The 54,440-nt window shown below is 68.0% G+C and carries 58 protein-coding genes and 1 pseudogene (1 of these 59 running past the window's edge); 39 read left to right on the top strand and 20 right to left on the bottom strand.

Features of this window, described 5'->3' with window-relative positions; translation table 11 throughout:
* The 4 genes and pseudogenes from ACK4IU_RS10715 to ACK4IU_RS10730 all read left to right on the top strand — a co-directional run.
* Positions 1-107: pseudogene (locus ACK4IU_RS10715) on the top strand (phosphate ABC transporter ATP-binding protein); the annotation flags it as partial.
* Between the two features lie 10 nt (positions 108-117).
* Positions 118-819, top strand: a complete 702-nt coding sequence (gene phoU / locus ACK4IU_RS10720) for a phosphate signaling complex protein PhoU (RefSeq protein ID WP_409734795.1) — start codon at positions 118-120, stop codon at positions 817-819.
* Between the two features lies 1 nt (position 820).
* Complete coding sequence (gene phoB, locus ACK4IU_RS10725; RefSeq protein WP_149589640.1) at positions 821-1,513, top strand: phosphate regulon transcriptional regulator PhoB; 693 nt, start codon at positions 821-823, stop codon at positions 1,511-1,513.
* Between the two features lie 335 nt (positions 1,514-1,848).
* A complete protein-coding gene (locus ACK4IU_RS10730) occupies positions 1,849-2,253 on the top strand; it encodes a nuclear transport factor 2 family protein (RefSeq protein ID WP_409734797.1) in 405 nt (134 codons plus the stop codon).
* On the opposite strand, the gene ACK4IU_RS10735 is transcribed toward ACK4IU_RS10730, so the two are convergent.
* The gene (locus ACK4IU_RS10735) at positions 2,250-3,563 is read right to left on the bottom strand and encodes an aspartate aminotransferase family protein (RefSeq protein WP_409734799.1); all 1,314 of its coding nucleotides are present in this window, start codon (positions 3,561-3,563) and stop codon (positions 2,250-2,252) included. The two genes, ACK4IU_RS10730 and ACK4IU_RS10735, sit on opposite strands and share 4 nt — an antisense overlap.
* Before the next feature lie 8 nt (positions 3,564-3,571).
* Positions 3,572-4,324: a phosphotransferase gene (locus ACK4IU_RS10740; RefSeq protein WP_409734801.1), complete on the bottom strand. Its 753-nt coding sequence runs from the start codon at positions 4,322-4,324 to the stop codon at positions 3,572-3,574.
* Positions 4,325-4,867: 543 nt separating this feature from the next.
* Between ACK4IU_RS10740 and hemP the strand changes: the two genes are divergently transcribed.
* Positions 4,868-5,026 (top strand): hemin uptake protein HemP, encoded by a 159-nt coding sequence (gene hemP / locus ACK4IU_RS10745; RefSeq protein WP_103256737.1) that lies wholly within the window; start codon positions 4,868-4,870, stop codon positions 5,024-5,026.
* Between the two features lie 72 nt (positions 5,027-5,098).
* Here hemP and moaA read toward each other — a convergent pair whose 3' ends face one another.
* The gene (moaA, locus tag ACK4IU_RS10750; protein WP_409734803.1) at positions 5,099-6,100 is read right to left on the bottom strand and encodes a GTP 3',8-cyclase MoaA; all 1,002 of its coding nucleotides are present in this window, start codon (positions 6,098-6,100) and stop codon (positions 5,099-5,101) included.
* Positions 6,101-6,186: 86 nt separating this feature from the next.
* Between moaA and ACK4IU_RS10755 the strand changes: the two genes are divergently transcribed.
* Positions 6,187-6,654 (top strand): hypothetical protein, encoded by a 468-nt coding sequence (locus ACK4IU_RS10755; RefSeq protein ID WP_409734805.1) that lies wholly within the window; start codon positions 6,187-6,189, stop codon positions 6,652-6,654.
* 62 nt (positions 6,655-6,716) lie between these two features.
* Here ACK4IU_RS10755 and nagA read toward each other — a convergent pair whose 3' ends face one another.
* From nagA to ACK4IU_RS10805, 10 genes are all read right to left on the bottom strand, one after another.
* Positions 6,717-7,871 (bottom strand): N-acetylglucosamine-6-phosphate deacetylase, encoded by a 1,155-nt coding sequence (nagA, locus tag ACK4IU_RS10760; protein ID WP_409734807.1) that lies wholly within the window; start codon positions 7,869-7,871, stop codon positions 6,717-6,719.
* On the bottom strand, positions 7,868-9,244 hold the full coding sequence (locus tag ACK4IU_RS10765) for a class II D-tagatose-bisphosphate aldolase non-catalytic subunit (protein ID WP_409734809.1): 1,377 nt from the start codon (positions 9,242-9,244) through the stop codon (positions 7,868-7,870). The genes nagA and ACK4IU_RS10765 overlap by 4 nt, the downstream gene beginning before the upstream one ends.
* On the bottom strand, positions 9,237-10,169 hold the full coding sequence (locus ACK4IU_RS10770) for an ROK family protein (protein ID WP_409734811.1): 933 nt from the start codon (positions 10,167-10,169) through the stop codon (positions 9,237-9,239). The genes ACK4IU_RS10765 and ACK4IU_RS10770 overlap by 8 nt, the downstream gene beginning before the upstream one ends.
* Positions 10,166-11,236, bottom strand: coding sequence for a tagatose-bisphosphate aldolase (locus ACK4IU_RS10775; RefSeq protein ID WP_409734812.1), 1,071 nt, complete (start codon positions 11,234-11,236; stop codon positions 10,166-10,168). Before ACK4IU_RS10775 ends, ACK4IU_RS10770 begins: the two co-directional genes overlap by 4 nt.
* A 229-nt stretch (positions 11,237-11,465) precedes the next feature.
* Positions 11,466-12,473, bottom strand: coding sequence for an SIS domain-containing protein (locus tag ACK4IU_RS10780; protein ID WP_409734814.1), 1,008 nt, complete (start codon positions 12,471-12,473; stop codon positions 11,466-11,468).
* Between the two features lie 88 nt (positions 12,474-12,561).
* The gene (locus ACK4IU_RS10785; RefSeq protein ID WP_409734816.1) at positions 12,562-13,704 is read right to left on the bottom strand and encodes a Gfo/Idh/MocA family protein; all 1,143 of its coding nucleotides are present in this window, start codon (positions 13,702-13,704) and stop codon (positions 12,562-12,564) included.
* A gap of 15 nt (positions 13,705-13,719) precedes the next feature.
* Positions 13,720-14,817: an ABC transporter ATP-binding protein gene (locus ACK4IU_RS10790; RefSeq protein ID WP_409734818.1), complete on the bottom strand. Its 1,098-nt coding sequence runs from the start codon at positions 14,815-14,817 to the stop codon at positions 13,720-13,722.
* Positions 14,818-14,880: 63 nt separating this feature from the next.
* Entirely contained in the window at positions 14,881-16,086 is a 1,206-nt protein-coding gene (locus ACK4IU_RS10795; protein WP_409734820.1) for an ABC transporter substrate-binding protein, read from the bottom strand.
* A gap of 26 nt (positions 16,087-16,112) precedes the next feature.
* A complete protein-coding gene (locus ACK4IU_RS10800; protein WP_409734822.1) occupies positions 16,113-16,952 on the bottom strand; it encodes a carbohydrate ABC transporter permease in 840 nt (279 codons plus the stop codon).
* Positions 16,953-16,956: 4 nt separating this feature from the next.
* The gene (locus tag ACK4IU_RS10805) at positions 16,957-17,883 is read right to left on the bottom strand and encodes a carbohydrate ABC transporter permease (protein WP_409734824.1); all 927 of its coding nucleotides are present in this window, start codon (positions 17,881-17,883) and stop codon (positions 16,957-16,959) included.
* Positions 17,884-18,097: 214 nt separating this feature from the next.
* Here ACK4IU_RS10805 and ACK4IU_RS10810 point away from each other — a divergent pair, with 214 nt between their 5' ends.
* Positions 18,098-18,859: a GntR family transcriptional regulator gene (locus tag ACK4IU_RS10810; protein WP_409734826.1), complete on the top strand. Its 762-nt coding sequence runs from the start codon at positions 18,098-18,100 to the stop codon at positions 18,857-18,859.
* Positions 18,856-20,691: a beta-N-acetylhexosaminidase gene (locus tag ACK4IU_RS10815; protein WP_409734828.1), complete on the top strand. Its 1,836-nt coding sequence runs from the start codon at positions 18,856-18,858 to the stop codon at positions 20,689-20,691. Before ACK4IU_RS10810 ends, ACK4IU_RS10815 begins: the two co-directional genes overlap by 4 nt.
* A gap of 45 nt (positions 20,692-20,736) precedes the next feature.
* On the opposite strand, the gene ACK4IU_RS10820 is transcribed toward ACK4IU_RS10815, so the two are convergent.
* From ACK4IU_RS10820 to glmU, 5 genes are all read right to left on the bottom strand, one after another.
* Positions 20,737-21,408: a DNA alkylation repair protein gene (locus tag ACK4IU_RS10820; RefSeq protein WP_409734830.1), complete on the bottom strand. Its 672-nt coding sequence runs from the start codon at positions 21,406-21,408 to the stop codon at positions 20,737-20,739.
* Positions 21,405-21,953, bottom strand: coding sequence for a pyridoxamine 5'-phosphate oxidase family protein (locus ACK4IU_RS10825; RefSeq protein WP_409734833.1), 549 nt, complete (start codon positions 21,951-21,953; stop codon positions 21,405-21,407). The genes ACK4IU_RS10820 and ACK4IU_RS10825 overlap by 4 nt, the downstream gene beginning before the upstream one ends.
* Before the next feature lie 48 nt (positions 21,954-22,001).
* Entirely contained in the window at positions 22,002-22,535 is a 534-nt protein-coding gene (locus ACK4IU_RS10830) for a DUF3833 family protein (RefSeq protein ID WP_409734835.1), read from the bottom strand.
* 116 nt (positions 22,536-22,651) lie between these two features.
* Positions 22,652-24,469, bottom strand: coding sequence for a glutamine--fructose-6-phosphate transaminase (isomerizing) (gene glmS, locus ACK4IU_RS10835; protein WP_409734837.1), 1,818 nt, complete (start codon positions 24,467-24,469; stop codon positions 22,652-22,654).
* 2 nt (positions 24,470-24,471) lie between these two features.
* Complete coding sequence (glmU, locus tag ACK4IU_RS10840) at positions 24,472-25,824, bottom strand: bifunctional UDP-N-acetylglucosamine diphosphorylase/glucosamine-1-phosphate N-acetyltransferase GlmU (RefSeq protein ID WP_409734839.1); 1,353 nt, start codon at positions 25,822-25,824, stop codon at positions 24,472-24,474.
* 93 nt (positions 25,825-25,917) lie between these two features.
* On the opposite strand from glmU, the gene ACK4IU_RS10845 reads away from it, so the two are divergent.
* The 4 genes from ACK4IU_RS10845 (at position 25,918) to ACK4IU_RS10860 (ending at position 29,946) form a co-directional block, all read left to right on the top strand.
* Positions 25,918-26,568, top strand: a complete 651-nt coding sequence (locus ACK4IU_RS10845) for an HAD-IA family hydrolase (RefSeq protein ID WP_409734842.1) — start codon at positions 25,918-25,920, stop codon at positions 26,566-26,568.
* A gap of 371 nt (positions 26,569-26,939) precedes the next feature.
* The gene (locus ACK4IU_RS10850) at positions 26,940-28,199 is read left to right on the top strand and encodes a TCR/Tet family MFS transporter (protein WP_409734844.1); all 1,260 of its coding nucleotides are present in this window, start codon (positions 26,940-26,942) and stop codon (positions 28,197-28,199) included.
* Entirely contained in the window at positions 28,196-29,428 is a 1,233-nt protein-coding gene (locus ACK4IU_RS10855) for a DegT/DnrJ/EryC1/StrS family aminotransferase (RefSeq protein WP_409734846.1), read from the top strand. The genes ACK4IU_RS10850 and ACK4IU_RS10855 overlap by 4 nt, the downstream gene beginning before the upstream one ends.
* Positions 29,428-29,946, top strand: coding sequence for a thermonuclease family protein (locus ACK4IU_RS10860; RefSeq protein ID WP_409734849.1), 519 nt, complete (start codon positions 29,428-29,430; stop codon positions 29,944-29,946). The genes ACK4IU_RS10855 and ACK4IU_RS10860 overlap by 1 nt, the downstream gene beginning before the upstream one ends.
* Here ACK4IU_RS10860 and ACK4IU_RS10865 read toward each other — a convergent pair.
* Positions 29,940-30,365: a hypothetical protein gene (locus tag ACK4IU_RS10865; protein ID WP_409734851.1), complete on the bottom strand. Its 426-nt coding sequence runs from the start codon at positions 30,363-30,365 to the stop codon at positions 29,940-29,942. The genes ACK4IU_RS10860 and ACK4IU_RS10865 overlap by 7 nt on opposite strands.
* Before the next feature lie 245 nt (positions 30,366-30,610).
* Between ACK4IU_RS10865 and ACK4IU_RS10870 the strand changes: the two genes are divergently transcribed.
* From ACK4IU_RS10870 to ACK4IU_RS11000, 27 genes are all read left to right on the top strand, one after another.
* On the top strand, positions 30,611-30,976 hold the full coding sequence (locus ACK4IU_RS10870) for an NADH-quinone oxidoreductase subunit A (RefSeq protein ID WP_137112858.1): 366 nt from the start codon (positions 30,611-30,613) through the stop codon (positions 30,974-30,976).
* Positions 30,976-31,497, top strand: coding sequence for a NuoB/complex I 20 kDa subunit family protein (locus ACK4IU_RS10875; RefSeq protein WP_409734921.1), 522 nt, complete (start codon positions 30,976-30,978; stop codon positions 31,495-31,497). The genes ACK4IU_RS10870 and ACK4IU_RS10875 overlap by 1 nt, the downstream gene beginning before the upstream one ends.
* A 2-nt stretch (positions 31,498-31,499) precedes the next feature.
* Positions 31,500-32,105 (top strand): NADH-quinone oxidoreductase subunit C, encoded by a 606-nt coding sequence (locus tag ACK4IU_RS10880; RefSeq protein WP_409734853.1) that lies wholly within the window; start codon positions 31,500-31,502, stop codon positions 32,103-32,105.
* On the top strand, positions 32,102-32,527 hold the full coding sequence (locus tag ACK4IU_RS10885; RefSeq protein WP_409734855.1) for a thioesterase family protein: 426 nt from the start codon (positions 32,102-32,104) through the stop codon (positions 32,525-32,527). Before ACK4IU_RS10880 ends, ACK4IU_RS10885 begins: the two co-directional genes overlap by 4 nt.
* Positions 32,524-33,762 carry an NADH-quinone oxidoreductase subunit D gene (locus tag ACK4IU_RS10890; RefSeq protein ID WP_409734857.1) on the top strand — a complete coding sequence of 413 codons (1,239 nt, stop codon included), beginning with the start codon at positions 32,524-32,526 and terminating at the stop codon, positions 33,760-33,762. The genes ACK4IU_RS10885 and ACK4IU_RS10890 overlap by 4 nt, the downstream gene beginning before the upstream one ends.
* Complete coding sequence (locus ACK4IU_RS10895) at positions 33,762-33,920, top strand: hypothetical protein (protein ID WP_409734859.1); 159 nt, start codon at positions 33,762-33,764, stop codon at positions 33,918-33,920. The genes ACK4IU_RS10890 and ACK4IU_RS10895 overlap by 1 nt, the downstream gene beginning before the upstream one ends.
* A gap of 3 nt (positions 33,921-33,923) precedes the next feature.
* Positions 33,924-35,087 (top strand): NADH-quinone oxidoreductase subunit E, encoded by a 1,164-nt coding sequence (locus tag ACK4IU_RS10900; protein ID WP_409734861.1) that lies wholly within the window; start codon positions 33,924-33,926, stop codon positions 35,085-35,087.
* 58 nt (positions 35,088-35,145) lie between these two features.
* Entirely contained in the window at positions 35,146-36,276 is a 1,131-nt protein-coding gene (locus ACK4IU_RS10905; protein ID WP_409734863.1) for a hypothetical protein, read from the top strand.
* Between the two features lie 62 nt (positions 36,277-36,338).
* On the top strand, positions 36,339-36,920 hold the full coding sequence (locus tag ACK4IU_RS10910; protein ID WP_409734865.1) for an NADH:ubiquinone oxidoreductase: 582 nt from the start codon (positions 36,339-36,341) through the stop codon (positions 36,918-36,920).
* 21 nt (positions 36,921-36,941) lie between these two features.
* Positions 36,942-37,166: a DUF5337 domain-containing protein gene (locus ACK4IU_RS10915; RefSeq protein WP_409734867.1), complete on the top strand. Its 225-nt coding sequence runs from the start codon at positions 36,942-36,944 to the stop codon at positions 37,164-37,166.
* A gap of 9 nt (positions 37,167-37,175) precedes the next feature.
* Entirely contained in the window at positions 37,176-38,471 is a 1,296-nt protein-coding gene (nuoF, locus tag ACK4IU_RS10920) for an NADH-quinone oxidoreductase subunit NuoF (protein ID WP_149589672.1), read from the top strand.
* Positions 38,472-38,476: 5 nt separating this feature from the next.
* Positions 38,477-38,728 (top strand): hypothetical protein, encoded by a 252-nt coding sequence (locus tag ACK4IU_RS10925; protein WP_409734870.1) that lies wholly within the window; start codon positions 38,477-38,479, stop codon positions 38,726-38,728.
* Between the two features lie 107 nt (positions 38,729-38,835).
* Positions 38,836-39,234: a DUF5333 domain-containing protein gene (locus tag ACK4IU_RS10930; protein WP_409734872.1), complete on the top strand. Its 399-nt coding sequence runs from the start codon at positions 38,836-38,838 to the stop codon at positions 39,232-39,234.
* 78 nt (positions 39,235-39,312) lie between these two features.
* Complete coding sequence (gene nuoG, locus ACK4IU_RS10935) at positions 39,313-41,334, top strand: NADH-quinone oxidoreductase subunit NuoG (RefSeq protein ID WP_409734874.1); 2,022 nt, start codon at positions 39,313-39,315, stop codon at positions 41,332-41,334.
* Between the two features lies 1 nt (position 41,335).
* The gene (locus tag ACK4IU_RS10940) at positions 41,336-41,743 is read left to right on the top strand and encodes a hypothetical protein (protein WP_409734876.1); all 408 of its coding nucleotides are present in this window, start codon (positions 41,336-41,338) and stop codon (positions 41,741-41,743) included.
* 29 nt (positions 41,744-41,772) lie between these two features.
* The gene (nuoH, locus tag ACK4IU_RS10945) at positions 41,773-42,810 is read left to right on the top strand and encodes an NADH-quinone oxidoreductase subunit NuoH (protein ID WP_409734878.1); all 1,038 of its coding nucleotides are present in this window, start codon (positions 41,773-41,775) and stop codon (positions 42,808-42,810) included.
* A 3-nt stretch (positions 42,811-42,813) separates the two neighbouring features.
* Positions 42,814-43,308 carry an NADH-quinone oxidoreductase subunit NuoI gene (gene nuoI, locus ACK4IU_RS10950; RefSeq protein ID WP_409734880.1) on the top strand — a complete coding sequence of 165 codons (495 nt, stop codon included), beginning with the start codon at positions 42,814-42,816 and terminating at the stop codon, positions 43,306-43,308.
* Between the two features lie 4 nt (positions 43,309-43,312).
* Positions 43,313-43,726 carry a carboxymuconolactone decarboxylase family protein gene (locus tag ACK4IU_RS10955; protein WP_409734882.1) on the top strand — a complete coding sequence of 138 codons (414 nt, stop codon included), beginning with the start codon at positions 43,313-43,315 and terminating at the stop codon, positions 43,724-43,726.
* Positions 43,723-44,337 (top strand): NADH-quinone oxidoreductase subunit J, encoded by a 615-nt coding sequence (locus ACK4IU_RS10960; protein ID WP_409734884.1) that lies wholly within the window; start codon positions 43,723-43,725, stop codon positions 44,335-44,337. Before ACK4IU_RS10955 ends, ACK4IU_RS10960 begins: the two co-directional genes overlap by 4 nt.
* A complete protein-coding gene (locus ACK4IU_RS10965; protein ID WP_409734886.1) occupies positions 44,338-44,751 on the top strand; it encodes a hypothetical protein in 414 nt (137 codons plus the stop codon). It begins immediately after the preceding gene.
* 45 nt (positions 44,752-44,796) lie between these two features.
* Positions 44,797-45,102: an NADH-quinone oxidoreductase subunit NuoK gene (nuoK, locus tag ACK4IU_RS10970; RefSeq protein WP_103258174.1), complete on the top strand. Its 306-nt coding sequence runs from the start codon at positions 44,797-44,799 to the stop codon at positions 45,100-45,102.
* Positions 45,103-45,107: 5 nt separating this feature from the next.
* A complete protein-coding gene (nuoL, locus tag ACK4IU_RS10975) occupies positions 45,108-47,402 on the top strand; it encodes an NADH-quinone oxidoreductase subunit L (RefSeq protein ID WP_409734888.1) in 2,295 nt (764 codons plus the stop codon).
* A 12-nt stretch (positions 47,403-47,414) separates the two neighbouring features.
* Positions 47,415-48,953, top strand: coding sequence for an NADH-quinone oxidoreductase subunit M (locus ACK4IU_RS10980; protein ID WP_409734890.1), 1,539 nt, complete (start codon positions 47,415-47,417; stop codon positions 48,951-48,953).
* Positions 48,954-48,963: 10 nt separating this feature from the next.
* Entirely contained in the window at positions 48,964-50,400 is a 1,437-nt protein-coding gene (nuoN, locus tag ACK4IU_RS10985; RefSeq protein ID WP_409734892.1) for an NADH-quinone oxidoreductase subunit NuoN, read from the top strand.
* Complete coding sequence (locus ACK4IU_RS10990) at positions 50,390-51,136, top strand: biotin--[acetyl-CoA-carboxylase] ligase (RefSeq protein WP_409734894.1); 747 nt, start codon at positions 50,390-50,392, stop codon at positions 51,134-51,136. The genes nuoN and ACK4IU_RS10990 overlap by 11 nt, the downstream gene beginning before the upstream one ends.
* Positions 51,137-51,196: 60 nt before the next feature.
* Positions 51,197-51,970 (top strand): type III pantothenate kinase, encoded by a 774-nt coding sequence (locus tag ACK4IU_RS10995; protein WP_409734897.1) that lies wholly within the window; start codon positions 51,197-51,199, stop codon positions 51,968-51,970.
* Positions 51,967-53,643 carry a ribonuclease J gene (locus tag ACK4IU_RS11000; protein WP_409734899.1) on the top strand — a complete coding sequence of 559 codons (1,677 nt, stop codon included), beginning with the start codon at positions 51,967-51,969 and terminating at the stop codon, positions 53,641-53,643. The genes ACK4IU_RS10995 and ACK4IU_RS11000 overlap by 4 nt, the downstream gene beginning before the upstream one ends.
* A 90-nt stretch (positions 53,644-53,733) precedes the next feature.
* Here ACK4IU_RS11000 and ACK4IU_RS11005 read toward each other — a convergent pair whose 3' ends face one another.
* Positions 53,734-54,440 carry the end of a DEAD/DEAH box helicase gene (locus tag ACK4IU_RS11005; protein WP_409734901.1) on the bottom strand. 928 nt of this gene lie beyond the right edge of the window, so only the last 707 of its 1,635 coding nucleotides appear in the window; its start codon lies off the right edge, out of view — the gene reads right to left on this strand; its stop codon occupies positions 53,734-53,736.

The following is a 54,440-nucleotide window of genomic DNA, read 5'->3' on the forward strand; positions in this document are numbered from 1 at the left end:
CCTTCTTCCACCTCGGCCACCTGGTGGAATACGGCGACACCACCCAGATCTTTACCAATCCGAAAGACCCCCGGACCGAATCCTACATCACCGGCCGCATCGGCTAAGGAGCCCGAGATGAACACCGCGCATATCCTTTCCGCCTTCGACCGCGACCTCGAGGCCGCGCAGGCGCTTGTGATGCGGATGGGCGGGCTGGTCGAGACCGCGCTTCTGGACGCCGCCGAGGCGCTGGACACCCGCGACGAGGACCTGGCCGCCGGGGTCCGGACCGGGGACGCGGCCATCGACGCGCTGGAAGAGCAGATCAACGCGCAATGCGCGCAGCTTCTGGCGCTGCGCGGGCCGACAGCGGGCGATCTGCGCACGGTGCTGACGGTGATGAAGATCGCCGCGGCGCTGGAACGGGCCGGGGATTACGCGAAGAACATGGCCAAGCGGACCGCGGTCCTGTCGCAGATGGCGCAGGTCGCCGGCGCCTCGGGCTCGATCCGGCGGCTGGCCAAGGCGGTGGTGCAGATGCTGACCGACGCGCTGGACGCCTATATCCGCCGCGACGTGAAGCTGGCCGAGGATGTGCGCAAGCGGGACCGCGACGTCGACCAGATGTACAACTCGATCTTCCGCGAGCTTCTGACGCACATGATGGAGGACCCGCGCAACATCGGGCCCTGCATGCACCTGCATTTCATCGCCAAGAACATCGAGCGGGTGGGCGACCATGCGACCTCGGTCGCCGAGCAGGTGATCTATCTTGTCACCGGCGCGATGCCCGAGGACGAGAGGCCGAAGGTGGACAGCACGGGGACGGGGGTCTGAGATGGCGCGCAGCGGGCAGCCGAGGGTCTTGCTGGTCGAGGACGAACCCGCGCAGCGGGCGGTCCTGGCCTACAACCTGGAAGCCGAGGGCTTTGCGGTGACGCAGGCCGACAACGGCGAGGATGCGATCGTGCTGGTGGACGAGGAGGACCCGGACATCATCATCCTGGACTGGATGATGCCGAAGGTGTCGGGCATCGAGGTCTGCCGCCGGCTGAAGATGCGGCCCGACACGCGGTCGATCCCGATCATCATGCTGTCGGCCCGGGCCGAGGAAGTGGACCGGATCCGGGGGCTGGAGACGGGCGCGGACGATTACGTGGTCAAGCCCTATTCGGTGCTTGAGCTGATGGCGCGGGCGCGGGCGCAGCTGAGGCGGGTGCGCCCCTCGACCGCCGGGATGGTGCTGGAGCATGAGGACATCCGGCTGGACCCGGAAAGCCACCGGGTCTATCGCGGCGACAAGGTGCTGAAGCTGGGGCCCACCGAGTTCAAGCTGCTGGTCACGCTGATGGAGCGTCCCGGCCGGGTGTTTTCCCGCGAGCAGCTCTTGGATCTGGTCTGGGGGCGCGACATCTATGTCGATACCCGGACGGTTGATGTCCATGTCGGGCGGCTGCGGAAGAGCCTGATGCAGCACGGCGGCAGCGATCCGGTGCGCACCGTGCGCGGGGCGGGGTACTCCTTGGGTTAGTGTCCACGGTGGACATTTACTGAAAATCAATCGGTATCAATGGGTTGGTTGCGGGCGGTTACGTTCTGTCAACCATGTTCCGGGCCGGGTAGCGGGGCACTTTTCAGAAGGAGCGCCGCCGCGCGAGGCTTTTGTCTCGTCGTCGGGACTTTGCCCTCCTCCTCGGCTGACGAGGGGCGCTGCCCGTCGATCTCCCTAGGGTGTTTGCGCCAGTATGAAGAGCCTGTGCTTCGGGCCGGCCGGAACCTTTGGTGACGATATCTGGGCAAAGATGAAAGTCTTTGCGATCCGGTCGGGGCGGTGCAGTCTGGACTGGGGTCAACAGGGAGGGTCGGATGGTCTGGGGTGCGGAGCATGATGCGGTGCGGGCGGTCGTCGTGGACTACCTGGAGGGGATGTGCTGGGGTGATGAGGCGAAGCTGCGGCGGGCCTTCCATCCCGGCGCCCTGCAGGTCGGGCATTTCGGCGAGACCTATGAGTTTTTCCCGCTGGAGGAGTTCATCGCTTGGCTGAAGGGCGAGGAGACGGAAGTTGAGGGATCGCCTATCGTCGCCGAGCTTCTGTCCATCGAGGTGACAGGGAAGGTGGCGGTGGCGAAGCTGACCGACACCTGTTTCGGGACGGATTTCACCGATTACCTGGTGATGGTTAAGGACCGGCCCGACGCGCAGGGCAGGTGGCAGATCGTGACCAAGGCCTATCACGTCCACGCCGGGCGCGGGTTGCCGCCTGGCGTCTAGACCGTCGGCAGGAGGCGGTCGAGGGTGGTGAGGACCTGGTCGACGTCTGCAAGGCTGAAGGGGAGCGGCGGGCGGATCTTCAGGCTGTCGCCCCTGGGTCCGGTGGAACTGATCAGGATGTTGTGCTCGCGGAGCGCGTTGACGAGGCGGGCGGTGCGGGCAGGGTCGGGTTGGCCATCGGTCAGGATGGTCTGGCCGATGAAGAGGCCCGCGGCGCGGGTTTCGCCAAGGGATTCATGGCGTTGGGCGAGGGACTTCAGGCCTTGCGCGAAGGCTGCGCCCACGGTGGCGGCGTTCTGTTGCAGGCCTTCGTCGCGGATCACGTCGAGGACGGCGAGGCCCACGGCGGCAGCAACGGCATTGCCGCCGAAGGTGTTGAAGTAGCGCGCCTTGGTGCCGAATTCGGCGATGGTGTCGGGTTTCAGGACCAGACCCGCGAGCGGATAGCCGTTGCCCATTGGCTTGCCCATCGAGACCATGTCGGGGACGAGGCCGTGGCGCTGGAAGCCCCAGAATTGCGCGCCGGTGCGGCCGAAGCCGGGTTGCACCTCGTCGGCGAGGAAGAGGCCACCCCTGGCCCGGATCGCGGCGGCGGCGGGGGCCAGGAAGCCCTCGGGGTCAGGAAAGACGCCGTCGGAGGAGAAGATCGTGTCGACGATCAGGAGGGCGGGTCTGATGCCCTGTGCCTGCATCCGGTCGCAGGCGTCAGAGACGGCGGCGGCGAAGCCTTCGGCGATTCCGTCAGGGTAGTTTGCGGCGCTTGGCGCGGGGACCGGAAAGACGGTCGGGCCGGGGGCGACGGCGGGGCCGATCGACATGGACATTTCGGCGGTGGCGAGGGTGACGCCGTGGTAGGCGTTGTCGGTGACGATGACCCCGGTGCCGCCGGTGGCCGCGCGGGCGATGCGCAGCGCGAGGTCGTTCGCCTCGGACCCGGTGCAGGTGAACATCACGTGGGACAGCTCGGGCGGGAAGAGGGCGAGGAGCTGCTCGGCATAGGCGAGGATGCCGTCGTGCAGGTAGCGGGTGTGGGTGGCCAGCGTGGCGGCCTGGCGGGACAGGGCTTCGACAACGCGGGGGTGGCAATGGCCGACCGAGGCCACGTTGTTGTAGCAGTCGAGATAGCGCGTGCCGTCGGGGGCGTAGAGGTGGACGCCCTCGCCGCGAACGAGGTGGACGGGGGTTTCGTAGAACAGCCTGTAGGCGGGGCCGAGAGCTCTTTCACGGCGCCGGGCGAGAGCTTCGTCGGCGGGCGAGAGGTGCCCGGCGCCGGGGGTGTAGGCGTTGAGCATGGTGGTCTGGCGGGTCATGGGGCCGGTCATCTGGGCTGGCTTTCGCAGGCGGTGAGGAGGGTGGCGGCGAGTGTCTCGGGGTCGGTGAGCGCGTCGAGGCCCGCGCGGGAGGTGGGAGCGTTCCGCAGGATGTAGGGGGCGTTCTGCGGATACCGGGCTGCGCGCCAGGCGGAGATGGTAAGGGTGGTGACAAGGCGGGCGGTGATGAGGTCGGGGAGGAGGGCGATCTCCTGCGGCGTCAAGGGGGTGGCCCGGTGATAGGCCGTGGTGAGCGGGATCAGCAGCGCCGGCGGATCGGCGGGGTCGATCAGGTAGGAGGCGGCGACGGCGAGGTCGCAGACGCGGTGCGACAGCGTCATGTCGCCGAAGTCGAGGATGCCGGTGAGGCGGGTCGGCTCGGCAGGGTCGGCGAGGAGGTTGTGCGGGTTGAAGTCGCCGTGGATCACTTGGCGCGGCAGACGGTCGAGGGCGGGTGCGATGTCGCTGGCGAAGCGGGCGAGAAAGGCCGCGACGCGGGGTTTCAGGTCCTGGGGGAGGGCCCCCGTCAGCGGTGCGAGGTCTGTCGCGTTGCGGATGTCCCAGAGGAGGTGATGGTCGGCGGCCGGGTGGTGGAAGCGGGCGAGGGCGGCATCGAGTTGGCCCAGGGCGCGACCGATGGAGGCGGCGAGGGCCGGGGTGCGGGGGAGATGCGCGAGAGGGGTGCCGGGAAGCCAGGTAAGGAGGCGGAGGGCTCCGTCCGGGGTGGGGAGGATGTGGCGGCCGCCGCGGGTGGGGATCACGCGGGGGGTGGGGAGGTGGGGGGGGGGGGGGGCGGGGGGGGGCCTCGCGCTCGGCATGGAGGAGGGCCCGGGTCTGGAAGTCGGTGAGGTTGGCGGGTTCGGCGGGGTTGGCGAGTTTCAGGGTGTAGCTGGCGGTGCCGGTGTCGAGGCGGTGGTTCTGGTCGCGTTCGGAGGTGAGCGGGTGGAGAGTGCCGGTGAGGCCCCAGTGGCTTGCGACCAGCGCGGCGAGGGCCTGCGGCGGCACTAGCGGCGGGGGGAGGGAGAGGAGGCTTCCGGCGGGTTCCTGGGTCATTTGGCCCGCAGGATAAGGATTGGTGCGCGGGGGGCCAGCAGAATATGCGTTGACATGGTTGAGTATTTTAGTAAGGATATGTCGGCAAGCCCAGCCAGCCCGTTCGGGCACGCCCGGTGTGATCGTCATCTGGAGGTCGTCATGCCCGAACGCCGTGCCCCTTTGGGGATGTTTCCTGACCTGTCGAAAGTGGCCGCCCTGTTCCCCGGACCGGCTTTGGAAGCGCTGATCGCGCGGCTGGAGGTTCGGAGATGAACGCCCATGTAGAGCCGTGGCTGACCACGGATGCGACCCCGGTCCATGACGCGCGGGCCTTGACCGAGGGCGGATCGCTGGCGCGGATCGTGCTGGACGGGCAGGTCTATTCCCTGCGGATCACGCGGGCGGGGAAGCTGATCCTGACGAAATAGGGCGTGGCGGTCGGGCCGGGGGCAAAATCCTTCGAAGGATTATGCAAATCCTTACGAAAGGATTTGACCCCCTCAGCCGCCCGTGTGGCTCATGTGGCGGGTGATCTGGCCGGCGACCTTCTGGCGGCTGTAGTCGAAGTCATGGCCCTTGGGCTTGCGGGCGATGGCGGCGCGGATGGCATGTTCCAGGACCGCGTCGTCGGGGCTGGCGCGAAGGGGGGCGCGGAGGTCGGCCATGTCCTCTTGCCCGAGGCACATGTAAAGTTCGCCCGTGCAGGTCAGCCGCACGCGGTTGCAGCTTTCGCAGAAATTGTGGGTGAGCGGCGTGATGAAGCCGACCTTCTGGCCGGTCTCCTCCACCCGGACATATCGGGCCGGGCCGCCGGTGCGTTCGGCGAGGTCGGTCAGGGTGAAACGCTCGGCCAGGCGGGCGCGCAGGTCCTTCAGCGGCCAGTACTGGTCGAGGCGGAGGGGGGACATGTCCTCGCCCATCGGCATGACCTCGATGAAGGTGAGGTCGTGGCCCTGCGCGGCGCACCAGTCGAGGAGGGAGAAGAGCTCGTCCTCGTTGAAGCCCTTCAGCGCGACGGCGTTGATCTTGACGCGGAGACCGGCGGCCTTCGCGGCCTCGATGCCGTCGAGGACCTGGGGGAGGCGGCCCCAGCGGGTGATTTCCGCGAACTTCGCAGGGTCGAGCGTGTCGAGCGAGACGTTGATGCGCTTGACGCCGAGGTCGGCCAGCGGTTGCGCGAATTTCGCAAGCTGGCTGCCGTTGGTGGTGAGCGTGAGTTCCTTCAGCGCGCCGGTCTGAAGATGGCGCGACATCGCCTGAAAGAAGGTGAGGATGCCCTTGCGGACCAGCGGTTCGCCCCCGGTGATGCGGAGTTTCTGAACACCGAGGCCGACGAAGGTGGAGCAGAGGCGGTCAAGCTCCTCGAGGCTGAGGAGGTCCGCCTTGGGCAGGAAGGTCATGTGTTCCGACATGCAATAGGTGCAACGGAAGTCGCAGCGGTCGGTGACCGAGACGCGCAGGTAGCTGATGGCGCGGGCGAAGGGGTCGATGAGCGGCTGCATGGGGCGAACCTATGCCTGAGCGGCGGGCCGCACAAGTGCGCGAGCGACGATTGCGGCAGGGGAAGCGGCGGGATAGCCTTCCGACCATGAGACAGATTGCAATCCTGACCGTTTTCGCCCTTGCCCTGTCGGGCTGTGCCCTTCTGCAGCCGCAGGGAGGGCCGAAGGCGGCGGCCACGCCCGCACCTGCGCCCGAGGCGGCGCCGGCGGTCGCGACGACGCCGCTCGGCACGGCGCGGGCGGTGAGTGCGGCGGCGCTGGACAAGACCACGGCCGAGGAGAAGGCGGCGGCGCTGGCGGCCCCGGCCAAGGGCGGCGAGCGGGAGCTTGGCAAGGTGGTCGTGGCGCTGGGGCCGCCGGCCGAGCAGGGGATCTGGCTGTCCTCGGCTCTGGTCAAGGAGAAGGCGCAGGGGCGGATCGTGACGGCCGAGGGCAAGTCGCTGGCGGTGGAATTGCGGCCGGGGACGGGGGCGGCGCTGCTGTCGCTCGCGGCGTTCCAGGCGCTGGGGCTGGGGCTGACCTCGTTGCCCGAGGTGACGGTCTTCGGTCCCTGACCCACGCGACCGGGGGTTTCACCCCCGGACCCCCGAGAGTATTTGGCAAAAGGGCAAGCAGGTCAGGCGGGCTGGGTGGCCAGGTGGTGGGCAAGCGTTCCGGTGACCTGCCAGTTCGCGTCGAGGATCAGGAGGTCGGCCGCCGCGCGCCGTTCGGGGCTGGCGAGCTCGGGCCGGCCAAGGAGGCGCGCGGGGGCGGAGACGGCCATGTCGAGCGCGGTGTCCGGCGCGGCGCCAACGGCGGTGATGAGGCGGCGCAGGCCCTCGGCCATGGTGACATGGGCGCCGGCGAGCGAGCCTTCGGCGTTCACGAGGCGGCCGTCCTTGAGCCAGATGTCGCGGCCGTAGAGGCGGAAGTGGTCCGAGCCGCCGACGGTGCACATGGCGTCGGACACGAGGAACATCCGGCCGGGCAGGGGGCGGGCGCGCAGGGCGAGGCCCACCATTTCGTCCGCGACATGGATGCCGTCGCAGATGATGCCGGCATAGGCGGTGGAATTGATGCAGGCACCGGTCACGCCGGGGGAGCGGTTCAGCATCGGCGACATGGCGTTGAAAAGATGGGTGAAGCAGGTCGCCCCGGCCTCGAGCAGCGCCCGGACGTCGGCGGCGGTGGCATCGGAATGGCCGATCGAGACCACGGCACCGGTCGCGGCGAGGCGAGACACGTCCTGCGGGCTGGTGGTTTCCGGGGCGACGGTGATCTTGACGAAGATCCCGGCCTCGCGCAGGCGGCGCACATGGGCGAGCGTCGCCGGCTCGAAGGGGCGGATCCATTCGGCGGCATGGGTGCCGCGGCGGGGCAGCGAGAGGTGCGGGCCTTCTATGTGCAGACCGAGGAGGCTGCGGTCGGGCCGGGGTTCGGCGAAGGCGGCGAGCGTGGCCTCGACCGCGCGGGCCAGGACCTCGGGCGCGTCGGTGATGACGGTGGGCAGGATGCCGACGGTGCCGAAGCGGCGATGCGCGGCGGCCATGCGGTGGAGCGCCTCGGGCGACTGGTCGTTGTTGAGGAGCGCGTCGCCGCCGCCGTTGACCTGGAGATCGAGGAAGCCGGGGGTGAGCGTGCCCGCCATGCGGCGCACGGGGGCGCCGGGGGGCGGGTTGTCGGCCAGGGTCAGGCTGCGGTCGCCCGCGACCCCGAGCGCGGCACCGGGGCGAAGCCGCGTGCCGTCGTAGATCGCGTCGGGCAGGATCCAGAGGTCGGGTTGGGCGGTCATGGCCGGGATCCCGTGAAGAAGTAGGGGCGCAGGGCGGTCTGCACCCGGGCGAGCGCCAGGGCGCGGGGCAGGGAATGGCGGCTTTCGCGGGCGAGGGCAATCTCCTCTGCGCGGAAATGGGCGGCGAGCAGCGGATCGGGCAGGCGCCTGTCGTCGAGGTCGGCCAGCAGGCGGGCGACGGCCTGCTCAGCCGCGGGGGCGGGCCAGTAGTAGCGGATGCGGTCGGCCAGGCCGAAGTGCCGTTCGGTCCGCGAATCGGCGGTCTGGCCGTGGACATGCGCCTGCCAGTGGGTGGGGTTGGCGAGCATCACCGCCTCCATCGTGTCGGGCAGCGAGGGGCCCGAGGCCCAGCCGTTCTGGGCGCGGATCGTGTCGAGCGCGTAGAGCGCCTCGCGCCAGGCGAAGGTGAGCGCGGGGCCGACCTTTTGGAAGGCGAAGCCCAGTTCGGCGAGGCGGGGATAGGCCGCGGGGTGCTGGTAGTCGGTCGAATGGGCCTCGAGGCAGAGGCCGGGCCAGTCGGCGAGCGCCGAGAGGAGACCGGGGTCGCGGGCGAGGGGGAGGTGGTGCACCTCCATCGGCGAGAATTCCACGCCCGGCTGGACGACGAGGCCGCCGATCCGGTCGAGGGGGATGCCCTCGGCCCGGAAGGCGTCGCGGTGGGCAGCGAGGGTGGCCGCCGCGCTTTCGGGGGTGGTGGGCGGGATCTGCCCATGGTCGTCGGCGCGCGCGCCGCCGCGGGGGTGGCCCGGGCCGGGCCGGGGTCGGGGGGGGGCCGGGGGGGGGGCCGCGGGGTTTGCGGGGGGGGGGGGGGGATGCCCCCCCGGGGGGCGCGCGCGCGCGCCGCCGGGGGGCGGGACCTCGGTCCCGATGACGAAGAGGAGTGCGGCGGGATCAGGCGCATGGGCAAGCGCGGTGGCGGCCAGCGCGGCGGAGCGGGTGGCGGTGACGGCATCGGGAAGCTGGGGGGAGTCTCCGGCGCAGCCTTCGGAGCAGTCGAGGTGGATCTTGGTGAAGCCTGCGGCGGCATAGTCGGCGACCATCCGGTGGGCCTTGTCCATCGCCTGTCCGGCGGGCAGGTGCCGCCAGGCCTGGGGGCCGAGATGGTCCCCGCCGAAGAGGAGGCGCGAGGGCGACACCCCGGCGCGGGCGGCGATGTCCCAGACGAAGCCGATGAAACCCGCCGGGGTTAGTCCGGTATAGCCGCCGTCCTGGTTGACCTGGTTCGAGGTGGCCTCGACGACGAGGGGCTGGTCGAGCGCCTCGGCCAGGGTGAGGGAGGCCTCGAGCGCCTGCGCGTGGGCGGTGCAGACAGAGGGGATGGCGATGGCCTCTCCGGCCCGGTTGCGGGCGATGATCCGGCGGAGGTCAGGCATGGGCGGTCTCCTGTCCGGCCCCGGTCAGGGCATGGAGGGCCGCGCCGCGCGCGCCGGAGGCGTCGCCGCCCTGGGCCAGGCGGATCGCGGGGATCGGGAAGCCGCGGAGCGTGGCGGCGGAGAGGCGGCGGGTGAGGTCGTCGGTCAGGCCCGGCGCGCGTGAAAGGCCGCCGCCGAGGACGATGACCTGGGGGTCGAGGGTGAGGCAGAGCGTCAACAGGAACTCGGTGGCGAGGTCGAGCCAGATTTCCCAGGCGAGCGCGAAGGCGGGGGTGGCGGCGCGGCCGGCGACGATGGTTTCGGGCGCGAGGTCCTGGCCGGTCAGATGTGCCGCGATCCGGGAAAGGCCGGGGGCGGAGAGGTAGGTTTCCGCGCAGCCCTCGCGCCCGCAGCCGCAGCGCAGGAGCGGCAGGTGATGCGCGACCACCGGGCCGGCGGCGAGGGGGAAATGGCCGAACTCGCCCCCGGTGGCGGCAGGCGAGGGCAGGAGGCGGCCGCCGGTGACGACCCCGCCCGCGACGCCGGTGCCGAGGATCAGGCCGACGGCGGGATCCGCGTCCCGGGCCGCGCCGAGCCGGGCTTCGGAGAGGGTGAGGGCGCGGCAGTCGTTGATCCAGGCGACGGGGCGGCCGGCGGCGGCGGCGAGGTCGGCGGGGAAGGGCTTGCCGGTGGCCGGGAGGTTCGAGGTCAGCGCAAGGCCGGTCGCGGGGTTGACGAGGCCCGCAGCGGAGATGCCGATGGGCAGGCCGGGTGCCTGGGCGTCGCACCAGCGGATCGCCCCGGCCATGGCGGCGAGGAGGCCCGCATAGTCCTTCGGCGTCGGCCAGCGGTGGCGGGCGGCAAGCTGCCAGTCCGGGCCGAAGACCTGCGCCTCGATCTTGGTGCCGCCGAGGTCGATGCCGGCAGAGATCGGGGCTTCGGTCATGGCGTCACCGGGTGGAGCTTCACGCCCGAGACGACGCGGGTCAGCGTGCCCTGGCCGGCGAAGGGGTCATCGACGTTCAGGCCGAGGGCGTCGGACCAGGTGACGGCGAGGATCTGGGCCAGCGCGACGTAGAGGGGCGCGGACCAGAGGTCGTCGAAGTCCGGGGGCAGGTCCGGGGCGGTGATGCGGCTCGTCGGGAACTGGGCGCGCAGTTCGGCGAGGAGATCCTCGTCATAGGCGCGGGCATGGGGATCGGCGGAGCGGAAGAGCCAGAGGTCGGTTTCCCCCACCGTGAAGCTTTTCGGCCCGTGGCGGAAGCCGAGAGACGAATCCCAGAGCGCGGGGATGCGGCCGGCGGACAGCTCCATCACCTTCAGCGCGGCTTCGCGGGCGGCGAAGGCGAGGGGGCCGGTGCCGAGGAACACGGCGCGGGCGGGACGGCGGGCGGCCGCTGCCTCGGCGCGGAAGCCGGGCAGGAGGGCGGCGAGGCTGTCCGCCAGGGCGGCGAAGCGCGCGGGGGTGGCTTCGGGCGCGAGGCCCGGGTCGAAGAGGGCGGCGGCGGTCAGGAGCATGGTCGAGAAGCTGGAGGTCATCGCGAAGCCCTGGTCGTGGGTGGCCTCGGGCAGTGTGATGACCCTGGCCTTGGGGTCCCGGCCGAGGGCGGACTGGGCGTTGCAGGTGATGTGGAGGCGCGGCCAATGCGGGGCGAGGGCGTCGAGCGCGGCCTGGAGGCCGATGGATTCGGTCGAGTTGCCGGAGCGCCCGAAGCTGACGATCAGTTTCGGGGCGCCAGTCAGGTAGGCATGGGGGCGGGCGACGATGTCGGTCGTCGGGACGGCACGGAGGCGGGGGCCCCGCTGGCCTGCGTGGCGGCCTTCGAGGCCGGCGGCGAGGATGTCGCCGATATAGGCCGAGGTGCCGGCGCCGCAGAACCAGACTTCGTCGGAACCGGTGCCGGCGATCCGGCGGCGCAGGTCGGCGACGGGCAGCTGCGCGCCCCAGTCGGCCCAGATCGCGGGCTGGGCGAGGATCTCGCGGAAGGTGGCGTGGCGGGTCAGGTCGGTCATGTCCGGTCTTTCTGCATCGGTCGGGTGCCCCCCACCCCCGGCCCCTCCCCGCGAGGGCGAGGGGAGGCGCGGGACCGGAGGCGGCAGTGCGGGGTGAGGCGGCGGGCAGATTGCGCGCCTGCGGCGCAAGCCTTCTGTCTCGCCTCTGGCCTGCGGCCAACCGGCTCGGCGCGGCCTCCGGCGGGAGTATTTGGCAAAGGGCAAATGGGCCGTGCGATGCGGGGAGCGGTCATCGGGTTTCGGTCACCTTGGAGAGCGTTGCCGGGCGGTCGGGGTCGTGGCCGAGGGCGAGGGCGGTTCGGAGGGCGAGGGGGTAGGTGAGGCAGAGGAGGACCGCGGCGGCGGCGGCGGGGGTGAGGCCGGTCGCGCCGGCCTGAGAGGGGCGGAGGCGGAACACGGTGCCGCCGGCGGCGCGAAAACGGGTCTCGGCGGTGTCGAGGCTGTCCTGCACCTCGGCCTGTTCGGTGTCGAGGATCAGGATGAGCAGCGGGTTGGTGACGAGTTGCAGCGGGCCGTGCAGGACCTCGGAGGAGGAATAGGCCTCGGCATGGAGCGCGCAGCATTCCTTGAGTTTCAGCGCCAGTTCCTGCGCCGCGCCGAAGCCCGTGTCGCGGCCGATGACATAGACATGGGAGGCGCGCAGGAGGGCGGCGAGGAGCGCGCGGGTCTGCGGCAGTTCGCGCCCTTGAAGAGCGGCGACGGCCCGGGCAGAGGCCGCAGCGCGGGGGGCATAGGCGGGCACCAGTGCGGAGAGAAGCGCCATGCCGCCGGCGATGGCGCCGACCACGGACTTGGTGGCGGGAACGGCGCGTTCCGGTCCGGCGCCGATGCGGAGCGTGGTGTGCGCCTCGGCCTCGACCGGGCTGTCGGGGGCATTCGTCAGCGCAAGGACGGTGGCGCCCATCGCCTTTGCCCCCCGGGCGGAGCGGACCAGGTCGGGCGAGGCGCCGGATTGCGAGACGACGAGGACCGCGCTGTCCCGCAGGCTGACGCCGCGACCGAGCGAGAAGATCGAGGGCGGCAGCGAGGTCGCGGGCAGGCCGGCTTCGCGCATGAACTCGTAGGACAGGATGTTGGCGGCAGCGTCCGAGGAGCCGCGCGCCACGGTGTAGATCGCGCGCAGGGCGGGGAGGTCGGGCAGGGCGACGGGTTGCTCGACCGAGGCGGCGAAGACGGCGGGGGCCTCGGCGATCTCGCGCGCCATGTGCTGGCCGGCGTCGGGGGAGAGGTCGATCATGGCGGTCATCCGGATGCGGCCCCCCACCCCCAGCCCCTTCCCACGGAGGGGGAGGGGAGGCGCGGGGCGTTGAGGTCGGGAGCAGGGGTCATGGGCGCAGCCCGTGAGCGTCGAGCTGTGCCCAGGTGTCGGTCAGGTCCAGGATGCGGCCGGTGATGCGCGCCTCGTCCAGCGCGAGCGCGGCGATGCCGGCCTCCATCGCGTCGAGGATCGAGACGGGCAGGCTGTCGCGTTCCCCGCGCAGGTAGGCGGTGATGTCGCGGCACATGAGCTGGTCGGCGCCATAATGCGCCCCCTTCATGGCCGTGCCCTGGGTGTAGTCGTGGTCGGCGAGGCGGCGGCCGTCGCGGGCGGTGACGCGCAGGAAGCCGCGGACGAAATCGCCTTCGGCCATGCCATGCGTGCCCATCACGCAGAAGCGGCGGTGTTCGTCGGGGACGTTGAGGTTGGTGTGGAAGGCGAGGGAGGCGCCGGTTTCGTATTCCAGGATCGCGGTCTGGAAATCCACGATGTCGCCGTCCGAGGTGAAGGGATCGTCGGTCGCCTCCCAGACGGATTTCTTGACGTGGAAGATCTCGGCCTCGGCATTCGAGCGGGGCGCGTTGGCGGGGACGAAGCTCTTGCGGCCGCCGAAGCTGGCCACGCGGCGGGGGCGCGAGCCGGTGACCATGTTGTAGATGTCGAGGTCGTGGCAGCACTTCTCCAGCATGAAACCGCCGGCGAGGCCGGTCTTGCGCCGCCAGTCGCGCATGAAGAAGGCGCCGTGGTAGGGGCCGATGTGTTCGTTGGCCTCGAGGGAGGTGATGTCGCCGATCCAGCCTTGCGCCATGGCGGCGCGCAGGTCCACCATGTGCTGCGAATAACGCAGGACGAGGCCGACCATCGCGCGGTTGACGCCGCCGTGGACGGCGAGGAGGCGGGCGAGTTCGAGCGTCTCGGCGATCGAGACAACCACGGGCTTTTCGGTGAAGACCTGCACCCCGGCCTCGAGCCCGAGGCGGATCTGGTCGAGGTGGAAGACGTTCGGCGAAAAGACGCAGTAGAGGTCGGGGCGGGCGTCCGACAGCATCGCCTCGACCGACGGATAGCGCGGGGTGTCCTCGCCGATCATCGACAGATGCGTGGGCTGCGGGTCGTAGTAGCCGACGACTTCGGCCTCGGGCATTTCCGCCTTCAGCGTGGTCAGGACATGGCCGGCCCGCAGGCCGATGCCCGAGGTGACGATACGCATCGCTTTCTCCTTCGGTCAGGCGGCGAGAGCGGGTGCCTGCCGGCGCCGCAGCACGCGACCCTGGGCGTCGAAGACATGGGCGTCGGAGGGGGCGAAGGTCAGGCCGACCTCTTCGCCCTCGTGGACGGCGGTGTCGCCGGGAAGGGCGGCGCAGAGCTTCAGCCCGTCGCCCATCATCCCGTAGGCGATGGCGGTGCCGCCGAGCCGTTCGAGCACCCGAAGCCGCATCGCAAGGCCCTGGCCGAGCGCGAGGTTTTCCGGGCGCAGGCCGACCTCGACCCGGTCGCCGGCGCAGGTGGTGCCGGGATCGACGGGCAGGGTCATCTGCGCGCCGCCGTGGAAGGCGACGGTCACGCCCTCGGCCCCGGTGCCGGTGACGGTGGCGGGGATCAGGTTCATGTTGGGCTGGCCGATGAAGGTGGCCACGAACCGGGTCGCGGGGTGGTGGTAAAGCTCCATCGGGGTGCCGAACTGTTCGATCCGGCCCTTGTTCAGGACGACGATCCGGTGGGCCATGGTCATCGCCTCGACCTGGTCGTGGGTGACATAGACCATGGTCGCGTCGAGGTCGCGTTGCAGGGCAGAAAGTTCGACCCGCATCTCGCCGCGCAGGGCCGCGTCGAGGTTCGAGAGCGGTTCGTCGAACAGGAACACCTTGGGATTGCGCACGATCGAGCGGCCGATGGCGACCCGCTGGCGCTGGCCGCCCGACAGCTGGCCGGGTTTCAGCGAGAGCTTCTCGGTCAGTTGCAGGATCTCGGCCGCGCGGGCGACCTTGGCCTTGACCTCGGCCTCGGGCAGGCGGGCGACGCGCAGCGGGAAGGCGATGTTCTCGAAGATCGAGAGGTGGGGATAGAGCGCATAGCTTTGAAACACCATCGAGATGCCGCGGTCCACAGGGGCGGCGTCCGAGACATCCTGGCCGTCGATCAGGATGCGGCCGGAGGTGGCGGCCTCGAGCCCGGCGATGATGCGCAGAAGGGTGGACTTGCCGCAGCCCGAGGGGCCGACGAAGACCACGAATTCCTTGTCGCGGATCGCGAGGTCGATGCCGGACAGAACCTTGTGGGCGCCGAAATCCTTTGTGATGGAGGCAAGGTCGAGCGTGGCCATGGGCGTCTCCGGAAGGCTTTGGGGGGGGGGGGGCCGCAGTGTGTGCGGCCCGCCGGGTCGAGGTTACTGGATCGCCTTGATCCCCTCGGCCGCCTCGGTGACGGCGGCGTCGATGTCGGTGATCTCGCCCAGCAGCACGCCCTGGATCATGTTGGTGAACACCGCCTGCAGCGAGGCGAAGTTGTACACCATGGGCTCGGGCTTGCCGGTCGGGGTCGTCGCGAGGAACAGCTGCCATTCCGGGGCGTTGTAATAGAGGTCGGCGATGCCCTGTTCTTCATACTTCTGGATCGGCGGCAGGCCCCATTCCTTGTCGAGCCCGTACTGCGATTTGCCCGAAGTCAGGTGCGCGGCCAGCTTCATCGCCTCTGCCTCGACGCCCGAGCCCTTGAACACGGCGATCGAGTCGGTGATCAGGATCGAGCCCGAGCCGCCCGAGGGTCCGTGCGGGATCGGGCCGGCCTTGAAGTTCCTGGCCACATGCTGGCCCATGCCCCAGGGGCCGGTGACATACATGCCGATCTTGCCGTCCTCGAACAGGGCCTGGAGGTTGCCGCGTTCCAGCGCGGTCGCGCCTTCGGCCATCACCGGCACGAGGTCGGCGTAAAGCTGCAAGGTCTCGCGCGCAGGCACGTCATCGAACTTCACCTCGCCGGTGACGGTGTCGATCACCGTGCCGCCGTTCGAATACATGAAGTCCAGGAACATGTGCATCGTGTTGTCGAAGTCCTTGCCCGCGATGCCGATGCCGGCGACGCCGGTCTTTTCCTTGATGGTCGCGGCGGCGGCCTTCATCTCGTCCCAGGTCTCGGGCACCTTGCATTCGAGGCCCGCCTGTTGGAACAGGTCGCAGTTCACGAACATCGCCTTGTTCGAGAAGGCATGCGGGAAGCCCCAGCGCTTGCCGCCGTCCTCGACGGTGGACAGGATCCCCGGCTGGTAGGCGGCTTCCTGTTCCGGGGTCAGTTCGATCGGCAGGATCTGGTCGGCCTTGGCCAGCTGTTTCAGGAAGCGCGAGCCGATGTAGGCCAGCGCCGGCGGGTCGCCCGCCGCGGCCATCTGCATGGCCTTTTCCGAGCAGGTGCCCCAGGGCAGGAATTCGAGGTTGACCTTGATGTCGGGGTTCGCGGCCATGAATTCGGCCACCGAGTCCTTCTCGGCCTGCCGTTCGTCGCCGCACATGATGTAGTGCACGTCCTTGGCGAGTGCCGGCAGGGCGGTCGCGCCCATCAGGACGCCGGCGAGCGCCAGTCTGTTGAATGTGGTCATGGTTAGCCTCCTTGTTGATCGGTCTGTCATTCTTTCACCGCCCCCGCCGTCAGACCGGCGACGAGGTAGCGTTGCAGGAAGAGGAACACGAGAAGGACGGGCGTGATCCCGGTCAGGGCGGCGGCCATCATCATGTTCCACTCGACGTTCTGGTAACCGATGAACTGCAAGAGGCCGACTGGCAGCGGGTGCAGGTTGCCGTTGGAGTTGAAGGTCACGGCGAAGAGGTATTGCTGGGCGTAAGCCGTGATGAACACGGTCGTCGCCACCACCACGAGGCCCGGCCCGGCCAGCGGCAGGATCACCCGGCGCAGCGTGTAAAGCCGCGAGGCGCCGTCCATGAAGGCGGCTTCCTCCATCTCTTTCGGGATCTTCTCCAGATAGCCGCGCAGAAGCCAGATGCCGGTCGGGATCAGGAAGGCCACGCCAGGGATGATCATCGCCCAGTAGGTGTTCAGAAGCCCGAGCGTGCGCATCAGCTTGTAGAGCGGGATCAGGAGGACGGCGCCGGCGAACATGTTGACCGACAGGAACAGGCCCAGCGACTGCGTCTTGAACGGAAAGTCGAGCCGCGCATAGGCATAGGCGGCGGGCACGATGACGATCATCGCGATGATGGTGACGGTCGTTGCAATGAAGATCGAGTTCCAGATGTAGCGGCCGAGGAGCGGCACGCGCTCCCACATCCGCGTATAGGCGTCGAAGCTGAAGTCGTCGGACCAGAACTGGTAGGGCGCGCGGAAGATGTGGTTCAAGGGCTTCAGCGAGGTCATGAACATCTCGAAGAAGGGCAGGAGGATGAAGGTCAGGAAGACCGCGATCCCGAAGTAGATGCCGATCTTCTGGAGAAGGGTGTAACGGTCCATCATCCTACTTCACCCCGTACTTGCGGTTCACTTTGCCCAGCACCCACAGGTAGAGGAGGCTGAAGAGGGCCAGCATGATGACGATGATCACCGCCCGCGCCGCGCCTTCGCCGAATTGCAGGTTGGCGATGGCCACCTTGTAGGTGTCGATGATCATCGTCGTGGTCCCGCCGCGCGGGCCGCCCTGGGTGAGGATCCAGATGATCTCGAAGCTGTTGAAGGTCCAGATCGCCGACATCAGGGCCATGGAAACGATCACCGGCATGATCTGGGGAATGGTGATCCGGCGGAAACGGTACCAGCGGCTTGCGCCATCGACCCAGGCGGCCTCGTAAAGGTCGCGCGGCACACCCTGCATCGCGGCGAGGAAGAACAGCGTCACCATCGGCGTGCCGACCCAGGCATCGGTCACGATGGCCGACCAGAAGGCCGAGGTCTTGTAGGCGAGGAAGGCGAAGGGGCCGTCGGTTATGCCGATCTTCTGCGCCACGCCCGATATGATGCCGAAGTCGCCGTTGAACAGCCACAGCCAGCCGAGGCAGCCCATGGCGATCGGGATCACCCAGGGCGGCATGATGAGGATGCGGAACAGCGCCTGGCCCGGCACCACCGCCATCAGTAGGCTGGCCCCGATCAGGCCGAGGACCAGCTTCAGGCTGACCGAGAAGAACATCCAGACGAAGGTGCGGAGGATGATCTCGCCGAACTTGCCGCCCTGGAAGAGCTTTTCGTAGTTGGCGAAGCCCACATACTCCTCGCCCGCGAGCGAGGCGTTGGTGAAGGACAGCCGGATCGTCTCGACCAGCGGCCAGGCGACGATGATGGCGATGAACAGGATGGCCGGGGCGATCAGGATCCAGGCGAAAGCGCGGTCGGACAGCGCGCGGCGGCGCACCCGTTCCTGCCGTGTGGTGCCCAAGGCCATGGTCATCCGGTCCCCCCTTTCCGCGATGCCGGCATGGGCGAATCGCGCTGTGAGGCCGACCATACCAAAAAATCGCGATGATGCTACCAATATAATACCAAATGGGCGGAAAAATCGGACCAAGGCCCGTTTTTCGCTTGTTTTCTGGCGGTTGATCGGCGCATGATGCGATTGGGGCCGGATTTGGTCTCATCCGTTTGATACCAATCCGGGGGCGACGATGGACGACGACCTTGCGCTTTTCCGCCCCGAGGCCTGGTTCCGGGCGGGCCGCGGGCCGCGCTACGAACAGCTTTACCGCCACCTGTCGGCCGCGATTGCGGCGGGCGAGCTGGCGCCCGAGACGCAACTGCCCCCCGAACGCGACCTGGCGCTGATCGCGGATGTGAGCCGGGTCACGGTGCGCAAGGCGGTCAGCCAGCTGGTGGCCGAGGGGCTTCTGGAGCAGCGGCGCGGGGCGGGCAGCTTCGTGCGCGCGCCGCAGCCCAAGCTGGAACATTCGCTGTCCGCTCTTCTGTCCTTCACCGAGTACATGCGCCAGCGCGGCAAGACCTCGTCCAGCCGCATCCTGCGCCGGGGCATCTTCCTGCCGACACCGGACGAGATGATGGCGCTGGGCCTCTCGCCCGGCGATCGGGTGGCGCGGGTCGAGCGGTTGCGCTTTGCCGACGACACGCCGCTGGCGCTGGAATGGTCCTCGCTGCCCACCGACATCCTGCCGGAACCCGAGGCGGTGGAGACCTCGCTTTACGATGTGCTGCGCGGGATGGGCAGGGCGCCGACGCGGGCGGTGCAGCGGATCACGGCGGTCAACCTGACGGCGGCGGATGCGAAGCTCTTGCAACTGCCCGAGGGCGCTGCGGTGCTGCGGATCGACCGGACGGCCTATCTGCCCACGGGCCGGCCGATCGAGTTCACGCGCGGCCTCTACCGCAGCGACATCTACGATTTCATCGCCGAACTGAGGCTGGACGCACCATGAGCCTGACCTTCTCCGCCCGAATCGACGGGCGCCGGATCCGCTGCAAGATCGGGACCGACCGCCCGCTGGCCGCGCCCACCTTCTGCTTTTCGCTGATGGCCGCGCCGGCGGTGGTGTCGGGCGGCACGCTGGTCCGGCGGGTGGCGGGCTATGCCGAGGTGGCCCTGCCGGACCTGGAGCCGGGCCAGCCGCACGAGGTGGTGCTGGAACATGCCAATCCCGACTATGCCCCGCGCAACCGCGCCTGGCTGCCGCTCGGGGCCTATCTGCGGGTCGGGCGGGACTGCCTGCCGCTGCCGCCGGGCAACGATCTGGGCCTGAGGACGGCCGAGGCTCCGCCGGCGCCGCCCCTGGCCCCGGACCGCCTGCCGCTGGTGCCGCAGCCGACGGAGTGGCACCCATCGGGCGGGAGCTTAGAGTTTGCCGCGCTTGCCCCGGTGAGGGGGCTTGAGGCGGTGGACGCGCTCGCCGCCCGGCTGGGCCTTGCTCCGCTTTTCGCGCCGGGCGGCGTGGCGCTGACGGTGGAGAAGGACGCGACCCTCGGCCCCGAGGGCTATCGGCTGTCCCTCGGGCCGACCGGCCTGTCGGTCGCGGTCGGCGGGCCGGCGGGGTTGCATCATGCTGGCGTCACGCTGCTGACCCTGCGCGAGACCTGCGGGGGGCGGCTGCCCTGCGGCACGATCACCGACCGCCCGCGCTTCGGCTGGCGCGGGCAGCATCTGGACTGCGCGCGGCATTTTTTCGGGGTGGAGTTCATCCTGCGGCTTCTGGACCTGATGGCGCTTCTGAAGCTGAACCGGTTCCACTGGCATTTCGCCGATGACGAGGCCTTCCGGCTGGAGGTGGAAACGCAACCGCTGCTCTGGCAGCGCACCGCCTTCCGGGGCGAGGGCGAGCTGGTGCCGGGCGTCTTCGGCGGCGGCATCCGGGCGGGCGGCAGCTATTCGCGGGCCGATGTGGCGCGTGTGCTGGCGCGGGCGAAGGCGCTGCGGATCGAGGTCCTGCCCGAGATCGAGGTGCCGGCCCATTCCCACGCGATGGTGAAGGCCGTGCCGGGCCTGCGCGACCCCGGCGACAACGGCGGGGAGGTCTCGATCCAGGGCTATCTCGACAATATCGTGAACCCGGCCATGTCCGCGACCTGGGACCTGCTGCTGCCGCTCGCGCGTGAGGTGGCGGGGATGTTCCCCATGGGCCTTCTGCATCTGGGCGCGGACGAGGCGCCGCCGGGGGCCTGGGGCGGATCGCCGGCCGTGGCCGCGCTGAAGGCGCGCGAGGGGCTGGAGAGAGCCGACGACGTGCAGGGCTGGATGCTGGCGAAACTGGCGGCCGCCCTCGGCCGCGACGGGATCCGCGTCGCGGCCTGGGAAGAGGCGGCGAAGGGCTCTCAGGGCGGCATCGGCAACGGGGCGCTCCTGTTCAGCTGGAAGGGGCAGGGGCCGGGGGTCGAGGCCGCGCGGCGCGGGCATGACGTGGTGATGTGTCCGGCGCAGAACGCCTATTTCGACCTGGCCCATACCGACGACCCCGACGACTGGGGCGCGGCCTGGGCGGGCTTCGTGCCGCTGGAGCGGACCGTGGCCTGGGATCCGGTGCCCAAGGGGGCCGAGGACATCGCCCCGCGTGTCGCCGGGGTGCAGGCCTGTTTCTGGGGCGAGTTCACCACACGGGACCATGAGGCCGAGGGCATGATCGCCCCGCGCATCCTGGGGGTGGCGACCAAGGGCTGGGAACCCGCGGGCCGCACCGATGGCGCCAGCCTGCGCGCCCAGGCCGGAGCCTATGCGCCCCTGTTCGACCGGATCGGCTGGCAGCGGCACCGGGGGGCCTGAGGGAGGCTCGTCGATGGCTTCGCCACTCCTCGCCGGGGGGCGTGGTCAGTCGGGCAGGTGCCGCGCGGCCTCCTTGCGGGCGAAGGCCTTCAGCCGGGGACCATGCGCGGCAAGGAAGGCGCGGGTCGCCTCGGCATCGTGTTTCGAGAGATCGCGCAGCCACCAGGCGACGGCCTTCTGGATGAACCAGTCCGGGTCCGAGGCCAGCGTCGCGCACCAGCCCAGCACGCGGGACCGGATCGCAAGGTCCTGCGTCTTGGGGAAATTCTGCTTGGTCCAGGGCAGCGTCATCACCAGCGCCGCCCGGCGCGTCCACATGTGCGGGCTGGCGACCCAGCCCTCGACCGTGTCGAGCCGCTCCGGGTCGGCCACCAGCCGTTTCTGACCGGCGATGCTGGCATGGTCGGCGATGGCCCAGGCGTCGAAATCGGGCACCCAGGTTACGATCAGCTCCCAGGCCGCCTGATCGGGGCGGATGCGGGCCTGGGTCAGAAGCTTTGCCGCCGCGACCCGCGCCTCATGGATGTTCGTCCGCCAAAGCCCGGCCGCGAGCGCGATCCGGTCGTCCAGCGTGAGCTCGGCCCGCCAGCGGTCGGTCAGTTCGGCGATCCGGGGCACGGGGACGCCCAGATAGGGCCGGTCGGCCTTGTGATAGGCCTGCATCTCCGCGGCCTTCGCCGGATCTGCGAGCGCCTGCAACTCTGCGAGCGGCGTCACAGGTTGGCCTCTATCCCGGTCGGCAGGCCGTCGATCGTCTGCCGGTTGCGTTCGTCCCAATAGCTGCGCAGACCCTCGGCTCCCTTGGCCGTCGCCCAGTCGCGCAGGACCGGCCGGTCCGCGCGGAAGTCCATGAAGGGCACGGCAAAGCCGCAGGAGGACTGCACCAGATCGACCGCCACATCGACGATCTGCCGCGCGCCGGGCTGGTCGGGCAGCTCGGCCGCAAGGCCCGCCCAGTCGGAATCGCCGTGGTGCACCGCCCGCCCCATGCCATAGGCGCGCAGGATCAGCGGCCGCACGGTGAAGCTGCACCACATCAGCGTGATGCGAGGTTCCAGCGCCAGATGCGCCGCCGTCTCGTTGCCCGAGCCGGTCAGGTTCAGCCAGAGGATCCGGCACGGCGACAGGACGCGCAACGAATCCATACCCTTTGGCGACAGGTTCACTCGCCCGTCCGGCGCGGCGGTGGCGACGAAGAAGAGATGCTGCTCGGCGATGAAACCGATCTGGTCGGGTTGCAACTCGCTGTATCGCTTGCCCATGGGGTCCTCCGCCAGGGCAGAGTGCCAGCCGGGCGGGGAAAGGGCAAGTCAGCGGCGGATCACGAAGCGGACCGAGGCGACGGCGATCCCGGCGCGGGTGACGACGGCGTCATTGACGATGCTGCCGTCGGGAAGCCCGTAGAGAATATCCTCGAATCCCAGGCGGTTGACGCCGGAAGGTGATCTGAAGTCTGCGGTGTAGGACAGGCGGATCACGCCGTTCTCCTCGATCACCCTGGCCTCGCCCACCGTGTCCTCGCGCTTGCCCGTCCAGCGACCGGGACCGGTTTCGCGGAAGACCCAGGTCAGGCGATCCTTCTGGCCGTCGTCATAGGCGAAGTCCTCGACCACGGTCAGGACGCGGGCGCCCTCGCGGCCCTTGACGGTGCCGTTCAGCCGTGCGGTGAAGCGGCGTTCGTCGCCGGTGAGCCAGACCCGGAAATGGCCGCGGCCGCTGGTGCGTCCGGTAAAGGCCGAGACCAGGGTGATCGGCGGGCCGGCGGTGGGCGGCGCGGCGGGCGTGGTGGCGCAGGCGGCGAGGGGCAGGGCGGCAAGGCCGAGAAGCAGGGTTCTGCGCTGCATGGACGGGCTCCGTTTGACATGGATACGCCGCCCATGCCCGACTGGATCAGGCGCCCGGACCCGGGCGCGCGGAGCCCGTGCGGGCTCCGGACCGATTTCCGCAGGAAATCGGCGCCCTACTCCACCGTCACCGACTTGGCCAGGTTGCGCGGCTGGTCCACGTCCGTGCCCTTGGCGACGGCGGTGTGATAGGCCAGAAGCTGCGCCGGCACCGCATAGAGGATCGGCGCCCAGACCGGCTGCACCCCCGGCAGGGTCAGGGCCTTCCAGCTGCCCTGACCGGCCTCGGCCACGCCTTCGGCATCGGACAACAGCAGCACCTTGCCGTTCCGCGCCATCACTTCCTGCATGTTCGACACCGTCTTGTCGAACAGCGCATCCTTCGGGGCCAGCACGATCACCGGAACGTCCGCGTCGATCAGCGCGATGGGGCCGTGCTTCAGTTCGCCCGATGCATAACCTTCGGCGTGGATGTAGCTGATTTCCTTCAGTTTCAGCGCCCCTTCCAGCGCCAGCGGGAACATCGGGCCGCGGCCGAGGAACAGGATGTCCTGCGCCTTGGCCAGATCTTCTGCCACCCGCGCGATCGGGTCGGACAGCGCCAGCGCCGCGTTCATCAGACCCGGCACCGCGCGCAGGCTGTCGAGCCTTGCGGCAAGGTCGCGCGCGTCGATCCGGCCGCGATCCTGTGCTGCCTTTAGCGCCATCAGCGCCAGCACCGACAGCTGGCAGGTGAAGGCCTTGGTCGAGGCGACGCCGACCTCGACCCCCGCTAGGATCGGCAGGGCCAGATCCGATTCGCGCGCGATCGAAGAGGTGGGCACGTTGATGACCGAAACCACCTTGGCGACCTTGTCCTTCACATGGCGCAGCGCGGCCAGCGTGTCGGCGGTCTCGCCCGACTGGCTGACGAAGATCGCCATCGAGGCCGGCGACAGGACCGGATCGCGGTAGCGGAATTCCGAGGCGATGTCGATGTCGGCGGGCAGGCCGCCGATCTGCTCGAACCAGTATTTCGCGACGTGGCAGGCATAGGAGGCCGTGCCGCAGGCGACCAGCGTCACCCTGTCGATCCCCTTGAAATCAAGGGCTTCGGGCAGGCGCAGCACACCATCGGCCGTGGTGTAGTGCTTCAGCGCATCGGCGATGACCACGGGCTGTTCAGCGATTTCCTTGGCCATGAAATGCTTGTAGCCGGCCTTTTCGATCCGCGTCGCATCCAGCTGGATCCGCGTCTCGGCCCGGTTGGCGCGGCGGTTCTGCGCGTCGTAGATCTCGGCCCCGGCGCGGGTGATGACGGCCCAGTCGCCTTCCTCCAGATAGGTGATCCGGTCGGTCATCGGCGCAAGCGCGATGGCGTCCGAGCCCACGAACATCTCGCCCTCGCCCCAGCCGATGGCGAGCGGCGAGCCCTTGCGGGCGGCGACCATCAGATCGTCGTGCCCGTCGAAGAGGAAGCAGAGCGCGAAGGCGCCGTGCAGGCGGGAGAGGGTTTCCTTCGCGGCCTCGACCGGCGATGCGCCCCGGTCCATTGCGCGCTTGACGAGGAGGACGACCGTCTCGGTATCGGTCTCGGATTCCTGGACATATCCGTCCGCGGCCAGTTCGGCGCGCAGCTCGCGGAAATTCTCGATGATGCCGTTGTGGACGACGGCGACGCCGCCCGCGCGGTGCGGATGCGCATTGCTGACGGTGGCCGCGCCGTGGGTTGCCCAGCGGGTATGGCCGATTCCCGCCTTTCCGGCCAATGGGTTGTGGACCAGAAGGTCGGACAGGTTCACCAGCTTGCCAACCGCCCGGCGCCGATCCAGCCGCCCGTCGTTCACGGTGGCGATCCCGGCGGAATCATATCCGCGATATTCCAGCCGCTTCAGCGCCTCGACCAAGAGAGGCGCCGCCTCGTGATTGCCCAATACCCCTACAATACCGCACATTTCTAATGACCTTTCGCCTTCGCAGCCTTGATGGCCTTCAACTTTTCGAACATCCGGGTGGCAAGGCCCGGTTTCGTGACCTGCCGGGCGCGGCCGATGGCCACGGCCTCGGGCGGCACGTCCTCGGTGATGACGGATCCGCTGGCCGTCAGCGCGCCGTCGCCCACCGTGACCGGCGCGACCAGCATGGTGTCCGAGCCGATGAAGGCGCGCTTGCCGATGGTGGTGCGGTGCTTCATCACCCCGTCGTAGTTGCAGGTGACGGTGCCCGCGCCGATGTTGCTGTGTTCGCCGACATGGGCATCACCGAGATAGGTGAGGTGGCCGACCTTCACGCCTTCGTCGAGGATGGCGTTCTTGATTTCCACAAAGTTGCCGACATGCACGTCCTCGGCCAGTTCCGCGCCGGGTCTCAGCCTTGCAAAGGGGCCGACGGTGGCGCCGCGGCTGATGTGGCAGCCCTCCAGATGGCAGAAGCCCTTGATCTCGGCGCCGGATTCCACGGTGACCCCGGGACCGAAGATCACGTTGGGGCCGATCACCGCGTCGCGGCCCACATGCGTATCCAGCGCGAAGAACACGGTGTCGGGCGCGGTGAGGGTGACGCCGTTCTCCAGGGCGTCCGCGCGGGCGCGGGCTTGGAAGGCGGCCTCGGCCTCGGCCAGTTGCGCGCGGGTGTTGACGCCCAGCGTCTCGGCCTCGGGGCAGAGGACGACGCCGGCCGAGAGGCCGCGCTTGCGGGCCAGCTCGACGATGTCGGTCAGGTAGTATTCGCCGGCGGCATTGTCGTTGCCGACCTCGGCGATCAGCGAGAAGAGGGTGCGCGCCTCGGCGCAGAGGACGCCCGAGTTGCAGAGGGTGATCGCGCGTTCCGCCTCGGTGGCGTCCTTGAATTCGCGGATCGCCAGCAGCTCGTCTCCTTCCGTGATGAGCCGGCCATAGCGGCCGGGGTCGCGGGCGTGGAAGCCGAGGACGACGACGGCGTGACGGGCGCGGGCGTCGAGCATCGCGCGCAGGGTCTCTTCGCGGATCAGGGGGGTGTCGGCGTAAAGGACGATGGCCTCGCCTTCGGCCTCGCCCAGGAGCGGGGCTGCCTGGGCCACGGCGTGCGCGGTGCCGAGCTGCGGGTCCTGGACCACGGTCTCCACCGCCTCGTCGAAGGCGCGGGCCGAGGCCGCGACCGCCTCGCCGCCGTGGCCGGTGACGGTGACGATGCGGGAGGGGTTCAGGCTGCGGGCGGTGGCGAGCGCGTGGTGGAGGAGGGGGGCGGCGGCGACCTGGTGGAGGACCTTGGGCAGGTCGGAGTTCATCCGGGTGCCCTGCCCGGCGGCCAAGACGATGACTGAAACCTGCATTCTGCCCCTTTCCTTATCGTTGCGCCCGTTTTACCCCCCATGGACCGGGTGGCAAGGGGGCCGCTCCTCACGCCACGTTACAGGTAGGCCCGCATGCGCTGTGTAGTGTTCGATCTGGACGGAACTTTGGCGGATACCTCGGCGGACCTGCTGGCGGCGGCCAATGCGGCGCTGCCCCGGCCGGTGCTGGGGCCGGGGGATGAGCTGACCGCCTTTCACGGCGGGCGCGCCATGCTGCGGCTGGGGTTCGCGCGGCTGGGGCTGGAGTGGAGCGAGGCGGATGTCGATGCGGGCTATCCGCGCCTTCTGGAGGCCTACCGGGCCGGGATTGCCACCCACACGCGGCTGTATCCCGGCGCGATGGAGGCGGTGGAGGCGCTGAAGGGGCTGGGCTTCGCGGTCTCGATCTGCACCAACAAGCCCGAGGGGCTGGCCGAGCTTCTGCTGGCCGAGCTGGGGGTGCGGGGGGCCTTCGGGGCCCTGGTGGGCGCCGATACCTTCCCGGTGAGGAAGCCCGACCCGATGCCGTATCGGGCGGCTGTGGAGCGGGCGGGGGGCGTGGTGGCGCGCTCGATGCTGGTGGGAGACACCGAGACGGACGCGAAAACCGGAGTGGCGGCCGAGGTGCCAGTGGCGCTGGTCACCTTCGGGCCGGAAGGGGCGGGGGTGTCCCGATTCAACCCGGCCGCCCTTCTGGACCGGTTCGAGGACCTGCCGGGGCTGGCGGGGCGGCTGATCGGCTGATGTGTCCACGGTGGACATTTCCTGATCCATGAAGGAAATCAGTGTCTTGGTCGCAGGCGTAAGGGAAATCTTAACACCTGCCTGAGGTCGCGTGGGCAGCACTGGGGAGGCCCCCCACCCCCATCCCCTCCCCACGGAGGGGGAGGGGAGGCGACCTGTCCGGGGGCGGGTTTCGGGGTGGGGCGGATGTCGACTCGTGCGCTGCGCGCAAGCCTCTTGTCTCGCCTCTGGCCTGCGCGCCAACCGGCTCGGGCGCCTCCGGCGGGGATATTTGGGGACAGATGAAAGGACCGGGCGCGCGCCGCTGTCACCGGGGCGGGCGGCGCTATGCCCTTTGACAGTCGTCCGCGCGGCCCATAGGGTCGCAGCCCATGACCGAGGCCTCCGACCTGCCCGCACCGACCGCGACCGAGGCGCCTCGGCCGGTGAGCCGGCATGCGGTGACCTTCGTGCTGATCACCGTCTTTCTGGACATGGTGGGGTTCGGTCTGATCATGCCGGTGCTGCCCAAGCTGATCGAGGATGTGGGGCAGGTCGATATTGCGCAGGCTGCGGTGATCGGCGGCTGGATGTTTGCGGCCTTCAGCCTGGCGCAGTTCGTCTTCGCGCCGCTGATGGGGAACCTGGCCGACCGTTTCGGCCGCCGGCCGCTTCTCTTGCTGGCGATCTTCGGGCTGGGGGCGGATTTCATCCTGATGGCGCTGGCGCCCTCGCTGGAATGGCTGTTCGCGGGCCGGATCATCGCCGGGATCTGCGGCGCGAGCTGGATCATCGCCAGCGCCTTCATCGCCGATGTCACCGCGCCGGACGACCGGGCCAAGGCCTATGGCTACATGGGCGCGGCCTTCGGCGTGGGATTCGTCATCGGTCCGGCGATCGGGGGGCTTCTGGGAGAGCTGGGGCCACGGGTTCCGTTCTGGGTGGCGGCGGGCATTTCGCTGGTGAACTTCGTCTACGGGATGCTGGTCCTGCCGGAATCGCTGGCACCGGAAAACCGCCGCCGGTTCGAGCTGTGGCGGGCGAACCCCTTCGGCGCCTTCCGGGTCTTTGCGACCTACAGGGGCGTGTTGCCGATGGTGATGGTCATGGGGCTGTTCTTCTTTTCCACCAGCGTCTATCCGGCGATCTGGACCTTCTGGGGCATCGCCAAGTTCGGCTGGTCCGAGGCGATGGTCGGCGGCACGCTGGCGATCTTCGGGCTGATCGCGGGGGGCTTTCAGGGGTTCCTCACCGGCCCGGCCACGAAACGCTTCGGCGAATGGCAGGTCGCGCTGTTCGGGCTGGTCTGCGCGACGCTGGTGGTGCTGGGCTATGGGTTCGTGGGCTCTCTCGGCGCGGTGATCGCACTGATGATCCTGCACGGGCCCGAAGGGTTCGTGCATCCGCTGCTGACCTCGATGCTGACCAAGCGCGTGCCCGAGGATGCCCAGGGTGAGTTGCAGGGCGGGATTTCCGCCGTCACGAATGTCGCCATGCTGTTCGGCACGGTGTTCTTCGCCTTCATCTTCGGGCATTTCTGGGCCGAGGGTCGCGCCTGGCGGTCAACGGACGTGGCCTATTGGGTGGCGGCGGGGTTCCTGGCGCTGACGACGGCGCTGTTCCTGAGTCTGAAGAGGTCCGAAAAGGCATGAGCGAGACGTTCCGTGGCAGTTTCACCCAGCAGGAGCCGATCCCCGAGGCGGGGATCGACGCGGCGCTGGCCGTCCTGCGGCACGGGCGGTTGCACCGGTACAACACGGTGGCTGGCGAGGTTGCCGAGACGGCCCTGCTGGAAGAGGAATTCGCGGCCTATGTCGGGGCCCGCTATTGTCTGGCGCTGGCCTCGGGCGGAGCGGCGATGGCCTGCGCCCTGCGGGCGTTGCAGGTGAAACCGGGCGAGCCGGTGCTGTCCAACGCCTTCACCCTGGCGCCGGTGCCGGGGGCGATCGCCTCGATCGGGGCGCGGCCGGTGTTCGTCGAGGTAACCGAGGACCTGACCATCGACCTTGCGCATCTGGAGGCGCAGGCGAAGGCTTCGGGCGCGCGGGTGCTGCTGCTGAGCCACATGCGCGGGCATGTCTGCGACATGGATGCGCTGATGGCGCTGGCCGACCGGCTGGGGCTGCGGGTGATCGAGGATTGCGCGCACACGATGGGCGCGAAGTGGAAGGGCGTGCCTTCGGGCCGGCACGGGGCGATCGGCTGCTATTCGACGCAGACCTACAAGCACATGAACAGCGGCGAGGGGGGGCTTCTGGTCACCGACGATGCCGAGCTGGCGGCGCGGGCGGTGCTTCTGTCGGGGTCCTACATGCTGTATGCCCGCCACCGCGCGGCGCCCCCGCCGGAGGTGTTCGAGCGCCTGAAGCTGGAGGTGCCGAACGTCTCGTCCCGGATGGACAACCTGCGCGCGGCGATTCTGCGGCCGCAGATCGCGTTGCTGGATGACCGTCGGGCGCGCTGGCGGCGGCTTTATCAGGGGATGGAGCGGGGGCTTGCGGGTGTGCCGGGGCTGAAGCTGATCGAAAGGCCGCAGCACGAGGACTATGTGGGCTCGTCCTTCCAGTTCCTGCTGCCGGGCTGGGAGGCGGCGCGGGTGGCCGCCTTCGTCGCCGGGGCAGCGGCGCGGGGGGTGGAGCTGAAATGGTTCGGCGCGGCCGAGCCGCAGGGCTTTACCAGCCGCTACGCGCATTGGCAGTATGCCGCGCCCGAACCCCTGCCGCAGAGCGACCGGGTGCTGGCGGGGCTGATCGACATGCGGCTGCCGCTGACCTTCACGCCCGAGGACGTGGCGCAGATCGCCCGGATCATCGCCGACGAGGTCCGTGCGGCCGCCGAGGCGCGCGATCTTGCCCCGGTGGCGGCCCCGGCGGCGGACTGATGGGCTGGCTGTTCCGCCCGGCGCGGCCGGCGGGGATGTTGACGCGGGGCCTGCGCCGGATCGCGGATCCGCGATTCTACCTGAAAGCGGTGATCGGGCTGGCGCTGGCGGGGCTGGTGATCGTGCCCACGGTGGCCGACCTGATCAACGCCGCGACCCGGACGGCAGTCGGCGAGGCGGGGGACTGCCGGATCTTCCGGGTGGTGGACGGGGACACGGTGTCGCTGATCTGCGCCGGGGAAGGGATGATCAGCGCGCGTCTTCTGGGTTTTGACACGCCGGAGAAGTATTCGCCCGGCTGCCTGTCCGAGTTCGTGGCGGCGGAACAGGCGAGCTGGGCCTTGCGGATGCTGATCCGCAAGGCCGACCGCATCGTGCTGCGGCGCGAGGGGACGGACCGCTATGGCCGGCTGCTGGTGCGGATGGAGCTGGACGGGGTGGACCTGGCCCGCCTGATGATCCGGGCGGGCCATGCGCGGCAATATGCGGGCGGGTTGCGCGGCAGCTGGTGTCAGTAGTCCTGCGGATAGGGCGAGGTGCCGCCGAGGCTGTCGTTGGTGTGCTGGATCAGCACGCCGCACAGACAGGCCACATCGGTGCAGGCGTCGCGACGGGCCAGGAAATCCGGATCGCGGGGCGGGTCGGTCTCGTCCACGTCCTGGCCGGTCGCGTTCTCGACCGCATGGACCCAGGCCAGATCGTCCAGCCGCCCCATGCGCCAGAGCGTGTCATCCGCGCCCCATGACGCGTCGCACATCAGGACATGCGCCGGGTTTGTGGGGGCATCGCAACTGATGTCCGAGAGGAGACCGGCATAATACGGTTCAAGCTCGGCGATGCGCGCCTCGACGGCGGCAAGGTCGATGGCACAGGTCTGCGCGGCGGTACCGCCAGCCGCGAAAGCCAGCAGGAGGGCGGAAAGCGGGATGGGGTGCATGGGGTCGGTCCTTTCGTGCTGGCGGCAGGAAAGGCGGGACGGGCGGCGCGGTCAAGGTAGGGGGAACCGGCCCCGCAGGGGCTTGGTGAAGCGCTTGGATCAATGAAATTTCTGCATCTGCAAAGCCAGGAATCCGGTCCGCCTTCGGTTGACCCCGGCAGGGCCGCAGAGTAAACGGGCGGGGAGACATGGCGGGCCGACAAGCCCGCCCGCACGCGCGCCGCCAGCAGTCAAGGAGCCCCCTCGTGGACCTTATCCTCCGAGAGTATCTGCCCATCCTCATCCTTCTGGCCGTGGCCGTGGGCCTCGGCCTCGTCCTGATCCTGGCGGCGGCCGTCCTGGCCGTGCGGAACCCGGACCCCGAGAAGGTTTCGGCCTACGAATGCGGCTTCAACGCCTTCGACGACGCGCGGATGAAGTTCGACGTGCGGTTCTATCTGGTGTCGATCCTGTTCATCATCTTCGACCTGGAAGTGGCGTTCCTGTTCCCCTGGGCGGTGGCCTTCGGGGAGATCAGCATGGCGGCCTTCTGGTCGATGATGCTGTTCCTGGCCGTGCTGACGGTCGGGTTTGCCTATGAATGGAAGAAGGGGGCCCTGGAATGGGAGTGATGACCGGCAATGCCGCTGGTGCCGACCACGAGGTCGCCGTCCAGGCCCTGAATCGCGAACTGTCGGACAAGGGGTTCATCCTGACCTCGACCGAGGACATCATCAACTGGGCGCGGATCGGGTCCTTGCACTGGATGACCTTTGGTCTGGCCTGCTGCGCGGTCGAGATGATGCATACCTCGATGCCGCGCTATGACCTCGAACGCTTCGGCACCGCGCCGCGCGCCTCGCCCCGGCAGTCGGACCTGATGATCGTGGCGGGCACGCTGACCAACAAGATGGCCCCGGCGCTGCGCAAGGTCTATGACCAGATGCCCGAGCCGCGCTATGTCATCAGCATGGGCTCCTGCGCCAACGGGGGCGGCTATTACCACTACAGCTATTCGGTGGTGCGCGGCTGCGACCGGATCGTGCCGGTCGATGTCTATGTCCCCGGCTGCCCGCCCACGGCGGAGGCGCTGCTTTACGGCATCCTTCAGTTGCAGCGGAAGATCCGCCGCACCGGCACCCTGGTGAGGTAATCATGAGCGAAGCCCTTCAGGAACTTGCCGGGATCATCGAGCTGAAGCAGCCCGAGGCCGTGGTCTCGACCGCGATCGCCATTGGCGAGCTGACGGTGGTGGCGAACCTGGGCAACCTGGAAGCCCTGGTCGAATTCCTGCGCGACGATGCCTCGTGCCGCTTTTCGACCCTGGTGGACATCACCGCGGTGGACCACCCGGAACGGGTGCAGCGGTTCGACGTGGTCTATCACTTCCTGTCGATGTACCGGAATCACCGCATCCGCGTGAAGGTCGCGGTGCGCGAGGACGAGATGGTGCCCTCGATCACCGACCTGCACCCGTCGGCCAACTGGTTCGAGCGCGAGGTATTCGACATGTTCGGGATCCTGTTCTCGGGTCACCCGGACCTGCGGCGCATCCTGACCGACTACGGCTTCCGCGGCTATCCCTTGCGCAAGGACTTCCCGACCACGGGCTACACCGAGGTCCGCTACGACGAGGCGCTGAAGCGGGTCGTCTATGAACCGGTGAAGCTGGTCCAGGAATACCGCCAGTTCGACTTCATGAGCCCCTGGGAAGGTGCGGACTACATCTTTCCCGGCGACCAGAAGGCAGAGACGAAGTGAAACCGGGCCTCGCCATAGGCGACCGGGCGGTGTTCCGTCACCGGATCGGGCCGCAGCACACGGTGCCGGCGCTCTACCCCGAGGCGGCGCGGTTCCAGGACATGCCGGCAGTGCTGGCCACGGGCTATTTCGTCGGGCTGATGGAATGGGCCTGCGTGGAACAGATCGCGCCCTATTACGAGGACGGCGAGGGGTCGCTGGGCACCCATGTCGATTTCAGCCATGTCGCGCCCACCCCTCCCGGCCTGACGGTGACGGTGGAAAGCGAGGTCACGGACATCGACGGCAAGTTCTTATGGTTCCGGTGCCGGGCGCATGACGGGGTGGACATGATCGGCGAGGGGCGGCATCAGCGCGCCGTCGTTCGGTGGGAGAAATTCGTGCCGAAGGCGATGGCCAAGGCGGAAAAGGCGGTGGCATGATGGACGGCGATATCCGCAGGAACACCTACGACGACGGCTCGACCGATTTCGAGACCGGCGAGCAGCGCATCCGCAACTTCAACATCAACTTCGGGCCGCAACACCCGGCGGCACATGGCGTGCTGCGCCTGGTGCTGGAGCTGGACGGCGAGATCGTCGAACGCTGCGACCCGCATATCGGCCTGCTGCATCGCGGCACCGAGAAGCTGATGGAAAGCCGGACCTACCTGCAGAACCTGCCCTATTTCGACCGGCTGGATTATGTGGCGCCGATGAACCAGGAACATGCCTGGTGCCTCGCGATCGAGCGGCTGACCGGCACGGTCGTGCCGCGCCGCGCCAGCCTGATCCGGGTGCTGTTCTCGGAAATCGGGCGGGTGCTGAACCACCTTCTGAACGTGACCACGCAGGCAATGGACGTGGGCGCCTTGACGCCTCCGCTCTGGGGCTTCGAGGAGCGCGAGAAGCTCATGGTCTTCTACGAGCGCGCCTGCGGGGCGCGGCTGCACGCGGCCTATTTCCGGCCCGGCGGCGTCCATCAGGACCTGACGCCGCAGCTGATCGACGACATCGACGCCTGGGCGGAAGCCTTCCCCAAGGTTCTGGACGACATCGACGGCCTACTGACCGAGAACCGCATCTTCAAGCAACGCAATGCCGATATCGGGATCGTCACCGAAAAGGACATCCTGGACTGGGGCTATTCCGGCGTGATGGTGCGCGGATCGGGCCTTGCCTGGGACCTGCGGCGCGCCCAGCCCTATGAGTGCTACGACGAGTTCGAGTTCAGGATCCCGGTCGGCAAGAACGGCGACTGCTACGACCGCTACCTGTGCCGGATGGCCGAGATGCGGGAATCCACCAGCATCATCCGGCAGGCCTGCGCCAAGCTGCGGGTGGAAAAGGGCGACGTGCTGGCGCGCGGCAAGATCACCCCGCCGAAGCGGGCCGAGATGAAGACCTCGATGGAGGCCTTGATCCACCACTTCAAGCTGTACACCGAAGGGTTCCACGTCCCGGCCGGCGAGGTCTATGCCGCCGTCGAGGCACCGAAGGGCGAGTTCGGGGTGTATCTGGTCGCCGACGGCACCAACCGGCCCTACCGCGCCAAGATCCGGGCTCCGGGCTATCTGCACCTGCAATCGATGGACTGGATCTGCAAGGGCCACCAGCTGGCGGATGTAAGCGCGATCATCGGCACGATGGATGTCGTGTTCGGGGAGATCGACCGCTGATGCCGGACGTGACGTTCAATCTGTGGACCCTGATCCTGGGCGCGGTCGCTGGCCTCGCCGGGGTTCTGGGCTCCCGCTATGGCCACAAGCTGGTCATGGGTGCCGTCTCGGGCGCCGTGGCGGCCGTGGTCCTGACCTTCGCCAGAGGATATTTCTGAGCCATGCTTCGCCGTCTGCACCACACCCAGCCCGACAGTTTCGCCTTCACTCCGGCGAACCTGGAATGGGCGAAGGCCCAGATTACCAAATATCCCGAGGGCCGGCAGGCCAGCGCCATTATCCCGCTGTTGTGGCGCGCGCAGGAGCAGGAGGGGTGGCTCTCCCGTCCCGCGATCGAGCATGTCGCCGACATGCTGGGCATGCCCTATATCCGCGCGCTGGAGGTGGCGACCTTCTACTTCATGTTCCAGTTGCAGCCGGTCGGCAGCGTCGCCCATGTCCAGATCTGTGGCACCACGTCCTGCATGATCTGCGGGGCCGAGGAGCTTGTGGCAGTGGCCAGGGAGCTCATCGCTCCGACCCCGCACACGCTTTCCGCCGACGGCAAGTTCAGCTGGGAAGAGGTCGAATGCATGGGCGCCTGCGCCAATGCGCCGATGGCCCAGATCGGCAAGGACTATTACGAGGACCTGACCGCCGAGAAGCTGCGTGAGCTGATCGGGCGGTTCCGCAAGGGCGAGGTGCCGGTGCCGGGGCCGCAGAACGGGCGCTATGCGGCCGAACCCGCCGGCGGCCTGACCAGCCTGAAGGAGTTCGAGTCGGGACGCCGGCAGTACAATGCCAGTGTGCAGCTTGCGGTGGACATCGGCGATACGGTCAAGCGCATCGACGGAACCGAAGTGCCGCTGACGACGCCCTGGCTGGGCGTGGCGGCGAAGGCGAAGCCGGCGAAGGCGCAAGCGGCCGAGCCGAAGGCTGTTTCGATGGCCCCGGCCGACGCGACCGGCGTCACGGCGCAGGAGGCCAAGCCCCGGTCGAAGGGCGCCGCGAAGGCTGGCGGCGGTCGTTCTGCTGCCACGCCCGAGACCGTTGCACTGGTCGTGACGGGCCGCAAGCCCAAGGCGCTGAAGGCGGCGCGAAAGGGCAAGGCGGATGATCTGAAGCTCATTCTCGGCATCGGTCCCAAGCTCGAGGCGCTGTGTCACCGGCTGGGGTTCTTCCATTTCGACCAGATCGCCGAATGGACAGCCGAGGAGATCGCCTGGGTTGACGAGAACCTGGAAGGGTTCAAGGGCCGGGTCAGCCGCGACAAGTGGGTCGAACAGGCCCGGATCCTTGCGGCCGGGGGGACCGTCGCAGAGGCCGAAGCGGCCGCGCGCGACTGAGTGTGGTATGTGATTGCCCGGATCCGGCCGTGGCCGGACCGGCGATGGGAGCGGGTTGATGTTGGACCGGGATGACGACACGACGATCGGCAGGGGAGGCTGGGCACTGGTCCTGGCCTCGGGCCTGATATTCTTCGTCGTCCTCCGCTATGTCTTCCACTACCTGCTGTTTCCCTCGCTGGCCTTTGCGCTGGCCATCGCACTGATCGTGCTATTGATCCTGTACCGGCTGGCGGTTGCGGTGAACCGGCACGACGATGCCGAGGCCGAACGCCACGTCCGTCGGATCGTCCCGGCTTCGACCCTGGCCGAGGGCACCACGCGGGTAAGCGGGATCGAGGGGGCGCAGGCCTCGCCGGTCGTGGCGGTGCCGGTGCGGCCCGATCCGGCGGTGCCTAGCCCGCAGCGTCCGGCTGCGATGGTGACACCCTTGGCGAAGGTCGAACCCGCGCCGCTGATCATGCCGCGGCAAGCCGCGCCGACGCTGGCGCCCGCCGCCAGGGCAGCCCAGACGGCCCCGATCGATCCGGTGGAGACGGCCCTTCCAGGGCCTTCTGCCGCGGTTTCGCCTGTTGTTGCTGCGTCGCAACCCGCGGTCAGGACGGTCGCCAAACAGAAGGCCGAAGCCAGGCTGACTGCCAAACCGGGCGCAAAGTCGGCGGGAAAATCGGGGACAAGGTCCCGTGCTGGCGACAAGTCGACCGCGAAGCCTGCCAAGGAGGTTGCAGCTTCAGAGCCAGCGACAGCAAAGACAGCGACCGCCAAGCCGGTGGCCGGGTTCAAGGGCAAGGCCGAACTGGAAGCCAAGGCCGCCGTGCCGGTCCCCGCCGCGGCGCCCGAAGTCGCCAAGAAGACCAAGGCTCCCCCCAAGGTCAAGGCTGCGGCCAAGTCGAAGGCCACGAAGGTGCCTGCGACCGGGCTGGTGCGGCTGACCGCGCCGCGCGGCGGCAAGGCGGACGATCTGAAGATGATCGACGGGGTCGGCCCGGCGCTGGAAAAGCTGGTGAACAGCCTGGGCTTCTATCATTTCGACCAGATCGCCGCCTGGACCGAGGCGGATGTCGCGCTGGTCGATGCCGAGATGAAATCGTTCAAGGGCCGCGCGACGCGGGACAAGTGGGTGCTCCAGGCGAAGATCCTGGCGAATGGAGGGACTGCAGAAGAAGCCGCCGCCGCCGCCAAGGCGTGACGGTCAATCGAAGCAACGCGGTAACCGGGACTGCCGGGCCGCCCTGACGGGAGTGACATGGAATGCGCAGTGCAGAGAACGTGAATGCCCCTTGGCTGGGCGGCTGGATCATCGGTGCGGCGGCCGGGCTGGTCGCCTTCGGCGCGTTGATCGTGGTGGGCAAGTTCGACTATTCGCCCGCGGCAGCAATCGGGATCGTGGTGGCCTTGCTGGTCGGTGCCATCCTGGGCCTGCCCTGGGGGACGAAATCGCCGGCTCCGGTCGCGCGGGGCATGGGTGCCCCGGCGGAGCCCGTTGCCGCGCCGGTCACGGCCGCCGCGGCCGCCCCCGCCGCCTTCGTGTCGATGCCCGCCGAGGCCCATGCCGGACCCGAGCGGTTGTCGGCGCCGCGCGGCGGCAAGGCCGACGACCTTAAGGAGATCGAAGGCATCGGTCCGGCAATGGAAAAGCTGGTCAACGAGCTGGGCTTCTACCACTTCGCGCAGATCGCCAGCTGGTCGGAAGCCGACGTGGCCTGGGTCGATGCGAACCTGAAGGGCTTCAAGGGCCGCGTTACCCGCGACAAGTGGGTGGCGCAGGCGAAGATCATCGTCAACGAAGGGCTTGAGGCGTTCCGCGAACGCGCCAAGACCAACAACTACTGAGACCCCGGAGAAGCGCCCGACATGCAGAACCGTCCCGATCCGGCCGACCTTCAGCGCGCCCGACAGGTGCGGCTGGTGGCCATCGTCCTGGCCGGGACGATGCTGATGTGGATGGGGGCGCAGGTCCTGGGCGGACAACTCGGGTTGGAGACGCGCTATGTGTTCCTCTTCGACCTTCTGGCCATCGCGGGCTTCGTCTGGGCCCTGGTGGTGACTTTTCAGATCTGGCGCGGACGCCGGGGTTAGGAAGACCAAATGCTCAAGGATCAGGACCGCATCTTCACCAACCTTTACGGGATGCATGACCGCAGCCTGAAGGGTGCGATGAAGCGGGGCCATTGGAACGGCACCGCCGAGATCATCAAGCGCGGGCGCGACACGATCATCGAGCAGGTCAAGGCCTCGGGCCTGCGCGGGCGGGGGGGCGCGGGGTTCCCAACGGGCCTGAAATGGAGCTTCATGCCCAAGCAGTCGGACGGCCGCCCGTCCTATCTGGTCATCAACGCCGACGAGTCGGAGCCGGGCACCTGCAAGGACCGCGAGATCATGCGGCATGACCCCCACACGCTGATCGAGGGGGCGCTGATCGCCAGTTTCGCGATGGGGGCGAACACCTGCTACATCTACATCCGCGGCGAATACATCCGCGAGCGCGAGGCGCTGCAGGCCGCGATCGACGAATGCTATGACGCGGGGCTTCTGGGCAAGAACGCCGCCAAGTCGGGCTGGGACTTCGACCTTTACCTCCACCATGGCGCGGGGGCCTACATCTGCGGAGAGGAGACCGCGCTTCTGGAATCTCTGGAAGGCAAGAAGGGCATGCCCCGGATGAAGCCGCCGTTCCCGGCCGGCAGCGGCCTTTACGGCTGCCCGACCACGGTGAACAACGTGGAGTCGATCGCGGTCGTCCCGACGATCCTGCGCCGGGGGCCGGAGTGGTTCGCCTCGTTCGGGCGGCCGAACAACACCGGGACCAAGCTTTTCGGCATCTCGGGCCACGTCAACAACCCCTGCGTCGTGGAAGAGGCCATGTCGATCCCGCTGCGCGAGCTTCTGGACCGCCATTGCGGCGGGGTCCGGGGCGGCTGGGACAACATCAAGGCGGTGATCCCCGGCGGGTCCTCGGTGCCGCTCTTGACCAAGGAACAGTGCGACGACGCGATCATGGACTTCGACTGGCTGCGCGAGCAGCGCTCGGGCCTGGGCACGGCGGCGGTGATCGTGATGGACAAGTCCACCGACGTCATCAAGGCGATCTGGCGGCTGTCGAAGTTCTACAAGCACGAAAGCTGCGGCCAGTGCACCCCCTGCCGCGAGGGCACGGGCTGGATGATGCGGGTCATGGACCGCCTGGTGCGCGGCGAGGCGGAGATCGAGGAGATCGACATGCTGCTGTCGGTGACGAAACAGGTCGAGGGCCACACGATCTGCGCGCTGGGTGATGCGGCGGCCTGGCCGATCCAGGGCCTGATCCGCGCCTTCAGGGACGAGATCGAGGACCGCATCAAGGCCCGCAAGACCGGCCGCATCAGCGCGGTCGCGGCAGAGTGATGCGGATGGCGCTGGCCCTTTCGGTGATGCTCGCTCAGGCGGCCTGCGTGGGGACGGCTCCGACCGCTCCTGCCGCGCCGGGCACGGCCCGGGGGCCGGTGCGCGTCACCAACAATGGCCAGCCGTTCCAGATGTGGGAGGGCGCGCTTGCCCGCAAGGCGGCGGATGCCGCCTGTGGGGGGGCTGTCCGCGTCTCGATCTACGACCGCTTCGACCGGACGACGGGCGAATGGGTCTATCCGGAGGGTTGCGCATGACGGCTGCGGTCCCGGAGGGTCACAACGCGCTGAAAACGGCGGTTTGTCATGGCATATCAAGGGGGGGTGGCCCCATCTGCGCTGCACGAGCAGCAAAGGAGACCAAGATGCTTCGCAAACTGACCCTTGCCCTGACCCTGGCCGCCACGCCCGCGCTGGCGTTGGTGCCGATCAACGAAGACCCGGTGATCCACAACAGGCTGTTGCAGGGTTTCATCGGCGATGCCATCGCCAACAACTGCCCGACGATCAAGCCGCGCACGATGCGGGCGCTGGGTGAGCTCAACAACCTTCGTGACTATGCCCTGAAGCAGGGCTACGCGGCCGATGTCGTCCGCGACTTCGTCCGGTCCAAGGAGGAGAAGGCGAAGTTCAAGGCCGAGGCCGCCGAATGGCTGAAGGCCAGGGGCGCCGAGCCGGGCAAGGCCGAGACCTATTGCAAGATCGGCGAGGAAGAGATCGCCAAGGGCACGCTGGCCGGGACACTGTTGAGGTCGACGAAATGACGCTCGCAGAGCAAGAGACACATCAAGGACGCAGCCGCCGGAGACCGCGGCTGCCTGAAGGGACGGCGGAGTAGGGCCATGACCAACCTCAGGAAAATCAACATCGACGGGATCGAGGTCGAGGTCGATGGTGCCATGACCATCATCCAGGCGGCGGAAGTCGCCGGGGTGGAGATCCCGCGCTTCTGCTACCACGAGCGGCTGTCGATCGCCGGGAACTGCCGGATGTGCCTGGTCGAGGTGGTGGGCGGCCCGCCGAAACCGGCGGCCTCCTGCGCGATGCAGGTGCGCGACCTGCGGCCTGGCCCCAACGGCGAGGCTCCGGTCGTCAAGACCAGGTCGCCGATGGTGAAGAAGGCCCGCGAGGGGGTGATGGAGTTCCTGCTCATCAACCACCCGCTCGACTGCCCGATCTGCGACCAGGGCGGCGAATGCGACCTGCAGGATCAGGCGATGGCCTATGGCGTGGACTTCAGCCGCTACCGCGAGCCCAAGCGCGCGTCCGAGGACCTGAACCTTGGCCCGCTGGTCGAGACGAAGATGACCCGCTGCATCAGCTGCACCCGCTGCGTGCGGTTCACGACCGAGGTCGCCGGGATCACCCAGATGGGCCAGACCGGGCGCGGTGAGGATGCCGAGATCACCAGCTATCTCAACATGACGCTGGATTCGAACCTGCAAGGCAACATCATCGACCTCTGCCCGGTCGGCGCGCTGACCTCGAAGCCCTATGCGTTCACGGCCCGTCCGTGGGAGCTGACGAAGACTGAATCCATCGACGTGATGGATGCGCTGGGGTCGAACATCCGCATCGACACCAAGGGCCGCGAGGTCATGCGCATCCTGCCGCGCAACCATGACGGCGTGAACGAGGAGTGGATCAGCGACAAGACCCGGTTCGTCTGGGACGGGCTGCGTCGGCAACGGCTGGACACGCCCTATGTCCGCGAGAACGGCAAGCTGCGGAAGGCGACCTGGGGCGAGGCGCTGGCAAAGGCGGCTGCCGCCATGCAGGGCAGGAAGGTGGCGGGTCTCGTCGGCGATCTGGTGCCGGTCGAGGCGGCGTATTCCCTGAAAACGCTCGTTGAATCCCTGGGTGGTGCTGTCGAGTGCCGGACCGACGGGGCGAGGCTGCCCATTGGCAACCGCTCGGCCTATGTCGGCACGGCCAAGATCGAGGACATCGACACGGCCAAGGTGATCCTGTTGATCGGCACCAACCCGCGTGTCGAGGCTCCGGTGCTGAACGCCCGCATCCGAAAGGCCTGGGCGGGTGGCGCGATGGTGGGCCTGATCGGCGAGGCGGCGGATCTGACCTATGACTACAAGCACATGGGCACCGACCGCGCGGCCCTGGTCGATCTGGTCGGCCGGGTGACGGCGAAGGACAACACGCTGGTCATCATCGGCCAGGGCGCGATCAACGAGGCCGACGGCGAGGCGGTCCTGTCCCAGGCCATGGCCTATGCCACCGGGGCGGGGGCCAAGTTCATGGTCCTGCACACGGCGGCTGCCCGCGTGGGCGCGATGGACGTGGGTGCCGTGACCGAGGGTGGGCTGGCCATGGCCACCCAAGGCGCGCAGGTGATCTACAACCTGGGCGCTGACGAGGTCGAGATCAGCCGCGACGGGGCGGATGCCCCCTTCGTGATCTACCAGGGTAGCCACGGCGACCGGGGCGCCAACCGGGCGGACATCATCCTGCCGGCGGCGGCCTACACGGAAGAGAACGGGCTTTTCGTCAACACCGAGGGGCGGCCGCAGCTTGCCTTCCGCGCCGGATTCGCGCCGGGCGAGGCCAAGGAGAACTGGGCGATCCTGCGGGCCCTGTCGGCGGAACTGGGCAAGCAACTGCCGTGGGATTCGCTGGCGGGCCTGCGGTCGGCGCTGGTCAAGGCGCATCCGCATCTGGGTCGCATCGACGAGGTGCCCGAGAACGAGTGGCAACCGCTCCCGGTGAAGGCCCCGGCCAAGGCCACGTTCCGCAACGCGATCAGGGACTTCTACCTCACGAACCCCATCGCGCGGGCGTCCAGCGTGATGGCGGAACTTTCGGCCATGGCCAAGGCCCGGGCGGCGGCCCCGATTGCGGCGGAGTAGGATGGTGCAGCGTCTCTCCCTCATGGCGACCCTCGGCACCGCGACGGCGGCGCTTGGGGCTTGCACGCCCGCCGGAGAGGTGCCAGAGGAGCGCGGGCAACAGGCGGTCTATCAGGGGGTCTCGACGATCCTGCTCGACAGGGACCTGGTCAGCTTCAACCTCGCCATGACGGGGGCGAAGGACCGGGCGCAGGTCGAGGCCTATGGCCGCTGTGCTGCCGCGCAATATGCGCTGGATCAAGGGTTTGGCTTCGCGCGGCAGGTGCGGACCATTGTGACGAAGAAGGGCCGGACATGGTACGGGGATGCGGTTTATCTCATCTCGGCCGACCGGCCCGAGGGCTTGCGTACCATCGTCGCCGAAGAGACGGCGGCGGACTGCGCCGAGCTTGGAATACCGGGCCGGTAGGACTGGCGGATTGAGGATGAGGGACTGACATGGACGGGTTTCTTGCCACGGGGTTCGGGACGGCGGTGCTGATCGCGGCGCAAAGCCTTCTGATCGTGGCCTTCGTGATGATCAGCCTGCTGTTCCTCGTCTACGGCGACCGGAAGATCTGGGCGGCGGTGCAGATGCGGCGCGGGCCGAACGTGGTGGGGCCCTTCGGGCTGCTGCAATCGGTGGCCGACGCGCTGAAATATGTCGTCAAGGAAATCGTCATTCCGGCGGGGGTGGACCGGCCGGTGTTCTTCCTGGCGCCGATGCTGTCCTTTGTCCTGGCGATCCTGGCCTGGGCAGTGATCCCCTTCGATGACGGCTGGGTCCTGGCCAACATCAACGTGGCGATCCTGTTCGTCTTCGCCGTCTCCTCGCTGGAGGTTTACGGCGTCATCATGGGCGGCTGGGCCTCGAACTCGAAATACGCCTTCCTCGGCTCGCTGCGGTCGGCGGCGCAGATGATCTCCTACGAGGTCTCCTTGGGCCTGATCATCATCGGCGTCATCATCTCGACCGGCGCGATGAACTTCGGCGCCATCGTGCAGGCGCAGGACACGGGCTATGGCCTGTTCGGCTGGTACTGGCTGCCGCATCTGCCGATGGTGGTGCTGTTCTTCATCAGCGCGCTGGCCGAGACCAACCGACCGCCCTTCGATCTGCCGGAAGCGGAATCCGAACTCGTGGCGGGGTTCATGGTGGAGTATTCCTCGACCCCCTACCTTCTGTTCATGGCCGGCGAATACATCGCCATCTTCCTGATGTGCGCGCTGATCAGCCTGCTGTTCTTCGGCGGCTGGCTGTCGCCGATCCCCGGCCTGGCCGATGGCTGGTGGTGGATGGTCGCCAAGATGTGGCTGTTCTTCTTCATGTTCGCCATGGTGAAGGCGATCGTGCCCCGCTACCGCTATGACCAGCTGATGCGGATCGGCTGGAAGGTCTTTCTCCCGATGTCGCTCGCCTGGGTGGTGATCGTTGCGTTCCTGGCGAAGTTCGAGGTGCTGGGCGGCTTCTGGGCCCGCTGGACGATTGGAGGCTGACCGATGAGCAACATCGACTGGACCCGCGCGACGCGCTATTTCCTTCTGATGGACTTCATCAAGGGCTTCGGCCTGGGGATGAAGTACTTCTTCGCGCCGAAATCGACGGTGAACTACCCGCATGAGAAGGGGCCTCTCAGCCCCCGCTTCCGCGGCGAACATGCGCTGCGCCGCTATCCGAACGGCGAAGAACGCTGCATTGCCTGCAAGCTCTGCGAGGCGGTCTGCCCGGCGCAGGCGATCACCATCGACGCCGAACCGCGTGAGGACGGCAGCCGCCGCACCACGCGCTATGACATCGACATGACCAAATGCATCTACTGCGGCTTCTGCCAGGAGGCCTGCCCGGTCGATGCCATCGTCGAAGGTCCGAACTTCGAATTCTCGACCGAGACGCGCGAAGAGCTGTTCTACACCAAGGAAAAACTCCTGGAGAACGGCGCCCGCTGGGAGGCCGAGATCGCCCGCAACCTGGAACTTGACGCGCCCTACCGGTGATCCCATGACCGACGACTTCGCCAAGATGTTTTCCGCCTGGATGGAGCAGGGCCAGAAGATGGCCCAGGCCTTCATGCCGGGCATGGAGAATTTCGACGCGAAGGCGATGGAAAAGTTCTTTCCGGCGATGCCCAAGGAACTGCTGGAGATGTGGTTCGGCAAGACCTTCAACCCCGAAGGTCTGGATGCGCGGACCCGGTTCCTCGTGACCATCGCGGCGCTGACGGTCCTTGGGCCGGTGGGCGAGCCGCAGTTGCGGATGACGATCAAGAATGCCCTGTCGGCCGGGGCCACCAAGCGCGAGGTCGCGGAAGTGATCTGGCAGATGTCCATGTTCGGCGGGGTGCCCGCCATGCAGAAGGCGCTGGAAGTCGCCCAGTCCGTCTTCGCCGAAACGCCTGAGGAGAAAGACGCATGACCGTCTTCAGTTTCGCCTTCTACATGTTCGCCGTGATCACGGTGGCGTCGGGCCTGATGGTGACGCTCAGCCGCAACCCGGTGCATTCGGTGCTGTGGCTGATCCTGGCATTCCTTTCGACCTCGGGCCTGTTCGTGATGCTGGGGGCCGAGTTCGTGGCGATGCTGCTGGTCATCGTCTATGTCGGCGCGGTGGCGGTGCTGTTCCTCTTCGTGGTGATGATGCTGGACATCGACTTTGCCGCGCTGAAGGGGGAACTTGCGCGCTACATGCCGCTTGGCCTGCTGATCGGCGTGGTCCTCCTGATGCAGGTGGCGATCGGGATCGGCGTCTGGACGGTGGCCGACGGGGCCGAGGGCCTGCGCAAGGCCGTGGCGCCCGCGCCCTCCGAGATCGAGAACACCCGCGCGCTGGGGATGCTGCTTTACGACCGCTATTTCCTGCTGTTCCAGCTGGCGGGCCTGATCCTGCTGGTGGCGATGATCGGGGCGATCCTGCTGACGCTGCGGCACCGCAAGGACATCAAGCGGCAGAACGTGCTGGCCCAGATGTGGCGCGATCCGCAGAAGGCGATGGAACTGAAGGACGTCAAGCCGGGGCAGGGCCTCTAGATGCACGCCGCCGCCCCCCTTGCCCTGGCCACCGCGATGGCCGTGCCCGCCTGGGCGCGGACCCCGGATCTTCCGGGGCTGCCGGTCTGCCAGGATGCGCAGGGCCGGGTGGTCGAGTTGCAGGACCAGGGTGTGAGCGGCGATGTCGTGCTGTTCTGGACCGCCTCGGACTTCGAGCCCGCGGGCGAGGTGGTGCTGGCCGACTGCGGCTCGGGCCGGGCGCTGCGGGTGGGACCCGGCCGGTCCGAGGACAGCCTGCACACCGCCGCCGGGATCATGCGCGCGGCGATCTGGGACGAGGCGCCGCACAGCCTGGCCGAGATCCAGGCCAGCCTGCGCGCCAGGGGATATCGGGCGAAGCGGGGTAGCATCCCGCCTGGCCATTGCGCCTGCGGCTTCGTCCGGCAGGACTGACGACGGAACGGCAACGGGCCATTCAGAGCCCAGAGGGAACGAGAGATGGTGGGACTTGAACATTACCTGACGGTGGCCGCGGCGCTGTTCGTCATCGGGATCTTCGGGATCTTCCTGAACCGGAAGAACGTGATCGTCATCCTGATGTCGATCGAACTGATGCTTCTGGCGGTCAATATCAACCTCGTCGCCTTCTCCAGCTTCTCGGGCGATCTGGTGGGGCAGGTCTTCACCATGTTCGTCCTGACCGTCGCCGCCGCCGAGGCCGCGATCGGTCTGGCCATCCTGGTCGTGTTCTTCCGCAACCGCGGCACGATCGAGGTGGAAGACGTCAACGTGATGAAGGGCTGACCCAGATGGCAACGATCATCCTTTTCGCTCCCCTGATCGGGGCCATCATCTGCGGCTTCGGCTGGCGGATCATCGGCGAGCGCGCGGGCCAGGTCATCACCACCTCGCTGGTCTTCCTGGCCGCCGCGCTGTCCTGGTGGATCTTCCTGACCTTCGACGGCGAGACGCAGCACATCACCATCCTGCGCTGGATCGAGAGCGGGACGCTGGGCAGCGAATGGGCGATCCGGCTGGACCGGCTGACCGCGATCATGCTGGTCGTGGTGAACTCGGTCTCGGCGCTCGTCCACCTCTACTCGTTCGGCTACATGGCGCATGACGAGAACTGGCACGAGGGCGAGCATTACAAGGCGCGCTTCTTCGCCTATCTGTCCTTCTTCACCTTCGCCATGCTGACGCTGGTGACGGCGGACAACCTGGTGCAGATGTTCTTCGGCTGGGAGGGCGTGGGCGTCGCCTCCTACCTCTTGATCGGGTTCTACTATCGCAAGCCCTCGGCCAATGCGGCGGCGATCAAGGCCTTCGTGGTCAACCGGGTCGGCGACTTCGGCTTTGCGCTGGGTATCTTCGCGCTGTTCTACCTGACCGACTCGATCCGTTTCGACGACGTGTTCGCCGCCGCCCCGGCGCTGGCCGAGACGAACCTCACCTTCCTCTGGTCCGAGTGGAACGCGGCGAACCTGGTCGGCATCCTTCTGTTCATCGGCGCGATGGGGAAATCGGCGCAGCTTTTCCTGCACACCTGGCTGCCGGACGCGATGGAGGGCCCGACGCCGGTCTCAGCCCTGATCCACGCCGCGACCATGGTGACGGCGGGGGTCTTCCTCGTCTGCCGGATGTCGCCCCTCTATGAATACGCTCCGCAAGCGACGGCCTTCATCACCGTGCTGGGGGCGACGACGGCCTTCTTCGCGGCGACCGTGGGTCTGGTGCAGAACGATATCAAGCGCGTGATCGCCTATTCGACCTGCTCGCAGCTGGGCTACATGTTCGTGGCCGCAGGCGTGGGCGTCTATTCGGTGGCGATGTTCCACCTGTTCACCCACGCCTTCTTCAAGGCGATGCTGTTCCTGGGCGCAGGCTCGGTCATCCATGCCACGCATCACGAACAGGACATGCGCAACTATGGCGGGTTGCGGAAGAAGATCCCGCTGACCTTCTGGGCGATGATGATCGGGACGCTGGCGATCACCGGCGTCGGCATCCCGCTGACCCATTACGGTTTCGCCGGCTTCCTGTCGAAGGACGCGGTGATCGAGAGCGCCTGGGTCGGGTCGTCCTATGCCTTCTGGCTGCTGGTCGTGGCCGCCTGCTTCACCAGCTTCTACAGCTGGCGGCTGATGTTCTTGACCTTCTACGGCGAGAGCCGCGCGCATGGGCATGGGCACGGCCATGACGACCACAATGGCGCAGTGCATGATGCCCATGGTCATGACGACCACCACCACGAGCCGCACGAAAGCCCGATGGTCATGCTGATCCCGCTGGGGGTGCTGGCGCTGGGGGCCGTGTTCTCGGGGATGATCTGGTACAAGGTCTTCTTCGGCGACGAGGCTGCGGTGCGCAACTGGTTCGGCATGGAAGCTGCCGCCGCGCATGGCGAGGCGCATGGCGAGGTGGCCGCGGCAAATACCGAGGGCCAGACGGTGGCCGCCGATCACGGCACGGGCCATGACGCCGCCGCCGTGACGGTGACCGAGCCGGTGGCGGGCGAGACCGATGCCCAGATCGAGGCGCAGCTGTCGCACGACTTCAAGGCCGAGGTCGGCGTCGCCCCGAAGGGCGCCATCCTGATGCTGCCCTTCACGCCGGAAGAGCAGGCGGTGGTCGATACGCGCCTTGATGCCGAGAAGGCCGCCAAGGCGGAACACGCGCCGACCACGATGATCAACGCCGCGCACCTGGTGCCGGCCTGGGTGAAGGTATCGCCCTTCATCGCGATGCTGATCGGTCTTGCCGTGGCCTGGCTGTTCTACATCAAGGATCCGAGCCTGCCGCGCCGCCTGGCCGCGCAGCAGCGCCCGCTCTACCTGTTCCTGCTGAACAAGTGGTATTTCGACGAACTCTATGACGTGATCTTCGTCCGCCCTGCCAAGTGGCTGGGGGGCTTCCTGTGGAAGCGCGGCGACGGCAATGTCATCGACGGGACGATCAACGGGGTGGCGATGGGGATCATTCCCTTCCTCACCCGGCTCGCTGGCCGTGCGCAGTCCGGCTATCTGTTCCACTACGCCTTCGCGATGGTGCTGGGGATCGTGGCCCTGGTCACCTGGATGACGCTGTTCGGCGGCGCGAAGTAAGGGCTGCTCAAGATGGAAAACCAGCTTCTCTCGATCATCACCTTCCTGCCGCTGGTCGCGGCGCTGATCCTGGCGCTGTTCATGCGCGGCGATGACGCGGCGGCGCGGCAGGGGGCGAAGTGGCTTGCGCTGTTCACCACCTCGGCCACCTTCCTGATCTCGCTGTTCGTGCTGTTCCGCTTCGATCCGTCGAACACCGGCTTCCAGTTCGTGGAGGAACGGCAGTGGATCCTCGGCCTGACCTACAAGATGGGGGTGGACGGGATCTCGATCCTGTTCGTGATGCTGACCACCTTCCTGATGCCGATCACCATCTGGTCGTGCTGGACCGTCGAGCACCGGGTGAAGGAATACATGATCGCCTTCCTCGTGCTCGAGACGCTGATGCTGGGCGTCTTCATGGCGCTGGACCTGGTGCTGTTCTACCTGTTCTTCGAGGCGGGCCTGATCCCGATGTTCCTGATCATCGGCATCTGGGGCGGCAAGGACCGGATCTACGCGGCCTTCAAGTTCTTCCTCTACACCTTCCTCGGGTCCGTCCTGATGCTGGTCGCGATGATCGCGATGTATCTGGACGCCGGCACCACCGACATCGCGAAGCTCTTGACCCACAACTTCGGCTCCGAGACCTTCAGCCTGTTCGGCATCCATGTCGTGGGCGGGATGCAGACCCTGCTGTTCCTGGCCTTCTTCGCCTCTTTCGCGGTGAAGATGCCGATGTGGCCGGTCCATACCTGGTTGCCGGACGCCCACGTCCAGGCGCCGACGGCGGGTTCGGTCGTGCTGGCCGCGATCCTCCTGAAGATGGGCGGCTACGGCTTCCTGCGCTTCAGCCTGCCGATGTTCCCGGTGGGATCGGACGTGATGACGCCGCTCGTGCTGTGGATGTCGGCCATCGCCATCGTCTATACCTCTCTGGTGGCGCTGGCGCAGACCGACATGAAGAAGCTGATCGCCTATTCCTCGGTCGCGCATATGGGCTATGTGACGATGGGCATCTTCGCCGCGAACCAGCAGGGCGTGGACGGCGCGATCTTCCAGATGCTGAGCCACGGCTTCATCTCGGGCGCGCTGTTCCTTTGCGTGGGCGTGATCTACGACCGGATGCACACCCGCGAGATCGACGCCTACGGCGGCCTCGTGAACCGCATGCCGGCCTATGCGCTGGTCTTCATGTTCTTCACCATGGCGAACGTGGGCCTGCCGGGCACCTCGGGCTTCGTGGGCGAGTTCCTGACACTGATGGGCATCTTCCAGGTCAACACCTGGGTGGCCGCCGTGGCCACCACGGGGGTGATCCTGTCGGCGGCCTATGCGCTGTGGCTCTATCGCCGGGTCGTCTTCGGCGACCTCATCAAGGAGGCGCTGAAGTCGATCACCGACATGGACCGCCGCGAGAAGGCGATCTTCGCGCCGCTGATCGCCATGACCCTGATCCTGGGCGTCTACCCGAGCCTGGTGACCGACATCATCGGCCCCTCGGTCGCCGCCCTCGTCTCCGACTATCACGCCGCGCTGCCTGCCGATCCGGCGGCGCTGGCCATGCACTAGGAAGCCCGCCATGACCTCTGCAGATTTCCGCATCCTTCTGCCCGAGATCCTGCTGTCGGGCTATGCCATGGCCGCGCTGATGGCGGCGGTCTACACGACGAGGGACAAGCTGGCCGCGACGCTGGTCTGGGCCACGGCGGGGCTGTTCGTGGCGCTGGCGCTGTATATCGGCGTGGCCGGGACCGGCGAGCGCACGGTGTTCGACGGGCTGTTCGTGGACGACCCCTTCGCGCGTTTCGCCAAGGTCACGATCCTGGTCTCGGCCGCGGCCGTGCTGGTGATGAGCCAGGATTACATGAGCCGCCGCGAGCTTCTGCGCTTCGAATATCCCGTGCTGGTCACGCTGGCGGTGGTGGGGATGATGGTCATGGTCTCTTCGGCCGACCTCATCACGCTCTACATGGGGCTCGAGCTGCAATCGCTGTCGCTCTACGTCGTCGCAGCCATGCGGCGCGACAGTGCCCGGTCCTCGGAAGCCGGGCTGAAATACTTCGTCCTGGGCGCGCTGAGTTCGGGTCTTCTCCTCTACGGCGCGTCGCTGGTCTATGGTTATGCCGGCACGACCCAGTTCGCGGGGATCCTGTCCACGGTGAAGGACGGCGTGCCGCTGGGCCTTCTGTTCGGGCTGGTGTTCATGCTGTCGGGGCTGGCCTTCAAGGTCTCGGCCGCGCCCTTCCACATGTGGACGCCGGATGTCTATGAGGGCTCGCCCACGCCCGTCACCGCCTTCTTCGCCACCGCGCCCAAGGTCGCGGCCATGGCGCTGATCGCGCGGCTGGCGCAGGACGCCTTCGGCGGTATTCCGGGCCAGTGGGGACAGGTGCTGGCGGCGCTGGCGGTGGTCTCGATGTTCCTGGGCGCGGTCGCCGCGATCGGCCAGCGCGACATCAAGCGGCTGATGGCCTATTCCTCGATCGCCCACATGGGCTATGCGCTGATCGGCCTGTCGGTCGGCACCGCCTACGGCGTGCAGGCCACGCTGATCTACATGGCGATCTACGTCACGATGAATGTCGGCACCTTCGCCTTCATCCTGTCGATGGAACGCGATGGCCGCCCGGTTTCGGACATCGCCGGCCTGAACCAGTTCGCGAAGAAGGAACCGTTGAAGGCGCTGGCCATGCTGGTTCTTCTGTTCAGCCTTGCGGGCGTGCCGCCCATGGTGGGCTTCTTCGGCAAGTTCTACGTCCTGAAGGCCGCCGTCGATGCGGGCTGGGTCTGGCTGGCCGTGGCCGGGGCCATCGCCTCGGTGATCGGGGCCTTCTACTACCTGCGCCTCGTCTATTTCATGTATTTCGGCGCCGAGCAGGACCCGGTGGACAGTCGCATGTCGCCCGTCCAGTGGACGATGCTGGTTGCGGTGGCCGCGATCATGGTGCTGGGCGTGGTGAACCTCTTCGGCATCGAAGGCCCGGCGGCGCTGGCCGCCCAGGCGCTTGTCCGCTGAGCCCGGGGCAGGGCGCATCGTCCTGCCCGAGATCGACAGCACCAACGCCGAGGGCTTCCGGCGCGCAGGCGGCCTTGCCGGCCCGACCTGGATTCTGGCCGGGGTCCAGACCGCTGGCCGCGGGCGCCGCGCTCGGCCCTGGGTCAGCCCGCGCGGCAATCTCCATGCCACGCTGGTCCTGAAACCGGCCGAGCCACCCGAGACGGTGGCGCTGCGCTCCTTCGCTGCCGCACTCGCGCTGCGGGACGCGCTGGTCGCGCTGACCGGGCTGCCGGCGAGCTTTGCGCTGAAATGGCCGAACGATGTCCTGTGCAACGGCGGCAAGCTGGCGGGGATCCTGCTCGAAAGCCAGGGTCTGGGCGGGCCGGATCCGGTGCTATGCATCGGGATCGGGGTGAACCTGATCGCCGCGCCCGACCCGGCACTCGTCGAACCCGGCGCGGTGCCGCCGGTCTCGTTGATACAGGAAACCGGCCTCAGGATCGCGCCCGAGGCCTTTCTCGACGCACTCGCCCCGGCCTATGCGCGGCGCGAGGCGACGTTCCGCGCCGAAGGTTTCGAACCCCTGCGCGCCGATTGGCTGTCCCATGCCGCGCGGCTGGGCGAGACGATCCGCGCCCGCACCGGGGCCGAGACCCGTGAGGGACGGTTCGAGACCATCGACCCGGCCGGCAACCTGATCCTGCGCATGGCGCAAGGCTCGATTGCCATTCCGGCGGCGGAGGTGTTCTTTTGAGCGACGCCCAGGATTCTTCGGCGAAAAATCTTGGGCCCTGTTTCGGACCGGGGGCCTGAGATGCTGCTTGCCATCGACTGCGGCAATACCAACACCGTCTTCTCGATCTGGGACGGCGCCCGATTCATCGCCACATGGCGCATCGCCACCGACCACAAGCGCACGGCGGACGAGTATTTCGTCTGGCTGTCCTCGCTCATGAGTCTGACCGGGACAAGGGCCAGGATCACCGAGGCGATCGTGTCCTCGACCGTCCCGCGCGTGGTCTTCAACCTGCGCGTCCTCTGCGACCGTTACTTCAACTGCCGCCCGCTGGTGGTGGGCAAACCGGACTGCAAGCTGCCGGTGCCGCCGCGCGTGGATCAGGGCACCACGGTCGGCCCCGACCGGCTGGTGAACACGGTCGCCGGCCATGACCGGCACGGCGGCGACCTGATCGTGGTGGATTTCGGCACCGCCACCACCTTCGACGTTGTGGACCAGGACGGTGCCTATGTCGGCGGGGTGATCGCGCCGGGCGTGAACCTCTCGCTTGAAGCCTTGCACATGGCTGCCGCCGCTCTGCCGCATGTCGATGTGGCCCGTCCCGCGAAAGTCATCGGCACGAATACGGTGGCCTGCATGCAGTCGGGCGTGTATTGGGGCTATGTCGGCCTGATCGAGGGTATCGTCCGCGAAGTGCGGCGCGAGCGCGAGCGGCCGATGAAAGTGATCGCGACCGGCGGCCTGGCCAGCCTGTTCGCACAGGGAACCGAGCTATTTGACAGCATCGAGGACGATCTGACCATGCATGGCCTCGTCCTGATCAACGACTACAACAAGGACAAGTCATGAGCGCGAACCGCCTGATCTACCTTCCCCTTGGCGGTGCCGGCGAGATCGGCATGAACTCCTACGTCTTCGGCTATGGGCCGAAAGGGAAGGAGCGGCTGATCCTCGTCGATCTGGGCGTGACCTTTCCCGACATGGACACCTCGCCGGGGGTGGACCTGATCCTGCCCGATGTCGGCTGGCTGCACGACAAGCTTGACCGGCTGGAGGCGATCTTCATCACCCATGCGCACGAGGACCATATCGGCGCGTTGGCGCCGCTGTGGCCCGGCTTGCAGAAGAAAGTCTATGCCCGCCGGTTCACCGCAACCATCGGCCGGCTGAAGTTCGAGGAGGCGGGGCTGCCCGTCGATCAGATCGTCACGGTCGAGCCGCGCCCCGCGACGGTCGAGGTCGGACCGTTCAAGGTGCAGTTCGTTCCGGTCTCGCATTCGATCCCGGAAAGCTCGGCCCTGGTCATCGATACACCGGCGGGGCGCATCTTCCATTCGGCCGATTTCAAGATCGACCATACGCCTGTGGTGGGCGAGGGCTGGGACGATGCCCGCATTGCCGAGATCGTGGCCGAACGCCCTGTCAAGGTGATGACCTGCGACTCGACGAACGTCTTTTCCACCCATGAGGGCCGGTCGGAGGCCTCGCTGGCCGAACCGCTGGCCGAGTTGATCCGTGCCCAGACCGGCATGGTAGTGGCGACGACCTTCGGGTCGAACGTCGCGCGGCTGAAGACGCTGGCCGAGGCCGGGCGGGCGGCGGAGCGGACGATCTGCGTCCTTGGCCGGTCGATGAAGCGGATGCTCTCGGCGGCGGAAGAGGCCGGGGTGCTGTCCGGTTTCCCGAAGACGGTCAGCCCGGAAGAGGCGCTGGAAGTGCCGCGGCGGAACCTGATGCTTCTGGTCACCGGCAGCCAGGGCGAACGCCGGGCGGCCTCGGCGCAGCTGTCGCGGGGGAAATACCTGGGCATCGAAATGAAGGAGGGCGACACCTTCCTGTTCTCGTCCAAGACCATCCCCGGCAACGAACGCGACGTGTTGCGGGTCTGGAACGCCTTCTCCGAGATGGGCGTGCAGGTGATCGACGACCAGGGCGGTAAGTATCACGTCTCGGGCCATGCCAACCGCCCGGATCTGGAACATGTGCACCGGCTGGTCCTGCCCGACATGCTGATCCCGATGCATGGCGAGCATCGGCACCTGTCCGAGCATGTCCGCATCGCGACCGAAAGCGGCATTGCGGCGGCCGTGGCGCCGAACGGGACGATGCTGGACCTGACGGGCGACGTGCCCGAGGTGGCGGAATATGTCGAGACCGGGCGGCTCTACCTGGACGGCACTGCGCTGATCGGCGCGCTGGACGGGGTGGTGCGGGACCGGATCCGCATGGCCCTGAACGGCCTAGTCACCGTGACGCTGATCCTGGACGAGACCGACAGCCCGATGGGCGAGCCCTGGGTGGAACTGATGGGGCTGCCGCCCACGGGACGCGGCGAGCGGCCGTTGGCCGAGACGATGGAGGCGGACCTGGATGAGGTCATCGGCCGGCTGGGCCGCAAGATCCTGGCCGACGATGGCAAGCTCGAGGAGGAAATCCGCAAGGTCGTCCGTCAGGTCGCCATGGAAGAGATCGGCAAGAAGCCGGAAGTCACCGTGGTCATCAGCCGCCTCGTGGCCGAGTGACCGCTCATCGCGTTCCTTCGGTCGCTCTTCGCTGACGTGGGCGAAGACCGACCGACGGGAGGGATGAGCCTGCCGCCGGCCTGACGGACCTCAGCCTTCGGTGCCGGTGGCCGGGGTTTCCTCGACCTCGTCTGCCTGGGCAGGCTTCAGCGCGAAACTGCGCAGGATGAAATCGGGCACATGGTCGCCCATGCCGATGACCGAAGGTCCGAGGTCGCGATCGCGGCGGTGGTCGCGCCGGTCTTCCCGCCGGTCGTCCCGGCGCTCTTCCTGCGGCTCGCGCCGGTCGCCCCGGCCTTGGCCGCGCTCGTCACGGCGGCGGTCGCCGCCCCGCTCTGCACGCTCGCCGCGGGCCTCGAGCCGGTCCTCGGCCCGGTCTTCGCGCACATCGTCGCGCGGGGCCGCAGGCTCGGCCGCTTCGGCCCGGGCCACGGCCACCAGGGGCTCCATCGGCGCGACCTCGTCATGCGCCTTCACCGGGCGCTCACGATCCCGGCCGCGGCCAGCCCGTTCGCGCCCCTTGCGGTCCTCACGCGGGGGGCGGTCGGGTTTGCCTTCGCGGGTGTCGGGCTCGAAACCCTCGGGCAGGGGGCCACGCGGGATCTCGGCCTTGATGAGGCTTTCGATGGCCTTGAGGTATTTCTCGTCCGAAGGCACCGAGATGGTGAAGGCCTTGCCCAGACGCCCCGCACGACCGGTGCGGCCGATGCGGTGGACGTAATCCTCGGGATGCGAGGGCACGTCGAAGTTGAAGACATGGCTGACCGCCGGAATGTCCAGTCCGCGCGCGGCCACGT

The organism is Tabrizicola flagellatus (genome assembly GCF_046295235.1).
GTDB classification, from domain to species: Bacteria; Pseudomonadota; Alphaproteobacteria; order Rhodobacterales; family Rhodobacteraceae; genus Tabrizicola; species Tabrizicola flagellata_A.

Bases quoted from the DNA above. Each gene is read 5' to 3' on its own strand.
- phoU (WP_409734795.1), top strand. From the start codon at position 118: ATGAACACCGCGCATATCCTTTCCGCCTTCGACCGCGACCTCGAGGCC.
- phoB (WP_149589640.1), top strand. From the start codon at position 821: ATGGCGCGCAGCGGGCAGCCGAGGGTCTTGCTGGTCGAGGACGAACCC.
- ACK4IU_RS10730 (WP_409734797.1), top strand. From the start codon at position 1,849: ATGGTCTGGGGTGCGGAGCATGATGCGGTGCGGGCGGTCGTCGTGGAC.
- ACK4IU_RS10735 (WP_409734799.1), bottom strand. From the start codon at position 3,563: ATGACCCGCCAGACCACCATGCTCAACGCCTACACCCCCGGCGCCGGG.
- hemP (WP_103256737.1), top strand. From the start codon at position 4,868: ATGAACGCCCATGTAGAGCCGTGGCTGACCACGGATGCGACCCCGGTC.
- moaA (WP_409734803.1), bottom strand. From the start codon at position 6,100: ATGCAGCCGCTCATCGACCCCTTCGCCCGCGCCATCAGCTACCTGCGC.
- ACK4IU_RS10755 (WP_409734805.1), top strand. From the start codon at position 6,187: ATGAGACAGATTGCAATCCTGACCGTTTTCGCCCTTGCCCTGTCGGGC.
- nagA (WP_409734807.1), bottom strand. From the start codon at position 7,871: ATGACCGCCCAACCCGACCTCTGGATCCTGCCCGACGCGATCTACGAC.
- ACK4IU_RS10765 (WP_409734809.1), bottom strand. From the start codon at position 9,244: ATGCCTGACCTCCGCCGGATCATCGCCCGCAACCGGGCCGGAGAGGCC.
- ACK4IU_RS10770 (WP_409734811.1), bottom strand. From the start codon at position 10,169: ATGACCGAAGCCCCGATCTCTGCCGGCATCGACCTCGGCGGCACCAAG.
- ACK4IU_RS10775 (WP_409734812.1), bottom strand. From the start codon at position 11,236: ATGACCGACCTGACCCGCCACGCCACCTTCCGCGAGATCCTCGCCCAG.
- ACK4IU_RS10780 (WP_409734814.1), bottom strand. From the start codon at position 12,473: ATGATCGACCTCTCCCCCGACGCCGGCCAGCACATGGCGCGCGAGATC.
- ACK4IU_RS10785 (WP_409734816.1), bottom strand. From the start codon at position 13,704: ATGCGTATCGTCACCTCGGGCATCGGCCTGCGGGCCGGCCATGTCCTG.
- ACK4IU_RS10790 (WP_409734818.1), bottom strand. From the start codon at position 14,817: ATGGCCACGCTCGACCTTGCCTCCATCACAAAGGATTTCGGCGCCCAC.
- ACK4IU_RS10795 (WP_409734820.1), bottom strand. From the start codon at position 16,086: ATGACCACATTCAACAGACTGGCGCTCGCCGGCGTCCTGATGGGCGCG.
- ACK4IU_RS10800 (WP_409734822.1), bottom strand. From the start codon at position 16,952: ATGGACCGTTACACCCTTCTCCAGAAGATCGGCATCTACTTCGGGATC.
- ACK4IU_RS10805 (WP_409734824.1), bottom strand. From the start codon at position 17,883: ATGACCATGGCCTTGGGCACCACACGGCAGGAACGGGTGCGCCGCCGC.
- ACK4IU_RS10810 (WP_409734826.1), top strand. From the start codon at position 18,098: ATGGACGACGACCTTGCGCTTTTCCGCCCCGAGGCCTGGTTCCGGGCG.
- ACK4IU_RS10815 (WP_409734828.1), top strand. From the start codon at position 18,856: ATGAGCCTGACCTTCTCCGCCCGAATCGACGGGCGCCGGATCCGCTGC.
- ACK4IU_RS10825 (WP_409734833.1), bottom strand. From the start codon at position 21,953: ATGGGCAAGCGATACAGCGAGTTGCAACCCGACCAGATCGGTTTCATC.
- ACK4IU_RS10830 (WP_409734835.1), bottom strand. From the start codon at position 22,535: ATGCAGCGCAGAACCCTGCTTCTCGGCCTTGCCGCCCTGCCCCTCGCC.
- glmS (WP_409734837.1), bottom strand. From the start codon at position 24,469: ATGTGCGGTATTGTAGGGGTATTGGGCAATCACGAGGCGGCGCCTCTC.
- glmU (WP_409734839.1), bottom strand. From the start codon at position 25,824: ATGCAGGTTTCAGTCATCGTCTTGGCCGCCGGGCAGGGCACCCGGATG.
- ACK4IU_RS10845 (WP_409734842.1), top strand. From the start codon at position 25,918: ATGCGCTGTGTAGTGTTCGATCTGGACGGAACTTTGGCGGATACCTCG.
- ACK4IU_RS10850 (WP_409734844.1), top strand. From the start codon at position 26,940: ATGACCGAGGCCTCCGACCTGCCCGCACCGACCGCGACCGAGGCGCCT.
- ACK4IU_RS10855 (WP_409734846.1), top strand. From the start codon at position 28,196: ATGAGCGAGACGTTCCGTGGCAGTTTCACCCAGCAGGAGCCGATCCCC.
- ACK4IU_RS10860 (WP_409734849.1), top strand. From the start codon at position 29,428: ATGGGCTGGCTGTTCCGCCCGGCGCGGCCGGCGGGGATGTTGACGCGG.
- ACK4IU_RS10865 (WP_409734851.1), bottom strand. From the start codon at position 30,365: ATGCACCCCATCCCGCTTTCCGCCCTCCTGCTGGCTTTCGCGGCTGGC.
- ACK4IU_RS10875 (WP_409734921.1), top strand. From the start codon at position 30,976: ATGACCGGCAATGCCGCTGGTGCCGACCACGAGGTCGCCGTCCAGGCC.
- ACK4IU_RS10880 (WP_409734853.1), top strand. From the start codon at position 31,500: ATGAGCGAAGCCCTTCAGGAACTTGCCGGGATCATCGAGCTGAAGCAG.
- ACK4IU_RS10890 (WP_409734857.1), top strand. From the start codon at position 32,524: ATGATGGACGGCGATATCCGCAGGAACACCTACGACGACGGCTCGACC.
- ACK4IU_RS10895 (WP_409734859.1), top strand. From the start codon at position 33,762: ATGCCGGACGTGACGTTCAATCTGTGGACCCTGATCCTGGGCGCGGTC.
- ACK4IU_RS10900 (WP_409734861.1), top strand. From the start codon at position 33,924: ATGCTTCGCCGTCTGCACCACACCCAGCCCGACAGTTTCGCCTTCACT.
- ACK4IU_RS10905 (WP_409734863.1), top strand. From the start codon at position 35,146: ATGTTGGACCGGGATGACGACACGACGATCGGCAGGGGAGGCTGGGCA.
- ACK4IU_RS10910 (WP_409734865.1), top strand. From the start codon at position 36,339: ATGCGCAGTGCAGAGAACGTGAATGCCCCTTGGCTGGGCGGCTGGATC.
- ACK4IU_RS10915 (WP_409734867.1), top strand. From the start codon at position 36,942: ATGCAGAACCGTCCCGATCCGGCCGACCTTCAGCGCGCCCGACAGGTG.
- nuoF (WP_149589672.1), top strand. From the start codon at position 37,176: ATGCTCAAGGATCAGGACCGCATCTTCACCAACCTTTACGGGATGCAT.
- ACK4IU_RS10925 (WP_409734870.1), top strand. From the start codon at position 38,477: ATGGCGCTGGCCCTTTCGGTGATGCTCGCTCAGGCGGCCTGCGTGGGG.
- ACK4IU_RS10930 (WP_409734872.1), top strand. From the start codon at position 38,836: ATGCTTCGCAAACTGACCCTTGCCCTGACCCTGGCCGCCACGCCCGCG.
- nuoG (WP_409734874.1), top strand. From the start codon at position 39,313: ATGACCAACCTCAGGAAAATCAACATCGACGGGATCGAGGTCGAGGTC.
- ACK4IU_RS10940 (WP_409734876.1), top strand. From the start codon at position 41,336: ATGGTGCAGCGTCTCTCCCTCATGGCGACCCTCGGCACCGCGACGGCG.
- nuoH (WP_409734878.1), top strand. From the start codon at position 41,773: ATGGACGGGTTTCTTGCCACGGGGTTCGGGACGGCGGTGCTGATCGCG.
- nuoI (WP_409734880.1), top strand. From the start codon at position 42,814: ATGAGCAACATCGACTGGACCCGCGCGACGCGCTATTTCCTTCTGATG.
- ACK4IU_RS10955 (WP_409734882.1), top strand. From the start codon at position 43,313: ATGACCGACGACTTCGCCAAGATGTTTTCCGCCTGGATGGAGCAGGGC.
- ACK4IU_RS10960 (WP_409734884.1), top strand. From the start codon at position 43,723: ATGACCGTCTTCAGTTTCGCCTTCTACATGTTCGCCGTGATCACGGTG.
- ACK4IU_RS10965 (WP_409734886.1), top strand. From the start codon at position 44,338: ATGCACGCCGCCGCCCCCCTTGCCCTGGCCACCGCGATGGCCGTGCCC.
- nuoK (WP_103258174.1), top strand. From the start codon at position 44,797: ATGGTGGGACTTGAACATTACCTGACGGTGGCCGCGGCGCTGTTCGTC.
- nuoL (WP_409734888.1), top strand. From the start codon at position 45,108: ATGGCAACGATCATCCTTTTCGCTCCCCTGATCGGGGCCATCATCTGC.
- ACK4IU_RS10980 (WP_409734890.1), top strand. From the start codon at position 47,415: ATGGAAAACCAGCTTCTCTCGATCATCACCTTCCTGCCGCTGGTCGCG.
- nuoN (WP_409734892.1), top strand. From the start codon at position 48,964: ATGACCTCTGCAGATTTCCGCATCCTTCTGCCCGAGATCCTGCTGTCG.
- ACK4IU_RS10995 (WP_409734897.1), top strand. From the start codon at position 51,197: ATGCTGCTTGCCATCGACTGCGGCAATACCAACACCGTCTTCTCGATC.
- ACK4IU_RS11000 (WP_409734899.1), top strand. From the start codon at position 51,967: ATGAGCGCGAACCGCCTGATCTACCTTCCCCTTGGCGGTGCCGGCGAG.